The organism is Paenibacillus sp. 32O-W, assembly GCF_007679495.1.
Taxonomy (GTDB): Bacteria; Bacillota; Bacilli; order Paenibacillales; family NBRC-103111; genus Paenibacillus_L; species Paenibacillus_L residui.
In genome coordinates this window covers 1-55412 of sequence record NZ_VEGP01000034.1, presented here as the reverse complement: position 1 = coordinate 55412, position 55412 = coordinate 1, and the positions used below count along the sequence as shown (strand labels likewise).

The window sequence follows — 55412 nt, the reverse complement described above, 5'->3', positions numbered from 1 at the left end:
CCAATCCAAGCAGGAAACGACTGATATTGACGCCGATTCGCTCGCTTCTTAATGCTGTAGAACTTTTGACTGTCCAGTATTAAATAAATTGTGTAAAACTTTAGGGTCCGGTATAATAAAAGCATGCCAAAACTAGTGGATCATGAAGAAAGAAGAAATCATATCGCGGAAGCAACCTGGCGGGTCATCTTAAATCAGGGGATGAAGGGGGCGACGGTAAGAAATATTGCCAGAGAAGCAGGTTTATCCTTGGGCGCGCTGCGCCATTATTTCTCAACCCAGGATGAGCTGCTCGTCTTTGCAATGAAACTCGTCAAGGATCGGGCGACGGAGCGCATTCAACAAATCGCTATGTCCGACCTGCCTCCGAAAGACAAGATTTTGAACATTATGCTGGAGCTTGTGCCCTTGGATGAGAATAAGATGGCGGAAATGGAGGTATGGTTTGCGTTCACCTTCTATACAAGGCACAAGAACGATGTGCTTGATGCACAGCATGATGGAATTTATGCCGGAATGAAGAAGCTGATCGATTACATGGACCACCATCACATGCTGCGGAACAACCTGGACAAAGAAATCGAAACGGAAAAGCTGTACGCCCTGATCGATGGGATAGCCATCCATGCCTTGTTGGAGCCGCATCGGGTGAATAAAGAGCGGATTAAAGCCGTTCTGACTCAACATCTCGATTCTATCTGCGCGGAAGGCTCCATAACGGTACCTGACCAAGCGCGGGATACTTGACGAAATCGAAAGAATACCGTATGATTAACGTAAACTCAATGTGTAAGGGGAAATTTTGATGTCGGTGATCGTTCTTAACTCGTAATTGGATAATTCAGTCATGATGAACAGAGTCGTTTTGCTTGCTGAACGCTATTTCAGCAGGTTTCTTTCGTGATGCTCATCGTGCTGATCTCTTGAGTTAAGAACATGACAATTTCCGCCTGCAGACGGCATAAAATTGCGTGCTCTTCGAAGCACGCTTTTTTTATTCGGCCAACGATGCATGTTTGGGCACAGCCAGGGTCCGGGACATTCGTCCGAGACAAGATCCCGGAAGGTGCCGGACTTGATCCGCATCGTATTTGCCGTACCGCTATGACAGGGATGGGGAGCGTATGCTCTTACCCATCCCTGTTTTTTTGCAAATATATGGAAGTATAAGTTGGTTTCACCGTATACCTGTTCTTGTATTTCATCGGTAAACGCGCCTGTCCAAAGGACGGTGGCAGCCGTTTATCCTTGGTATAGCAGTGGTTTTCACCGTTGAATGCATTCTGCCGACTTAGGCTTATTACTATTATTGGAGGATATGAACCAATGAACGAAATGAATTTGAAGCGACTGGAATATGACAAAATTAAAAATCAACTGATCACTTTCACCATCTCATCTGGAGGCAGAAGCCTGGCCGAGCAGCATCAGCCAAGCCCGGACGAGGCCGTCGTCAGAGAATGGCTGGAGGAGACATCGGAGGCGGCCGCCCTGCTTGCAGCGGGCTCGAGCGTTCCTTTGTCGGCGATGGAAGGGATCGAACCGTTCCTGGCTGCGCTGGGCAGAGGAAGAATCTACAATGAGAAGGAACTCGGCCAATTGACTGGCTGGTTAAGCACGGTAGGACAGATGAAACGTTATATGGACGCTAAGCGGCAGATTGCCCCGACCATCAGCCGCTACTGCGATTCGTTGAATGAATGCCCGGCGCTCCGCGAGCATCTGGAACGCTGCATCCGCAATGGTGCTCTGACCGATCAGGCCAGCGCGGCCCTGGCCGATGCCAGACGCCACATTGTGCTGTTGGAGTCCAAGATCGAACGCAAGGTGAGCCAGACATTGGGCAAATACAAACATGCGCTGCAGGAGCACCTGGTCAGCCAACGCCACGGGCACTATGTGCTTCCGGTAAGGCGGGATTTCCGCAAGCAGGTGCCGGGTACGGTATGGGATGAATCGGCGAGCGGACAGACCTTGTTTATTGAGCCTGCCGATGTAGCCGAGCTGCATACCGAATGGCAGATGTGGAAAGCGGAGGAGGAGCGCGAGCGGATGATGGTGCTCTCCGAGCTGTCGGAAATGGTGGAAAGCCAAGGCAGCAAGCTGAAAGCGAATTTGGAGGTCATGGCCTCCCTAGACTTCATATTCGCACGTGCCAAGCTGTCCCGCAACTGGGACGGCATCCGCGTTCGGCTATCCGCTCATCCGGTCATCAAGCTTGTCGATGCGAAGCATCCGCTGCTCGGCAAGGAATGCAAGCCGTTGAACGTATCGATCGGACGGCAGTGGAGGCAGCTCATCATCACTGGGCCGAATTCAGGAGGGAAGACGGTCACGCTCAAAACGATCGGCCTGCTGACGCTTATGGTGCAATCTGGCCTGCTGATCCCCGCCGGGGAAGGAACGGTCTTCGGGATATTCGAGCATGTGATGGCCGATGTCGGTGACGGACAGAGCATCGAGCACTCGCTCAGCACCTTCTCCGCTCATATGGCCAACCTCAAGGAGATGCTGGAGGTGGCAGGAGGCCGCTCGCTGCTGCTGCTGGATGAGTTGGCGGCCGGGACCGATCCCGGTGAAGGCATCGCGTTATCGATCGCGCTGCTGGAAGAATTTCTGCGGCGCGGTTCTCTCGTAGCGGCGACGACCCACTTCAACGAGATCAAACGCTTTGCCGCACAAACTCCGGGATGCACGAATGCGCGCATGGTATTCGATCCGGAGACGCTGCGCTCCTTGTATCGTCTGGAAATCGGCGAGGCCGGCGACAGCTTCGCCTTCGCGATCGCCCGCCGCTTCGGGCTGCCGGAGCATGTGGTCGTCAGGGCGGAGGAACGCGCGGCTGCAGGCCGTGCAGACGGGAGCGGCGAGAGGCCGGAAGCGGGCAGCGTAGTGGAATTCATTCCGCTGCCGGATGACGATGAAGAGGAGATTGCGAAGGGGAGTATGGACGCTTCTCAAGGCGAAGTACGGCCCCAACAAGCGGCCGGGTCGGGAAGCCTTCGTCAGGAGCCTGGAGCCGATCGGCGGCAGCCGGCGGCTAACCGTCCGCTGCAAGTGGGGGACAGCATATGGATTCTGCCGTTGAAGTGTACGGGAACGATACAGCAGTTGATCGATGCCAAGGAGGAGGCAGTGGTCCAGGTGATGGGCAAAAAGCTGACCATCCACCATCGGTTCCTGTCGCTGGATCTCCCCGTGGAGGAGTCGCATTAAGACTTGAAAGCAGGGAAGGCCTCGAGTACTCGCCAAAGCAGCCGCTGCCGTGCCCATTGCTCTGTCAAGGTGATACAGCGGTCATGGACTCAGATGTAAGGCCACACCGTTTTGCGGTCAGTACCGGGGCATATTGAAAGCTGAAGACTGAACGCATACAAACAATAACAACCACGTCAAATTGGACGTGGTTGTTTGCGTCCGTGCGAAGGCGGCGATAGATATGGTTGCAGAACAGGTTGCCGGGCGATTGGGGAGAAGAAGCAGTAGGGGGTGGGTGATTTAACTGTATTGTATGTAGGTAAATTCAAACGAATAGTAGAAAATGAATTAACTACCTTGAAAATTCGTCTATTTTACCGTCTGCAGGCATCGTTGCAAGCGGAGGAATGGCACGTCTACCTGGAAAATCCGTCTATTTTCACCGTCTGCTGGTGCCATGCAAACGGAATGGCGCGTCTAACTGTATTTTGTACAGGTAGATTCAAGCGAATGGGCGAAAATGATCAAACTAACTGGATAAACTACAGTTAAAATGGGCAACTTTGGGCGAAACGGCTGTTTTGGCACAAACTAGCTGTAGGTTTTCCAGTTAGTTTCCATATTTCTTCCGAATATAGAAATCTAACTGTATGAAATCCAGTTAGTTTTCAAATTTCACACTATTGAAGCAGTTCAACTCTATTCTATCTTGAAAATACATCCATTTTCACCATCTGATGGTGCCGCGGCCAGAGGCATGGGGGTCTAAATGGAAATTCTAGCTGCAGACTGCCTTTTAAAATGGGTGACTTGCAGTGATATAGCTCTTTTCACAGTAAATAACTGGGGGTTTTCCAGTAAGTTTTCTTTCTTAACCTCATAGGAGCAAAATAGCCGGACTATATCCATTTAGACGCCACGCCCATGACGATTGCGTAGTTTCAAGCCATCCGCGTCTCCCTTACCAATGTGCCTCCAGGCAGTTTGGACCTGAGCTGTCCGCATTTTCTATTGTGCTTAAAAAATCAGATAATTTTGTGGATTTCCGGGATAGGAGAGAGGCTTGTAAGCGGTTATAATCAAACCAAGGCAATAATCCAAAAACTGGGAGGTGTCGACGAGGAAAGGCAATGTTGCCCATTTAGCTGCTGCTCGACGGAAAATGATCAACGGGAAAAGGTAGGCCAAGGCTTGTTCAACTTTAATTTACAAGTGCAGGAATGGAAGAAAGAGAGGTGCACTATCATGAAATTGTCAGTTGGAGGCTATTCGTTCTGTAATTCTTTCCGGGCAGGAACGATGGATGTATTCGGCTATCTGGAAACGGTCAAATACCGTTACGGCTTGGATGCCGTCGATTTGTGGAACGGTTTTTTTGCGGATGGTACGGGCGAGCTTTGCAGGGTGCCTGACGAGGATTACATACGGAAAATTCGGCAAGCGCTCGATGAAAGGGAGCTAATCCTAGCTAATTTTGCCATCGATAAAGCGCATATTTGGGACCCCGATCCGGTGGAAAGGGAAGCGCTGCACAAGAACGCGCTGGATCATCTGAAGATGTCGGCCGCGCTAGGGGCACAGACGGTCCGGATAGATACGGGTATCTACGAAACGACGGAGATCACCGAAGAGCAGTTCGAATATATCGTCAACCGGTTCCGCGAGTACTGCGAGTTTGCGAAGGATAACGGATTCCTGATCGGTCCAGAGAACCATATGGGCCCCTCGCTCGTGCCGGGCACGATGGCGAGAATAGCCGAGGCGGTCGATCATCCGAGCTACGGAATTTTGCTGCATATCGGCAGGTGGCGAGAGGATGTGGAGCAGGGGGATGCCATGGTGGCCCGCTGGACGGTTCATACGCATTTCTCCGCCCATACGGTGACGGGCCCGGAAGCGGTGGAGAAGGTCCGGATGCTTAGAGCGGCTGGGTATGACGGATATTGGGCGGTCGAGTACAACGCACCCAACAACCAATATGGGGAAGTCGAGTGGCTGCTGGCTTCGGTCAAGAGGGTATTGGCCGCGAGCGAGGCGGAGTGAAGTTTTAAAAGAAACGGAGGAATAGGGCATGAAGACGATTCGGATAGGGGTTATCGGTGTCGGACTCATCGGCAAGAATCATATGGAAAACTATTCGAAGCTGGCGGGAGCGGAGGTCGTTGCCGTATGCGACATTAACGAAGCCGAAGCGAAATCGGTAGCTGACAAATACGGCGATCCGCACGTATATACCGACTACAGGAAAATGCTGGAGCGGGACGATCTCGATGCGGTGGATGTATGTCTCCATAACAATTACCACGCTCCTGTGTCCATCGCTGCCATGGAGGCAGGCAAGCATGTCTACTGCGAGAAGCCGATTGCGGGCTCCTACTTCGACGGCAAGCGGATGGTGGACCGGGCCCAGGAACTGGGAAAAATGCTGCATATCCAATTGGGTACGCTGTACCGCAAGGAGACTAAAGCGGCGAAGGCGTTAATCGACGGAGGAGAGCTCGGATCGCTGTACCATGCCCGGGCGACCGGATTCCGCCGAAGAAACCGGCCGTTCGTGGACGGCTTCGGAACCGCCTATTTCACCCGCAAGGAAACGGCAGGAGGCGGAGCCATCTTCGATATGGGCGTCTATCATATTGCTCAGATGCTGTATCTGCTGGATCTGCCCAAGGTCGAGCGAATATCCGGCAAGACGTACCAGGAGATGGACATGGACGCTCACAGGAAAGCGGCCAGCGGCTTCGATGTCGAGGAATTGGGACTGGGCTTCGTCCGCTTTGCCGGCGGCGTGACGATGGATATTATCGAAGCGTGGTCGGTTCATCTGGGCGGATTCGAGGGCGGCTCCGTGATCGGCTCGAAGGGAGGAATCCGGCTGCCCGCCTACGGTCCGGGGGACCAGAAGTTCTCGTATTACACAACCCGATGCGACATCGACCTCGACAGCACCGTCGATTTGAACATGATGGATCTCCGCTGGCACCGGCTGAGGGAGAATGAAGACGCTTACGACTCGTCCCAGCACCATTGGATCGCTGCGCTGCAGGGCAGGGTCAAGCTGCTGCCCACCGCAGATATTGCGCTCCAGACGATGCTGATCAGCGAAGGGATTTATTTGTCGGATTCGCTTGGCAGCGAAGTAACGGCTGAGGAGGTAGCCGAGCGTTCCGTTTCCCTGTCCATTCCCGTATAAGGATGGGAACACGGGCGCTTCTCTCCTCGGAAATTCGGCGGGAAAGAGAGGAGTAGCATATGACGGATACGGTCCGGCCGGCAAGCTCTCGCTCGCTGGTTCAGTTGAAAATCTATAACTTTTTCGTATATGGCTCGATTGCGGTGCTATTCGCTTTTTTTCCCTTCTATTTCATGAAGGCGGGATTGAGCCGGATGGAAATCGGCATGCTGATGGCAGGCGGACCGTTCGTGTCGATCATTGCCAACCCGATGTGGGGGTACTTAAGCGACCGCTTCCAAAATCTTCGGCGCGTCATCATTATCCTGCTGCTGGGGAATCTGTTGGCCGTGCAGGCGGTGTTCCATACGACATCGTTTGGAGTCATATATCTGGTCATGATCGTGTTCTTTTTCTTCCAGACGCCGCTGTTCTCACAGAGCAATAGTCTGATCTTGAATACGATTGAAGGGACGCGGTACAAATTCGGCACCTTCCGGTTATGGGGCTCGCTCGGCTGGGCTTTGTTGGCGGTCGCGGTCGGGCCGGTAATCGAGAGGACAGGAATTGACCGGCTGTGGATCATTTACAGTGTGATGCTGCTGATCACACTGGCCTTTACGATCGGACTGCCGCGAGGACAGGTCGCCGAAGTTCCGACCAAATTCGACGGGCGCGGGTACGGGAAAGTGTTTATCAATCCCCACTTTACGATATTCGTTCTGCTGGGAGTGCTCATTTCCGTGCCGAATTCGATGAATTCGACCTTCGTCTCCATCTATATTTCGGATTTGGGCGGCTCCGAAACGCTAATTGGCTGGTCGGCCTTCTTCTCCGCCATTTTCGAAATTCCGGTTTTTCTGTTGTTTGACCGCTTCCTCAAGAAAAAGACGAATACGATGGTCGCCTGTCTGGCAGCGGTCAGCCTGCTGTTCGCTTTACGGTGGCTGCTCATGGCGGTTGCGGCCGGGCCCTGGCAAATTATATGGATCCAGGTGCTTCACTGCATTACGTTCGGCGGCTACTATTACGTCGGAACGAGCCTGACGGCCCATCTTATTCCAAGCGAGTACCGCGCGACCGGGCAGGCGGCATTTGCCCTTACCTGGGGAGGCATTTCGGGCATACTGGCCGGATTTATAGGAGGATGGATGTTTCAGAATCTGGGACCCGCTCCGATGTATACGATCAGTGCGGTCGTTTCCTTGCTCGGAGCAGCCGGTTTTGTCTGGCTGTGGCGCATGATCCGCAAGGCGGAGGCGCGAACGAGCGGTACGCACAGCGCGGCTGTATAGGCAAGCGATTTCGAAGGATCTGCCATATTTAAAGATTGTGATTGTGAAGGAAGGCAAATCCGTCATGGATTTGCCCGGAGTATATGGGACGTAAATAGTCCTTGAAGGACTAAATATGTCCCGAAATTTAAATATTTTCAAGGTTCCGAGCCCGGCCCGATGAAAGAATCCAACCCGATTCAGTAAAGGAGGAAAGCTTATGCGACAAAAATTTGTCCCGGCCTGCCTCGTGCTGTTCCCAAACCGGCCTGACGCCGACCGATTACCGGGAATTGGCTTCCGCCAGATAAGGCTTCGCATCCGACAGCGAAATTGCTCCATCGATCCGGCTAACGGGGACCTCTATGGACAGGCTCCAGGCCAATATCGGCTCCATGTATATTCCGTAATAGAAATATAAATTAATATGACATTAGATGTCATATAAGTCTGTTACTCTTGGATAAGGCAGCGAAAATTGAAAAGTTCGGTGAATCACCGCACTTTGCACTCTTGCCGGAGAAGGAGCGATAATAGAAATGAAGCCATTACAGGGAAAAGTGGCCGTGGTGGCCGGTGCGACCCGCGGGTCGGGACGCGGAATAGCAGTCGCGCTCGGGGAAGCCGGAGCAACGGTGTACTGCACGGGCCGGAGTGCCCGGGGAAGTTTATCCGATATGAATCGGGCGGAGACGATCGAGGAAACAGCCGACAGAGTGACGGCCGGCGGCGGGACAGGAATTCCCGTTCGTGTGGATCATACGGTGGAGGAAGAGGTGAAAGCTTTATTCGAGCGGGTCCGAAGAGAACAATCGGGTCGTCTCGATATTCTGGTCAATGATGTGTGGGGCGGAGACCCGCTATCCGAATGGAACACCTCGTTCTGGGAGCATTCGCTGGATAACGGCCTGCTTATGCAGCGGCGGGCCGTACATTCCCACATGATTACCAGCTACTATGGCGCACCGCTGATGATTGAGAGACGGCAGGGACTGATTATAGAAATAACGGACGGCACGGATTACCGTTATCGGGGGAATCTGTATTACAGCTTGGCCAAAATCTCGGTCATCCATCTTGCCCAAGCGATGGCGGCGGAGCTTAAGCCGTACAACGTTACGGCATTGGCGCTGACTCCGGGCTTCCTGCGTTCGGAGGCCATGCTGGATCATTTTGGCGTGACCGAGGACAACTGGAGGGAAGCCGGTCAGATCGATCCTCATTTTCTCATGTCCGAAACTCCGGCTTACATAGGCCGGGCAGTGGCGGCGCTGGCTTCCGATCCGGAAGTGGCGCTTAAATCCGGACAGGCATTGAGTACCTGGGCGCTCTCGGATGAATACGGATTTACCGACCGGGACGGCAGCCGGCCGCATTGGGGGAATTATGCCGCCGAGCAAGGCTTCTAGGGGCTGCGGAAGAATCATTTTAACGCTTGTCGGTCCACATTTGTCTCGAAGTGTCGCGGTATCGCGGAGTGCCGCAGCATCACCAAGTATCTTGAAGTACCAGCGCTTGAGGTCTGATCTTGGTGCGGTCTTCATTAAGAAACGTTAGTTTGAAAACTCTAAAATTATGTTCCTTCGGCTGACCAGCGGGGGAGAACCGATCGCAGGAGGGGGGCGAAAGCATGAGAGCGGACCGGTTAATATCTATTTTACTTTTGCTCCAGAATTATGGACGGCTGACTACCAAGGAGCTGGCGGACAGATTGGAGGTATCCGAGCGCACCATCCATCGGGATATGGAGGCCTTGAGCACAGCCGGAATTCCGGTGTTTGCCGAGCGGGGGGCCAACGGAGGGTGGGCTTTGTCCGAAGGATACCGGACTCAACTGACCGGGATGAAGACCGAAGAAATGCAGTCGCTGCTCTTGGCCCACTCTTCCTCGCTGCTCCGGGATTTGGGACTCGGCAGCGTGTTTGAGGACGCCTTTCAGAAGCTGTTGGCTTCTTTCCCTGTACGGCTTCGCGAGGATGCGGAGCTCGTTCGCCGGCGCATTCATGTGGATGGCGCCGGTTGGCATCCGTCGGATGAATCCCTGGCGGCATTGCCAACCGTTCAAGAAGCGGTTTGGCAGGAAAAGAAGCTGTACTTCGAATATCAGCGTGAGGAGGATGCGGTGGAGCGGACGGTTGAACCGCTAGGCTTGGTGGCCAAGAGCAGCATATGGTATCTCGTCGCAGCAGTGGAAGGGGAGCTGCGAACCTACCGGGTCTCCCGCATGAAGAGCGCCCGGATGCTGGAAGAGTTCTTCGAACGCCCCGATTCGTTCGACTTGGCCGCCTGGTGGGAGCAATCCACACGACAATTCCGGGAACGGTTGCCTCAATATCCGACTCGGCTAAGGCTCAGCGCCCAGGCGCTGTCACGTGCTTCCCGCCAGCGCTATATGAAGCTGCTGCATACCGGACCCGAGGTTAACGGCTGGATCGAGGCGAAGGTAGAATTCCATACGCTGGATTCTGCTTGCGAAATATTGCTCGCATATGGGCCTCTTGTGAAGGTGTTGGAGCCGGCTGAGCTTCGTGACAGCCTGCTGTCTCAAGCACAGGGCATTGTGTTGTTATATAGTGAGGAGAATACGGAGGAATCGTGATGCTGCCCGGGGCAATCCCTGATTAAAGGTTGGGGTGACCCGAAGCAATGAACGAATAGGGCAGGAATTTGCATCCAAGGAAGGCGTATCCGGCAGGACGACCGTAGTGGTTCCTTTTCAAAGGCTGCGTATGCAGTGAAATGACCGGAGCGGGATAAGCCTTCCCGTTTGCAAATCATTTTATTGTCCCCGAATTCAGGAAAAACAACGATCGCCATACAGCAGGAAATACCGGAAGACGTGGACTAATCGGCGCCCACCTTCCCAAGAAAGAGACGTTTTTAGTAGACGGTTATGAAGACTGGTCGCATGGTGAGAAGTGAGAGAGCCGTGTAGGAAGTGTAGGAATTGCTTGAATGTAGACTGATAACAAATAATATTGGGATTGGAATCAGCCATTGTAGTTATGCAACGGCTCTTCTATAAACGTTCGTTGCCCAGCCAAGGGTAATCGCAAGCAGTGGTATCATAACGGCGAACGCTAGAAATACATTCTTATCCCAAATGGTGCCGCTGGCCAATACGCGAGAAGCTTCCACCACATAATACAGCGGATTTAAGTGCGCGAGAACTTGCAACCATGTCGGCCCAAAAGAAATGGGAAGTAAAACGCCTGCCAGCAACATGATCGGAAGCTGCAATCCGGTGACAACAGCGGCTAATGTACCGATATCTTTGAATAGGAGTCCTAAACTGCTGCTTACGGCAGACACGACAGCCGTCAATAGGCAAAGCAGAACCAACAAGACAGCAAGCCCGCCAATGTGAATTTGAAATCCGGCAAAGCTTGAAATAATGATGACAATAAGTGCAGGCAGCAAAAACATGACAACATCTTTCACCACGTTTCCCATTAGCAGGGAAAAGCGGCTGACCGGCGAAACCCTGAAGCGTTCAATAACCCCTGTTTGCAGCTCGTGGATGATGGTCCAGCCAATACCGGTGCCGCTGCTTAATGCAAATAAAGCCAGCAAGCCGGGAACAAAGACGTTGGCAACACCTGTTTCTCCCACGCTGGGAATCCCGCCTAGAAGAGGCGCGAACAAGGCGAGATACAATAAAGGCGTTGTGAAACCCATAAATAACCATATGGGAGAGCGGATTTGTTCCATCATTCTCCGTTTGAAAAGCAGTCCTGTCTCAGAAGCCACGTTCATGCGATTCCCTCCTTAACATCACGTAGCAGTCTTCCTGTCTGTTTAAGAAATACATCGTCAAGGGACGGCGTGGATATGGTGATCGATTGCGTTCGAATGCCTTCGGTCTCCAAGAATTCGAATACGCGGGGCAGTGTCCGAGCTCCGTCATTGGCATAAAGATAGAGATTATCGCCTTCAAGCCGGGTTTCATGGATAAAACTCAGCTTTTCCAAACGTAATTTTGCTTGTTCTGATTCCTCGTTAGAAAGTCGAATTTGAATGACATCGCCGGAGATTTGATTTTTGAGAGCAAGCGGCGTGCCCTCCGCCACGATCCTCCCGTAATCCATAATGGCAAGCCGGTCGCTTAAGGCATCCGCTTCGTCCAAGTAATGCGTAGTCAAGAAGATGGTTGTGCCGCCTTCCTGCAGCTTTCTGATTTGCTCCCATAGATTGGCGCGGTTTTGCGGATCAAGCCCGGTGGTCGGTTCATCCAGGAACAGGACTTTCGGACGGTTGATCATGCCCAGCGCGATTTCCAGCCGGCGCTTCTGCCCACCGGAATATGTCCTCACGACCCGATCAGCCAGTTCGGTTAGCTCGAAAACATCAAGCAATTCGTTGGTGCGGTTTCTCGCGTCGTGGCGGTTCATCCCGTAAAGCCTTCCGGCAAGGATCAGATTTTCGCGTCCGGTTGCTTCCATGTCCGCTCCGCCAAGCTGACCGACATAGCCGATATGCCGCCGCACCTCTTTCGGCTGGCGGACAAGGTCGTATCCGCAAATGGCCGCATTCCCTCCATCAACCGGCAAAAGTGTCGTAAGCATGCGAAGTGTCGTCGTTTTCCCGGCCCCGTTAGGACCGAGAAAACCGAAGATCTCGCCGCTCTTGACCGATAGCGTGACTCCGCGCACCGCTTCAACCGTGGATGTCCGGCCCTTTAATTTGACCGCAAAGCTCTTTCTTAGCTCGGCGATTTCAATGGCATTTGGCATACAATCAACCCTCACTTTATTTTTTCTTTTTCAATGTAATTATGGCGTTGCTTATAAGCCCCATTCCTATTCCGATGACAGCGCCGACGACAACGCCGGTTAGTGTATCGATCCAACCGCCGGCCAAAAAGTTGCCGCGCCCGCCGCTGCCGAGAAATCCGACAAGCGCCCCGATAGCAGAGCCAAGGAACAAAAAACCTGCATAGAACAGCCCAATCGCTTCGTAATCGGCCGGATCGCGGTTTTCAAAGTACCGCTCAAACCGCTCCTGCAAATCGGAAGACCTCGCGGTTTCACTGCGAAATGCAAGATCCGCCTTCGCACGTTCCAATGCCTCCCGCTCGGATAATCCTCCCGCGATCAAATCGTTCATGTAATCGCTCATGTAGATGATCATATCGTTTTGCGCTTCAAGCGATGTCTCCGAGCGGTTCTTGAACTTGGCAAGCTTTTTCAAGAGCTTGTTTTTGGCCTGGCCGGTTTTCCGCCGCAGCTTCTCCATGTAGGTCATCTCAGCTTCATCCAAATAGTGCTGGGATTGTTCCTGTGCGAATTGGTTCATTTTTTCCTGTACCTCACGACTAAAGCTCATTATTTTTCACCTCCATGTTTTCTTAACATTTGGATGCGCCCATTAAGAAATTCCCATCTCGCCCAAAAGGATGCCAGTTCCTCGAACCCACGCTCGTTGAGCGTGTAAAACTTCCTGGGGGGGCCCATTTCCGAAGGTTTTTTCGTGATGTGAACCAGCTTGTTTTTTTCCAGCCGCAACAGTAGAGCATAGACTGTCGCTTCCGCAAGCCCTTCAAATCCCATGGCGTGCAACTTTTTGGCAATCTCATATCCGTATATTTCGCCCCGGCTTATAATCTCCAGGACGATGCCGTCCAAGACGCCTTTGAGCATTTCGCTTAGATTATCCAGAATACCACCCCCACGGTACTCAACGTCGTAGGTAATCAATGTTATTGAGTACTGCTACACAATAACATAGAGTAGTGAAAATTGTCAATAAGCTTTTCAATTAAGTTGTTATTTTCAATAAGTGCTCCTCAATAATTCAATAACGCCTCTGGTACGAGGCGACCTTGTGCATGGCAAGACAGAAACATCAGAACATCTTCTTGCTTACCGGATGGCGGGTTTTCGGGTTGGGGGGGGTCTGCTGCGGAAGATATCCGAATAATAAGGAGTCCATAACAACGCATTTGATTCAGGCGGTGGTCATTCATTTTTCTGTTGGCAATCATGTGACAAAGCCCGGCCTTACGCCGGGCAATCGATTTAACTATCCATCGGTTTGCTAATCTAACTTTATTTATTAACAGCTTTCGGGGGCTGATTCGTTTAGCGGTTAATTAAATATGCTGTCAGGAACGTAATAAATTTTCTGCGTATCTTTTTTGTTTACCGGGTCTGTTACTATGGTGAAATAAACGTTGCCGTTTTTCGTCTGAACTCCTTCTATCTCTTTGAGCCCCACATTGGTAATCTTTACAAGAGCTCGGTATGCTCCGGTGTTCGACATCATCGCAATTTGCGGAGTATCGCCATGCGCGCCGCCTGATGTAAAGATTCTTGTACTGCCGAGCATGTCTACTCCTTGGAAAGATCCGTTCGGCCTGATGATTCCACTGCCCGACTGCGTGAAGCTGTAAACACAGGCGCTTTTCGCTGCCGCACTGTCCAAACGCACCTGTTTGCTGCTGTCCAGAAGCTTGTTCAGCGCTACCGTATCATAAATGGACCAAGTCACGGTTCCTTCTTTCGTCTGTACGCGGAAAATTGTATGGGTACTGTTGCCTCCGCCATCCACACGGTATGTCGTCCCTAATCTGGTACCGGTCTTATTGGCGTAATTCATATAGGTGAACCGATGAAGGTCTGTATAATCGAGTGTCGTGCCGGCTTTGTACTGCAGCCTTGCTACTTGAAGCGACCAGTTATACGTTGTTGCAGGATCCTGTTTTGAACTGAAATAGAAGTAATTTTGACCATTGTAAGTATACATATCGAGGGTTTGGCCATGACCCGCATTGGTGATGGTCATTTTATCAACGAATGTGGCGTCTTTTCCATTGATGCGCAATCTTGAAAGATAGACCGTACCTCCAGACCGCTGAGTGACATAAATATACGTTGAAGCGATGTAAGCTTTTTGAACAACCAAGTTATGCTGAAGTCCTTTGAGATTGTAGGCGAGTGTCGCTGAAGCGCTTACCGTTTTCTGAGGAGCTGCAGCAAAGGCGGGCAAAACCGTCATTATCTGCATAATTAATGCGGCGGCCACACAAGTAAGTATTCTTAGTTGTCTTTTAGTAAGACGTAACGATTGGATTGGCAGCATCATGATTCCTCCTTAACAATGGATTTTAATATCATTGGATTGCCCCCGAAAACGTACCCAAAAATTAGAACTCTACCGTACTTCTTCAGCACAGAGAGCATGCCGGATATGCGCCATTGTCAATTAATTTTCACCTAGCAAGCCAGGGCCCTATTTTAAATCTCGATTCGAGAAATTATCGTAATAATCGGGGTTTATATAAAATAGAAAAGGGTTAGGGAGATGGCAAAAAAGTAGTAAACAATCTATGCGGTGAGAGGGACAGATTGAATAACATCGTAAAATGAAATCAACGAAAATTATACAAACCATCATTTGGGAGGTGTGGAGTAATAGTTCTGTTATCATTTAATCATGAAATCGGAATGTGGATAACTCAAGACTGTGGATAACTCGTCATTGTCTCTGGAATCCCCGTTTCGATGCAGGTTTTGGGACGGGACTTCGAATCTTCTTGCATTCACACGGGAGTGCAAATCGCTTTTTTGGCAAACCCAAAGAAGCCTGTGATTTTACAGGTTCTCGTTTCGTCGTGTTCAGGAGATGCATCCATCCGTCATGCCATTTGCTGAATGGGCACGAATCGTTCAGCAAACGCGCGAAGCTTGTATTGTATGGTTTCGACGATGCCAGCGAGTGTCGGATTCGGCGCAAGCCGGATATGCTGGTATCGGCCGGAGCCGACCACATTGCCGGGCACCCGGATCACCGACCGGCGAATCGTTTGGACTTCGCACCGCTTGAGCGACTCCGGCATCAGCGTCTGCTTGAACCAGACCATCACGTTGTAGGCGATGGCTTTGATCCAACTGAACAGCAGGTTCCGGAGCAGGGAATGCTGGCTGTTCTGTTCCACCGCATAACCTTCTTTCAATTCATCAATGCGATTCTCGATGTTGGCCCGCTTGTTGTACGAGCGAAGCAGCGGCAAAGGCTTGAGATCGGCATTCGTGACGATGGCTTGGAAGGAATAGGTCGTAAGTGCCATCGTCAATTGGTCATCGGTTGTACGCTCGGTTTCGTGGGCTTCCCGGTAGATGACGCAGCGCCGTGCTTTCTCCCAGTTGGTGAGGAGAATCGGGATGTCGGCAGCAGCCCAACGATCGTCTTCGGTCGCGAACGTGATGTCCTCTTGTTTTTCCGACAGCGTTTCCCAGAATGCCGGATGTTGCTCAAGGTAGGCAATCGCCTTCTTCACAGTGGCCTTCTTCGGCAGTTTGAAGATGTACTGCCACCCCCGTTCTTCAGCGTACGCCATGACAGCGTCATCGGCAAAACCGCAGTCGGCCCGGATGCCTTCGATGATCCATTCCGGCGGCAACATCGCCTCGATTTCTTTAACGAACGAGAGCAGATCCTTCATGCCGTTCGTGTTGCCGGGATTCACTTGCAAGTGGATGAGCTCGCCGCTTCCGGCGATGAAGGCAACCCGGATTTTGTACGAGGGGCGTCCGTGGTAACGCGGATTGTAGCCGTTTGTTGCGCCTTCTTGTTCACCGAACAGCGTGATGACCGTATCGTCGATGTCGATCCAGACCAAGCGCTTTTCGCCCGTCCGCGCCTTGCGTGCCAGCAAATCCCGATTTAAGGCGACAAGCTGAATCAGATGGCTCCAGGAAAGCTTGCCCAAGAAGCCGCGGAAGGTGCTTTCGTCAGGAAAGCGGTCGACACCGGTCACGATCTGGTAACCAGGGTCCGACTGCAGGGCATTCATATGCGAAAAACGCGTGTGGCCGAGCAGCGCACAGTCCAGCAAATGATCGACAAGCTTAGAGGCTGGGTAGACACAGTTGGCTTTTTGCTCCAGATGGAAGTGATCTTCGATCAGGGCATCCAGACCGATGAGTTCCTTGAACCTGGCAAGGAACTGGAAGTTGCCGGCTTCCGTGACGGTGTTGTTGTCGAATGTGACCGGTCTCAACTTCTTCATGATATGCTTGATTCGGCGACGATCCGCAAGAATTTCAATTCGGCGTTCGCGGCGTGTTTTTTGTTCTGGCGCATGGTTGGTTGCTTGTGGTACCATGTTGCTAGGGACACTTCCTCTCGTTGGTTATTCGTGGTGGTTTAACCTTAGACAAGAGGCTTGCAGTGTCCTGTTTATTTTGCAAAAAAATTAGCATCTTTTTATGACGAAGAAACACTATCACGACACGGATCTTTCAACTTTTGATAAGGTTACTTTCCGATTTCATGTTAATACTTCACTGTATATGATGCGCCAATATATTAGAGGTCAAGTCAAAAGCTCCTATCATTATATTTTTAGACTATAAAAGGACGTTTGAATCACCAATGTACATGCCCGGTTGCGGAAATTCTTAATTCGAAGCCCACATATAGAAGAACTTGAGCATTTTAAGGAAGTCATAGACTACTACAGTCAATTAAGAGATAGTAAGGCTTGAAGAAGCCTGAAGAAATGCACAGGGATTATGTTTGGTGTTCCACCTAAAAAATCAGCCTGATAGTGGGAGGTAGGGAAGAAGATGTTAGCCGTCCGGAGACTGATTGCCTATGGAATTGATTTTATTATCCTTGCAATGATTCTTGTTAGCGTGCAATTAATAATTAATGTATTCACAGGGGGAGGGCTGTCCCGCTCGCTGCAAAGCGGCTGGGCCATAGAGCTGTGGGTGCTGTTAACGATGTCCGCACCTGTATGGCTTTACTTTATCTATTGTGAATATCGCACACGGCAAACGATAGGTAAAAAAATGATGAGGCTAATGCTCGAGAGGGTGGATGGACAGCCATTGAAGCTTCGGCAAACGGTGATTCGAACGCTGATCAAGCTGCTGCCGTGGGAGCTAACTCATATATTCATATTGCTGCCTGAACCTTGGTGGTCTGTTCCCGAAGCCCCCCGTATTTCGATATACCTGCCCAATATCCTCATAGTACTCTATGCTGTCTTTCTGTTCTGGACGAGAGGCAAGCGCGCACTTCATGATCTCATTCCGGGGACTCATATAGTTTCAGAATAACACGGAGCCCCAAATTACCATTCCAAGAAAACGGGAAGAGGAAATGGAAATCAACTGGAAATTCATATAGAATTAAGAGAATCATAGAAACTGGAGAGGGTGTCGAAAAGATGGGCAGTAGAAGCAGGCTTATCCGGGAAGAGGAATTGGAGAATCTTCTGCAGTTATACAAGCATCTGCATCCGGCGGACCCGGAATTGACCAGGGACGAGGAGCTGTCCAAGCATTGGCGCGACATGCTGAATGACGGAAACATGAGCATCATTGTGGTAGAGCATGAAGGACAAATCGTGGCTTCCTGCATCCTGGTGCTGGTTCGGAACCTGACTAGAAGCGCAAGACCCTATGGGTGGATAGAGAATGTGGTTACGCACAAGGAGTTTAGAAGAAGAGGGTTCGGAAGGATGGCGCTGGAGAAAGCACAGGAAATCGCGTCGTATATCAGTGGCAAACAATATCTCCCGAATTTCTAATTAAATCCACATCTGGACTTGAATTTACAGTAAAGAAAGATTTAATGGATTGGGCAGAATTTTATTATGAAGGTAAGGAAGTAGCAAGGTGGAAAATGAAAGCAACTGAATTTTTTAAAACTTATTTAGAAATTGAAGAATATTCTCCCATAAAAGAACCCGAATTCTTCATATGTCTTTTTCAATGTATTTTTTATGTTGGGGATTAGGGAAATTAACTATTTATGCATCGAATATATTTAGTTAATAATTCCGCGTTTATTGAAAAAGCCCGGGCATTCTAATGAGGTCATCAACAGCTTCCATGACAAGATAGTTTAAAGAAGCTTGAATAGCCAATGGAAGAGGAGAAAAGAAGAGAGGAAGAAGGGATGTCCTTCCTCTCTCAACGTTTATGGCAGACACGTGCTTTCGGAAACTATGGTGACTCATTGCTTTGCAGTGGAGACGGGTCGACAATTTGGCCTCGGCTGACATTCAAATACTTAAGTTTATCCGCTATTTTTACTTTTAACAAACCGGTGTCGAAGTCGGTATTCAATTCCTTGAAAAAGATCCCCTCTGTTACCGGCTCGCCCTCGACTTCCGAATTGCCGATGTGATACTGGTCCCCATTCCTGCGAACCGTGACACGGACTCCTCTCTCATGAGTGTCTGCCAATTCCTCATCCATTCGCTGAACGGCCACGATATGCAAATCAATTTCGCCTATTCGATTGAGGAGCTCATTAACGAAAGAACCGTGAATAATCTCCTGCCAACGCGTTTGGGCGGGCTGTCCGATGATCAATTGCGTAATATGATGATTCCGGGCCGTTTCGGCTATGATTTCAGAGGCTTTACGATTTTCGCTAGATTTCATAATAAAGGTTGCCCCTAGTTCTTCACATTTCGCTCTCCAGAGCGCCATATAATTCTCTTGCTCCTGATTAAGTTTATCCGGCTGCACAGGAATGACGCTTACTACAAACAGGGGGCATTGGAGATACCTGGCCAATTCACCGCCGCGGCGAATGAGCCGCTCCCCGTTCGGACCGTAATACACACAAACCATTATTTTTTCGTTGTTTTCCATTATTCGGACTCCTTTACTGTTGAAAACACGTGATATTTCTTTACTTTCCCAGGGAAGGTTCTGGGTGTAAGTCTGATCATTTCATTACCAATACCTTGCTGGACATTATAACCCAACTTTAGCAAAGAAAAAAAGGGTTAAGGATGTAATATGCTTGCGAAAATGAAAGTTTAGATTTGGTATAGTTGATCCGTAAATAGAAGCCGACTCCTTATTATCCACATTGCCATTAGGAACATCAGAAACAGGAATGACTATGAGAAATTACCAATGGATTAAGCTATAATATTACGAAAGGAAGCATTATCCATTTCAGTATAGGAAGTGACAGCGTGGTCGTTCGACGGGCGAACATTGCCGAGTGGGTTAATGATAAGGAAATCAAGATTAGTCCTAATCCGTTCGAGGAGAGCTTCCTCGCCTTTATAAAGCAGAAACGGGTATCCAAGAAGCTGATGCAGGAAATGGACATTGCAGAAGCCTTCAGCCAAACAGAATGGGTCGATCAAGAAGTCATTTTTAGGGGACGCCTCTAGGTCAACCCCAGTTAGGAGGTAGCTGTGGAATCGATCCGAGTTGCACAAGTGACAAGCCTTGATCCGGAAAGCTTGTCATCATTAGTAAAATGCAGTCAGGAAGAAGGCTTCCGCCATCTCGTTAGATTGGTCAAGGAATATGAACAAGGGGAGAATACTTTCTCCAGGCAGGGGGAAGCGCTGTTTGCGGCCATCCGGGGAGAGCAGATCGTTGGAGTGTGCGGTTTGAATCAGGACCCTTATTCGCAAGACAAAACCGGAAGAGTCCGGAGACTTTATGTGCTGCCCGAATTCAGGAGATCAGGCATTGGCAGAAAACTGACGGAGGAAGTCATAAAGGAAACAGCCAAGTATTATAAACGGCTGGTTTTAAGAACGGATAATGAAGCAGCCGCAAAATTCTATGAAGCTCTCGGATTTATCCAAACTAATAGAGTAGAGGGGAGTACCCATGTTATGAAGCTGACTCCGAACCATCCCGCGGACAAGCAAGAGACCAATGTCTTATTGGAGAGAGAAGGATGGACCCTCTATGAGGATAAATATGGTAAATTGTATTATACTCAAACGAATAACGAATCTGTAGTTATGCTTGCTAAAGATGAAGATTGCTTCATTCTTATTAAACAATTCAGGAGAGCGGTACAGTCCTCTGTCATCCAGCTTCCGGGCGGGGGTGTTAACGCAGGGGAGAGCCTGGAATCGGCAGCCAAGAGAGAATTTCTAGAGGAGACGGGGTATTCCTGCGGTGACGTTATCTATCTGGGTAAAATGTGGTCCTCTTCTTGGCGAAGCAATGAAATGACCCATGTATTCTATACGGAAGAAGTATCGCCGCCTGACTTGCAGCGGTTGGAGAACCACGAAAGCATTGAGGTTCTACGTGTAGAAGTAAAGGACTGCTTAAACCTAATTAAAGCGAATGAAATTTCAGACCCGGAACTAACCTTCGCTCTATTGCAAGCTCTTTTAAGGGGATTGCTGACTGGACATGGGAGGTAGACCGCATGATTCTGGAAGTTGCCATATTGAATGTCATCCCGGAGTTGGCTGATAAATTTGAACGTAATTTTAAAATAGCTTCCGGCACCATTTCAAAAATGAAAGGCTATATCTCTCATGAGCTGCAGAAGTGTATAGAGGAAGAAAGCAAATATATTTTGCTGGTTAGATGGGAAACGCTCAAGGATCATACCGAAGGGTTTAGAGGGTCGAAGGAATACTTGGAATGGAAAGCTTTATTGCATCATTTCTATAATCCTTTTCCAGTAGTTGAGCATTATAGGGGCATCGATCTGGGATGATTAATGGGAGTGGATCGTTAGTCAGGAGACTGACCGGTCAAAAATAAGCCTGGAGGAGAACCGTCAATCAACCGAGGATATGGCCAGGCAGTTGATGAGAATTATCGAGGATCATTACGAAACGGGTAGACAGGTCCTTTCAATAATGTAAGGAAGTTTTTGTGGCAATATAAAACCATTTCCTAATTAGAACGTATTACAAATTAACAGGCACAGGGGGGATGAACCATGTTTCAAGAGACCATCTTACAGAAACGGGATCAATTTACAAAGATCTTCGATCAATTAACCCATTCAATTAGTTGGAGTGTGGATAAAAGGGTTCGAATGAGCATAACGTCACAGTTTATGTCGACTGAGCGGGATTTTGACCCTAAAGCTTACTTATACGTTATTGATTTTATAAAGAGAGAAGAAGGTTGGTTTTCATCACTTCCATATAATACACGCTACATATTAGCAGCCTTACTCATAACACAATTTGAGGACCCGTATAAAGGATACAGTGAATTAAAAGAATGCTATGAAGTATTAACGAATAATAAATTTCGAAAAGGGCCTTATACTTATTTATCTGCGTTTTCTCTGCTAACTCATAAAAAGGAGAATGGAAATCTGGCGGAGCAGGCCCAGCGTGCAATGGAAATTTACAAAGCTATTAGAAGCAGACATTTCTTTCTAACCTCCTCTGACGATTATCCTCTATCCGTATTATTATCGCAAAGTAATCGTTCCATTGATTCATTAATGGAAGATATTGAATATTTCTATGACTTTCTAAGTAAACATGGATTTAGAAAAGGAAATGACTTACAGTTTTTATCGCATATATTAACTCAAGGGCAGCCGGACAGAAGAGAACAGCTTGCGGAAACGACTGCTCGATACTTAGAGGCATTCCAAAGTGAAAAAGTTAAAATTAAGGGCATGCACTATCCGGCATTGGGAGTTTTAGCGCTTATAGATACACCTGAAAATACGCTCGCAGATGTAATCAAGGCATATGCACATTTTAACGAAAGCAAATTATTCCGTTGGTATAAAGACATGAGTCTGCTGGTAGCTATTCAGTTATATGTACAACAAATCATTGCAGATAATAGTGTATTATCCGTTGGGATTGCCACAAGCATCCAGACTATCCTGCAGGCGCAGCAAGCAGCAATGATAGCCGTTATATCTGCCGGCGCTGTAGCCGCAGCAAGCTCATCAAATGGAGGCGGCAATTAACTTTCCAGGTGTCGGTATAAAAGAGGGATCCAAATGGCGTTCGGATCCCTTTTGAGTTTTTAGTTTTAATATATTGAGGTGAAAAATGGGACGATTCAAGTTTGAAAAATGCATGGACATAGAGGGACTTTATACTATAGAGCCTGAAGTTTTTGACGTGGCGGTTGATATTCGTGAGGGATCTAAAACATATGGTAGATGGTTCGGTGTTGTTTTATCGGCAGAAAAGAAAAATATGTTATATGTTCCTGAAGGGTTTGCACATGGTTTCTTGGTACTTACTGAAACGGCTGAATTTGTCTATAAGTTAACGGATTATTATCATCCCGAGGATGAAAGCGGCATTCTTTGGAATGATCCAACAATAGGAATTGACTGGCCGATTCCCGAAGGGATGAAAATTATAACATCTGAACGAGATCGCAATCATCCCGCTTTTAGTAGAGAAATATCATTAAAACCAAAAAGAAGCCGTTAAATATAAGGAGATGTGTGAAGTATCGCTACCTGAAGCATTGCAAAGGATGTGGATGCAGATGAAGGTTCACCGTCATTTAGGCGTATATGGTATTTGTTTTAATGAAAATCAATTACTGGTCGTTCATAAGATAGGCGGACCCTACAGAAATCGTTATGATTTGCCTGGAGGAACCATTGAACCGGATGAATCCATCATTCAGGCGATTTATCGTGAATTTCGAGAAGAAACAGGATTGGTTATTAATGTAACTCGTAATATCGGGACTTCCGAATTCATTGTAAGGTATGGATTAAGAGATTGCTCTCATATCCAGCACATTGCCATCTTTCTGGAAGTCAGCTTGGAAGGCTCTTATAACAGTGTATTAATATCCGATGATACCGCGGGCAGCAGCTGGATTAGCCTTGATGAAATTACTGAGAAGAATTCCTCTCCCTTAGTTCAAGCGGCCAAAGCCTACCTGGAGACGGGGCTTTTTGAATGGATAAGCGTGATCTATGATAACTGGCAAGTGGTTGAGTAAGAAGTTTGTTTTCTGCTGGTGCTGTGCAAACGGATTGGTTCATCTAACTGTATTTTGTACAGGCAGTTTAAAGGAAATTTCCAATAATGGCTCAACTAGCTGGAAAATCTGCAGTTAGAATAGAGCTTTTAAGGAAAAATCGCCCAATATGCACAAACTAACTGTAGAAAATCCATTAAGATTTCATATTTCGCTGGATCGGATGAAATTAACTGTATGAAATCCATCTAATTATAGATGCCAAATGGTTTAGGCTTGTTTCATAGAAAGTTACGCGAAGTGTCGGTTGAATTTGCTGAAACCAACATTCAGATTATGCCGTCTGTCCCAATCTACATCAGCGAGATGAACACATAGGATCAGGCAAAATAATAAGCTAAAGCGGATTCTTTGCCACATTCGTGGACTTCCTATATTAATTGATTTCTGCCGGCACTATTTGTATACTTAATAGTAGTAAACGATTTCTAAAAATGAGGGAATACGATGAAAAAACCGACAACGATTCACGACATAGCGAGGAAGGCGAATGTTTCTTCCGCGACGGTTTCGCGGGTACTCAGTAACAGCGATTATCCGGTAAGCAAAGCTTTGCAGGAGAAGATTCGCCGCATTGCCGCGGAAATGAACTACATTCCGAATCTGCTGGGCAAACAGTTGAAAAAAAACGTAAGCATGACCATCGGGGTCATTGTTCCGTCGATTATAAATCCTTTCTATTCTTCGGTCGTCTTCGGCATCGAAGAAATAGCAAGGGAGAACCATTATACAGTAGTTACTTGCAATTCGCTGCAGGACCCGACGCTTGAGGATGAATATATCCGCACCATCATGGAGAAGCAGATCAAGGGACTCATTATTTCCTCCATCTCCAAGGACAAATCCCTGCTCAAAAACTCCATACAGATGGGATTGAATGTCATTGCGATAGACCAGACCATCGAGGAAGAGGGCGTTTCGCAAATTAAATTCGATTATCGTAAGGGCGGATATATGGCGACGAAACATTTGCTGTCCAAAGGCCACAGCCGCATTGGCTATGTAACGTCCAGACTGGACAGGCCAAGCCGGCAAAGCATCTGTCAAGGCTATCTGTATGCGATGAAAGAAGCGAAACTCGAGCCGATCGTGGAAGAATCCAAGTCGGAGGAGCTGTATAACGCTGTTTTCGACTTTGACACCGGCAAGAAACTGGCTAACAAGCTGCTCGCGGCGCCAGACCGGCCGACGGCCATATTTGCTTGCAACGACATGATGGCTTTCGGAGTGATCAACGAGCTTTCCCAGCAAGGTGTAAAGGTGCCTGAAGATATTTCTGTGATGGGATTTGACGGGATCGATTTCGGCCTTATGATCCACCCTCCGCTGACGACGATCAAACAACCGGATTACGATATGGGAAAACTTGCTTGCCGGCTGTTGCTGGATAAAATAAACGGCGAAGACAGCCCGACGTTCGACGTGATGCTGCAGCCTAAGCTGCTGGAACGAAATTCGGTTTTACCGATAAGCGAGCGCGTTTAGCGATAATGCGCCGACTATAAGATTCTCTAAGGGGTGAGGTATCGTTGTCAATAAAGAAATCGATTGCCTAGCTGTTATGAAATTACTAATTAGAACCGCCATTCCGTTTGCACGGCACCAGCAGACGGTGAAAATAGACGGATTTTCAAGGTAGATAAGTGTAAATACACGAAAAAAATGTTTTTTGGTGGCGATTTTGGGAAGGAAATTGTTTACATTATTACACGCAAGACAAAGAGGGTCCTATTGGCATAAAAAGCTACCTTTAATACCGGGTTATTCATCTTCGAGAAAGCTCCGTTAGGAGCTTTTTTTACCACATAGGAATCTGTAAGTTCTTTACAGTGTTAATATGATACAGAACGAAGATTCCTATTGGCATAAAAAGCTACCTCAAATACCGGGTTATTCATCTTCGAGAAGGCTCCGTTAGGAGCTTTTTTTACCACATAGGAATCTGTAAGTTCTTTACAGTGTTAATATGATACAGAATGAAGATTCCTATTGGCATAAAAAGCTACCTTTAATACCGGGTTATTCATCTTCGAGAAGACTCCGTTAGGAGCTTTTTTTACTACTAGTCAAAGTAAACCGAAAATGTTATACTCTCTATAGTAATCGATTACTATAAATTAAACATGACGTGGGGGCAGATTGAATTTTATTGATTTGTTTATGCCGGTGTATTTTTAAAAGAAGGAGTGAATTTCATTGAAGAGAAGGCTTAGTTATCTTGCTTTTTTGTTAGCGCTTTTATTGGTTGTTTCAGCTTGTTCCTCATCTGGCGGCGACAGCGGAAACAACAATGCTTCAGAAAATCCCGAAAACGGTTCCGTTTCGGGTGAAGGAAACAAAGAACAGCCGAAAGACAAAGTAAAGCTGAAAATCGGATTACCTGGCAGCTATGAAGTGACGAACAAAGAGATTATCGACAAGTTTATCGAGACGCACCCGCATATTGACGTGCAAATTCAGGAAGCGCCGTGGGGCGACTTCACTTCCAAGATTGCGGCGCAAATTGCCGGAAACACGATGCCTGACGTCTGGTTCCAGGAAAACGCCACGATTCTCGGCTATGGCAAGAGAGGTGTGGCGGAAGATCTGGCACCGTACATTGAACGCGATTTGAATGAGGACGATTACATCGACGGCTTGTTCTCGGCGAAAACGCCTGAAGGCCAAGTGTGGGGAGTACCGCACGGCATTAACCCAATCGCGCTGGCTTACAACAAGGACGCATTTGAAAAAGCGAATGTCGAGCTACCGACGGACGATTGGACATACGAAGATTTGATCGAGGCCGCCAAGAAGTTGACGGTTAAAGACGGAAACGATACGAGCCAATACGGATTCATCGGTTCTTTCTCGATTACGAACGGCTGGTTCCCGTGGATCAAGCAAGCCGGAGGATCGGCGTTGGACAGTACGATGACGAAGTCGATGTTCGACGATCCGAAGACTATCCAGGGCTTGGGGCAATTGAAGGATGGCATTGATCAAGGATACTTTACTCATATCGATTATGTCAGCGCTAACGGCGGGGAGCTTGAAGTATTCGCCGGTGGCAAGGCGGCGATGTATTTCATGCAGTACAGCTTACAGGTGAACATGAACGATAGCTTCCCGGATGCGAACTGGGACGTCGTCAAAATTCCGAAGGCGGTGGACGGTAAGCGTTATGTGCCGATGGTCGCCAACTCGTGGCTCATTTCCTCCAGAGCTTCGCAGGAAGCGAAGGACGCGGCGTGGGAATTTCTGGAGTTTTATCTTGGAGACGAATCGCAGAAGATCGTAGCGGAGAGCGGTTCTGCCCTACCGGTAAAAAAATCGGCATACGATGTTCTGGAACAGAGTACGATGAAGCCGTCGAATAAGAAAGCGTTCACAGAAGGGATTGCCGAAGGCGGAGTGACGCTGGACGAGAACGCGTCCTGGAGTGAATGGCGTATAGTTGTGCAGCAAGTCGTGAACGAAATCGTCAAAGGGAACGTGGATGTGGAAGAAGGAGCCAAGGAAATTCACCAGAAAGTGCAGGAAGTGTTGGACGCCAATTCGTAGGCCCGGTTCATTGCAACCTGAGAGGTGTGGCCTTGCTGCCGCACCTCTCGGCCATAGAAAGGTAGGTAACCGTATGCACAAACAAGGATACTGGGGATATATATTCACATTACCATTCGTGTTGAACGTACTCGTATTCCTTTTGTTTCCGATCGTCTTTTCAAGCTACATATCGTTTACGCAATGGGATTTGTTCAACCCGCCGAAGTGGATCGGGCTGGACAACTGGATAAATACGTTGAATAAACGGGAATTTTGGGTAGCGATTCGCAATGTCTTTGTTTTTGCGCTCATCTTTGTTCCGCTTCAAACCTTGATGGCCTTTGTTATCGCTTTTTTATTAAATCAAGCGATCCGCGCCAAAGCCTTGTTCCGTCTCATGTATTTCTTGCCGGTCGTAACCCCGTGGATTGCCGGCGGCGTAGTATGGGTGTGGATGTTCAACTATCAGTATGGCGTCATTAATTGGTTCCTTGGTCTGTTCCATATCGATCCGATCCGCTGGATTGACAATAAGTCCTGGCTCGTCGTGATGGCCAGCATTGCTATAGTGAACGTTTGGAAAGGGGTCGGGCAATCAATGATCATTTTACTTGCGGGCATGCAGAACGTGCCCAAAGAAGTGCTCGAATCGGCGCAAATCGACGGAGCTTCCGGCTGGAAGCAGCTTACGCATATCGTGTTTCCCATCGTGACGCCGATGGTCTATTTGGTCATGATTTTATCTACGATATCGGCTTTTCAGGCGTTCGACGTGTTCCTGGGCTTGTTTGGCAGCATTACGACAGGCATCCCTGAACGGAACATGGTTCCGAACCTGCTCATATACCGCGACGCCTTCCTTCTGTTCAAGATGGGGCCGGCTTCGTCTATGGCATGGCTGCTGTTTATAATCATTCTGGCGTTCACGCTGTTCCAAAAGTATTTTGAGAAAAAGTGGGTGCATTATGACTAAAACTACACCTCGTCCACTTAAGATAGCGGTTTATTTGCTGCTGATTGCAGGTTCTGTTTTCATGGTGTTTCCCTTTATATGGATGATTTCGACTTCGCTTAAAACCGTCGGCGCTATCGCACAGATGCCACCGCAGCTCATTCCGAATCCAATTAACTTCGACAATTATGTAACGATATGGAATAAAGTCAATTTCGGACGATACACGCTGAACAGCTTTTTCATCGTTGTGCTGGACATGATAGGCTCCTTGCTGTCATGCTCTCTCGTTGCTTTCGGACTCGCTATGTACAAATTTAAACTAAAAGGTCCGATCTATATCGTCATGCTGGCGACCTTGATGGTTCCGGGCCAGGTTACGATGATTCCGACCTATTTCATATGGAAGGAATTCAATGCGCTCAATTCGTACTATCCGTTAATCGTGCCAAGCTTTCTTGCGGGGGCATTCGGCATTTTCCTGATGCATCAATACATCAAGTCGCTGCCTAAAGAGCTGTACGAATCTGCGGTGATCGACGGCTGCAGTCCGCCAGGCATCTTTTTCAAAATCTACCTACCGTTGTGCAAACCGGCACTGGCAGCGCTGGGAGTGTTTACGTTCATGGGCGCTTGGAACAATACGCTCGGTCCGTTAATTTATTTGCAGGATAAGTCTTTGTACACTTTGCCGCTCGGATTGCTCTATTTGAAATCGGAAAACGTGAACCAGGCTTTGATGATGGCGGGGGCCGTCATTACTACGCTGCCGGTCGTCCTCGTCTATTTGTTCGCGCAGAAGCAGTTCGTGCAAGGTATCGCCTCATCAGGGCTAAAAGGTTAAAGTCAGGAGATGTTATTGGATGAAAAAATATGTGCTTGTCGGCGCCGGTTCCCGGGCTCTATATATGTTCGCCAAACCGATGTCATTGCAGTGGAGGCATCATGTCGAGTTTAAAGGCGTATATGATATCAATAAAATACGCGCGAAACTGCTGAGCAAGGAATGCGGCGGAGTGCCGGTTTATGGCGATTTTCACGAGATGCTGGAGGAAGCCAGGCCCGACGTCGTTATCGTCGCTAGCTCGGACAACACTCATCACATTTATATTGTTGAGGCGCTTCGGGCCGGCTGCGACGTCATTTCAGAGAAGCCGATGACGATTGACGAGGACAAATGCAGAGAAATCTTGAAAGCGGAACGGGAAAGCGGAAGAAAGGTTACCGTCACGTTCAATTTACGGTTTGCTCCTTATTTTGCCAAAGTGAAGCAGCTGCTGCATGAAGGCGCGATTGGCGACGTCCATCACGTTCATCTCGAATGGTTTCTGGACCGAACTCATGGTGCGGACTACTTCCGCAGATGGCATGCCGAGATGAAAAATAGCGGCGGCCTGCTGGTGCACAAGTCGACGCATCATTTCGATATCGTCAATTGGTGGGTGAACGGCCGTCCTGTTCAATTGCAGGCGTTCGGGGCGCGAAGGGTGTACGGCGATCAGGGCCGCAAGAAGGGCGAAAGGTGCCTGACTTGTGAATATAAATCATCGTGCGAATATTACAAAGACATTACCGCCGACCCGTTCATGGAGCAATATTACCGCCAGGCCGAACAGGAAGACGGGTATTGGCGCGACCGCTGCCTGTTTGACGACTGCATCGACATCTACGATACGATGGCGGTCAATGTGCAGTACGATAACAGTGCGCTGCTGAACTATTCGCTCGTGGCCTACAGCCCGTATGAAGGTTGGCGCGCAACCGTGAACGGCAGCGAGGGCCGGCTTGAGCTGGGAGAAATTTATACCAGCGCCGATATGCAGCAAACGGACAGCAACCTAATCAAGTTATATAAGCCGGGTGGCCGTGCGGAACATATCGAAGTAGCCGCGGCCTCGGGCGGCCATGGCGGCGGGGATGCCAGACTGCTGCAAGCGCTGTTCGAGGGCGGAATCGACGATCCGCTCGGGCAGCAGGCGGACAGTCTTGCGGGAGCAGCTTCGCTGCTCATCGGTGCTACGGCGAACAGGTCGATCGCCGAAGGCCGGGCACTGCAAATTCCCGATGGTTCCCTCATGCGGTGAATCGTCGGAGGCGGGAGAGAGGAAGCGGCATGAACAGAATACAAGAGCTGGAGCAATATAAATGTACGTTATATGACACGCGTGATCAATTGAAGCTCCATATTTTCGATCGCGCGGACCGGGCGTTCGCCACCGGCGACCACGATCGCGACAGTATCGTAGACATCGCCGGGCTTCAAGCGCGCCAGGCGGCGATAAGGGAAGCGTTCCTGACAGTGATCGGCGGGCTGCCGCCAAGCGATGCTCCGCTGAATGCGCGAACGACGGGAAAGACGCAGGCCGTAAGATACAGCGTCGAGAACGTCATCTTCGAGCCGCGCCCCGGCCATTACGTTACCGCGAACTTTTATTTGCCGGATGAGCGCGAAGAGAGATGTGCCGCAGTGTTGTTTCTATGCGGGCATGAATATGAAGCGAAGCACAGCCCGTATTATCATCAAGTCTGCTTGCGGTTCGTACAGGCGGGATTCGCAGTGCTCGCCATCGACCCGATCGGACAGGGCGAGCGGCTAGCTTTTGTGGACTTCCCGGCAGGGGAACCCATATGGGGAACGCAGGAGCACCAGCTGTTCGGTGCGCAATGTTACCCACTCGGGGACAGTATCGCCCGCTACTTCGTTCATGACGCAATGCGCGCGGTTGATTATCTGCAGCAACGCCCGGAAATCGACGCCACCCGTATCGGCGTGACCGGCAATTCGGGCGGAGGCACCCAGACGGCGATGTTGATGGTATGCGACGAGCGGCTCGCCGTGGCGGCGCCGGCCACTTTCATCATGAACCGCCGGCAATATATGCATGCGGGCGGCGTTCAGGATGCGGAGCAGGTGTGGCCCGGCTTGTCGGCGCAGGGGTTCGACCACGAAGATTTGCTGCTGGCGTTCGCGCCCAAGCCGCTCCTCGTGCTGGCCGTGCAGTACGACTTTTTCCCGATCGAGGCGACGCGGCGTACGGTCGACCGCTGCCGCCGATTCTGGGAAATGTCCGGCAAGGCCGGGGAACTGCTCCTCATAGAAGACCAATCGACCCATCGTTATACGGATCGATTGGCCGTTGCCGCCGCCCGTTTCTTCAGCTGGCATCTAGCGGGGCGGGGGGCCAAGCCATTCCCCGACACGTTGGCTGCGCCGGAACCGGAGCCACTGTCACCCGTCCCTGCCGAGCGGCTGCTGTGCACTGCCAGCGGGCAAGTGCGTCGCGACTGGCCCGCCGCCCGAACCGTTCGCGACGAGAACGCTGCTCGGTGTGAACGGCTGCGCCGCATGCGTGCCGGGCTTGCGCCGGAGTCAAGGCGGGTACGCGCGCTCGGATGGCTTCGCGAGAGGGTCTGTGGCCCCCGGACGTGCTGCGAGCTGAATCCCCGCCGCATAGGGGTCGGCGAAGCGGACGGTTTGCGCGTGGAGTATTTGCTGTGGTGGTCACAGCGCGACTTGATGAACAGCGGTTATTTATTTCACGCAGACGGCACAGACGGCGCGGACTGCAGGGTGGCCGAACGGTACAGACCGGTCACGGTGGCGTTATGGCCCGGAGGAACAAGCCGCCTGTCGCGGCACTGGCCCTGGATTCGCCAGACTTGCGCGCAAGGGCGCGACGTCCTTGTGCTGAACGTCTCCGGTGTCGGTCCGCACGAGCCGCATGCGATTTACGGCAAGCCTGCCCACCGTTTTTTCGGAGTGATGCACAAGCTGACGGATGACCTGTTATGGCTTGGCGACAGCCTGGCCGCTCTGCGCACGTACGACACGATTCGTTGTCTCGATGTGCTCGCACATTTGGGCGAATGGCCCGATGAGCCGGCCGACTTCTACACAGACGGGCGGTACGGAATGTATGTCCAGCTTGCCGCCATGCTGGACAAAAGAATCGGGCGCATAACGGGGCGCGATCTCTTAGGTAGCATTTCCGATTGGGTCGAGATGCTTCATTATGAGGAAGAAGATGTCATGAGCCTTGTGTTTCCGGGAATTTTACAATATCTCGATCTTGGCGAACTGGCGAGAAAGGAAGGATACAGATGACGAAACCAATCACGGTCACTCTTGTCGGAGCGGGCCTGCGCGGGATGATTTACAGCAGTTATGCTCATCAACGGCCGGAGGAAATGCGCATTGTCGCCGTAGCCGAACCAGATGTAGCAAAGCGGGACCGGGCACGTGAACGCTTTGGCATAGCCGGGCAGCGCTGCTATACAAGCTGGGATGATTTGTTCGCGCAGCCGCAACAGTCTGATGCCGTCTTCATATGTACGCGCGACCGGGATCATTACGAACCGGCGATGAAGGCGCTGGAGGTGGGCTATCACGTACTGCTGGAGAAGCCGATGTCCCCGGACTGGCGGGAATGTATCGAGCTGGGCAAGCAAGCCGAAGCCAAGGGCCGTATTCTGACCATATGCCATGTGCTGCGGTATTCTCCTTTTTTTCAGACGATCAAGCAATTGCTGGATGAAGGCCGCATCGGTCGGCTTATGTCGATTCAGCACAACGAGAATGTAGGATATTGGCATCAGGCACACAGCTATGTTCGGGGCTATTTCAATAACGCCGAAAGATCGAGTCCCATGATTTTGGCGAAATCCTGTCATGATCTGGACATTATTCAGTGGCTGGCGGGTGGGGTATGCACAAGTGTATCATCTTACGGCCATCTGTCTTATTTCCGGCCGGAGAATGCTCCGCCGGGCGCTCCGAAATATTGTATCGACGGATGTCCGGTCGCGGACGAATGCGTGTATTATGCGCCCGATACTTATCTGGTGGAGAACGGCGGCTGGAAAGCAGAAGCGGCAAGCAGCGACCCGAGCTACGAAGCGCGGTATAAAGCGATGAAGGAAGGTCCGTTCGGCCGTTGCGTATTTCAGTGCGACAACGATGTGGTCGACCACCAGGTCGTCAGCATGGAATTCGATAATGAAGTGACGGCGGTTTTCACGATGAGCGCCTTTACGGAAAAATGCAATCGGACGCTCAAATTGATGGGAACCGAAGGTGAAATTCGCGCGACGATGGAATCGAACGAGATTGAGATCCGTCGGTTCGGAAGCGGTCGGCAGGAAGTGATCAAGCTAGTCGACCCAGAAGGCCATATCGGTCACGGGGGCGGTGATCGGAGGCTAGTCTACGATTTTGCGAAGGCGGTTCGTCGGCAAGGGACTCATCGCAGTGTTACGTCCGCGCAAGCTTCTATACAGAGTCATCTGATGGCGTTCGCGGCGGAACGTTCGCGTATAGAGAAAAGAATGGTTCGTCTGGATGAATTTCGATAGGGAGGAAACCGACAAAATGCAAATCAACATATTCGAGACAGCAGATCAGAGCGGCTTGGAAGCGGCGCTTGCCTGCAAGGAACTAATTGGGGATGCTATCCATACGAACGGCAGCGCTCGCATTGTGCTTTCAACGGGCGCTTCGCAATTTGAGTTTTTGCAGCATTTTATTACGATGAATATTGAGTGGGACAAGGTGGAGATGTTCCATTTGGACGAATATATCGCTCTGCCGGAATCTCATCCGGCAAGCTTTCGCAAATATTTGAAGGAACGGTTTTTGCAATATGTTAACGTGAAACAGGTTTGTCTTGTCAACGGTGAGGCGGAACCGCAGGCGGAACTGCGCCGTCTGAATGAAGAGATCGCCAAAGCTCCGGTCGATGTAGCCTTGATCGGCATCGGGGAAAACGCCCACATCGCCTTTAATGATCCGCCAGCCGATTTTGTAACGGAAGAGCCGTACAAAGTTGTCGATCTGGATGACACCTGCAAACAGCAGCAAGTGCGTGAAGGGTGGTTTGCTACAGTTGACGATGTCCCTAAGCAAGCGATCACAATGACGGTGAAGCAAATATTGAAGAGCCGCCACATCGTATCGGTCGTGCCGCATGAAGCAAAAGCCGCGGCAATCGCGAATACGTTCAAGCGGGAAGTGGATCCCAACTATCCGGCTACAATTTTGAAGTCGCACTCGAACTGGCGATTGTATCTGGACAAAGATTCCGCTTCGAAAATTTATGCCTGGAGCTGACGCGGTCCGAACTTGTGTCGGAAAATACACCTTCGGCAGAGCGGTGGCGAATGCAGACCGGTACAGATAAGCACGAAGACATATAATTTTTCCAGGCAAAAAAAGGGGGGGAGAGGGCTTGTCAGTTTTGCAAGGCAAGCTTGCCCGGACGGGCAAGGAGGGGAATGGGGGAGCTCCGGAGGCTCATCTGCTTCCATGCTTGTCGAATTCAGAGCAGCGGCTTCAACAGACGATGGATGATCCGGTGACGGTGGTTCAAATCGGCGAAGGCAATTTCCTCCGAGGCTTTTTCGACTGGATGATTCATGAAGCGCGCTGCCAGGGAATTTATCAAGGCAGCATTGCGGTCAGCCAGCCGCGCCCTTCCGGTAAAGCGAAGCTGGATGCACTGAAACGCCAGAACGGGCAGTACACGCTCGTCATGCGCGGTTTGAGCGATGGAGTCCCCGTAGAGCGCACCGAAATCATTTCTGTTTTTTCCCAGATGATCGATCCGTATTCGGAATGGGATCGGTTCCTCCGTCTGGCGGAGCAGCCTCATCTGCAGTTCGTCATTTCCAATACAACGGAAGCGGGGCTCGTTTTTTGCCCCGAATCGATGACCGAAGGCGAACCGGTAGAATCGTTTCCCGGGAAAATGACGTTGTTTCTGTACCGCCGATACTTGACTTTCCGCGGCGAACCGGACAAAGGCCTTATTTTTTTGCCGTGTGAGCTGCTGGAACGCAACGGGGATGAGCTTCGAGACTGCATACTGCGTTATTGCGAAGATTGGGGGCTGCCGGCTCCGTTTATCCGGTGGGTAAATGAGCATAACCGTTTTTTGAATTCGCTCGTGGACCGCATCGTAACCGGCTATCCGGATACGGAGGCGGATGCATGGTTTGCCGAATGGGGGTACCGAGATGACCTGCTCTGCACGGCCGAGCTCTATCATCTGTGGGCGATAGAAGCGGAGCCCGAACTGGAGGAGAAGCTTCCTTTGCGGCGGGCGGGTCTGAATGTTCATTGGGTGGACGACCTGACGGAATACCGTCTGCTGAAGGTGCGGCTGTTGAACGGCGCCCATACATTAATGACCCCGCTCGCACTGCTCTATGGGCTTGAACATGTGCGCGAAGTGATGGGGCATCGGGAACTCGGGGCATTCGTACGCCGGACGATCGAGGACGAGATCATTCCTTCCTTACCGGTACCTGAAGCAGAAAGCAGACGGTATGCGGAAAGTGTATACGAACGTTTTCTCAATCCGTTTATCCGTCACCGGCTATCGGATATCGCAATGAACAGCGTTAGCAAGTTCAAGGTGAGGCTCTTGCCGTCTCTGCTCTATTATCGCGATCGAGGAGAAACGCTGCCGCAAGGGCTCGTCCGGGCGTTCGCCGGATTGCTGAGGTATTACAGGGTGAGTCGAACGGAAAAAGGCTATGAAGGAATTTCCTTGAACGGAGATAAATATAGGGTAAACGACGACAGAAACGTGATGGAAACATTCGCATATGTCTGGGGGCAGGAACAAACGATGTCTTGGGTTGAACTGGCCCGCCGTTTGCTCGGACTCGAGAACCTATGGGGGACGGATCTGGCCGCAATAGCCGATCTATCGGAAGCGGTCGCCGGACATTGGGAACGAATGGAGATGAGAGGATGAAAGACTGGGTTCGCTTGCATGGAGAGGATCATGTCATCGTCGCTTTGCGGAGTTTCGCCAAGGGAGAAATATTGGAGCTGGACATGGGCGCGGTGGCGGCGAGGGGGACAGTTCGGATCGAACTTCGGGAAGACATTCCGAAAGGGCACAAGGTTCTCGTTCAGCCGGTCAGGAAGGGAGAACCCATCCGGAAATTCGGTTATTCCATTGGGAAAGCGAGAGAGGATCTGGTCCCCGGCTGCTGGGTTCATACTCATAATATGGAGACGGGGTTAAAAGGTTTCATAGATTATACATACGAGCCTACTGAGCCGGTTCAGGAAACCGAAGCGGCAGCGCCTCTTACATTCCCAGGGTATGTTAGAGAAGGCGGGGACGTCGGCGTTCGTAACGAAATCTGGATTATTAACACAGTCGGCTGCATTAATAAAACGTGCGAAACGCTCGCCAGAAGAGCCGATGCGCTCTATCGCGGCCGAATCGACGGCGTTTATCACTTTGCACATCCTTTCGGTTGTTCGCAGCTTGGTGACGATTTGAAGTATACACAAGCTCTGCTCGCATCCCTTGTCCGTCATCCGAATGCCGGCGGCGTACTCGTTGTCGGGCTGGGCTGTGAAAATAACCAAATCGATTCGTTCAAACAAGCCATCGGGGAATTCGATCCGTTGCGCATACGTTTTATGAAGGCACAGGAGGAAGAAGACGAGCTTGAGATGGGCTTGGAATTGATCGAACAACTGGTAGAGCACGCGGAACGGTTTCTGCGCGAGCCGGTTTCCATCTCGAAGCTTAGGATCGGTCTGAAATGCGGAGGGTCGGACGGGTTGTCCGGAATAACGGCCAATCCTCTGGTCGGGGCCGTCTCCGATCGGTTGACCGGCATGGGTGGAACGACGATTTTGACCGAAGTGCCGGAAATGTTCGGGGCGGAAACGATATTGATGAATCGGGCCGCAGACGAGAAGGTGTTCGATCAAATCGTACGTCTGATCAACGATTTTAAGCAATATTTTATACGGTACGATCAGGAAATTTATGAGAACCCTTCGCCGGGCAATATAGAGGGAGGCATTTCCACTTTGGAAGAAAAGTCGCTCGGCTGTACCCAAAAAGGGGGGCATGCGGTGGTCGTCGATGTCGTCGGCTACGGAGGCAGAGTAAGCAAGCCGGGGCTGAATCTGCTTGAGGCGCCTGGGAACGATCTTGTCTCCGTTACGGCGCTTGCCGCGGCGGGGGCCCATATCGTCCTGTTCACGACGGGAAGAGGGACTCCTTTCGGCGGACCCGTACCTACGGTAAAAATATCGACCAACAGCGAGCTGGCCGTTCGTAAAAAGAACTGGATCGACTTCAATGCAGGGCAGCTCCTTGAAGGAAAGCCTATGGACCGTCTGACGGACGAATTGTGGGCACTCATCGTCAGCATAGCTTCCGGAGAATCGGAAGCCCGCAATGAACAAAACGGATTTCGCGAAATCGCCATTTTTAAAGACGGCGTGATTTTGTAAAACGTAAGTCGTTGCTTGGCCGCAAAAGTGCTTTAGTTGAAGCTAGCGGACAGTAAGGCTTTATTCGATATCGGGGTTATTGTTATTGTTAATAGCTAAACCCATACCAACTAAAGACCCGCAATTATGGCGGGTTCTTGTTGGTTTTTGACATCCTTCTAAAATGTGGCGGCAAGATACTGGAGAGAAGGTACCGGGTTATGGAGTTCCAAAAGAATAAGATGAAAATCTTTTATGCAGTTACCTGGAAAATTAAGGAGGATGAATTTGACTGTTTCCATAAAATCAAACAATTAACGAAGTTAGCGGTAATATGTCTTTGGAAGGGAATCGCGAGAACGATTAATCCGAGCAAGATTCTGTCAGCACTGCGCAACTGCGTTGAAGACCCAACGTCTAATAAGGAAAAAGCGATTTTCAGTTACTTGATCCGGAAGGGGAAATGGCTATGGCCCGCTATAAGGTATTCATCAGACGTACGGCCGCTTTTCTGTTGGGCGCCTTGCTGACAAGCTCTCTTATCAATGATGACGGAGTCCAAGCAGCGGGAACGGGACTTGTCAACGAGCAGGGGGAAGAGATTAGGCTGGAAAGCCGGGTAAATGACAGCATTCTATGGCATGTTCCGCTGGAGAACATCGAGGATGTTTATTACCATGGAACGATGCTGCATGATGAGCAGGGGAATTCATATATTCTCGCGAACGGAAGCCTGGTTTCCATCGATCTCGAGGGCCGCCGGCGTTGGTCGGTCGATGTTCCAAGGCACGGAATCGCTCCGCGCGGTCTGGTCCGGGGCGAAGATGGAACGATCTATGTGCTGGAGGTTGAAGAATTTAAGGATGACCGCTATACCGACCGAACAGGCTGGATCACGGCCGTTGACCCTCTTGACGGAAAGATCAGGTGGCAAAGGGGTATGCCGGAGGGCCACAGGCTTAGTTCAAATTTCGTGACTGCGGCCAATTCCAGCGGGATCATCGTGGTTGCGGCCTCAACCGGCTCTCTACTGGCTTTTGACCGGCAGGGAAATTGGATTTGGTCCCAACCGGCCAACGAGGCTCGTTCGCTGGCCGTAGACCCAACGGGAGGGTTCGTCGCCGTCGGGTACGCTGAATCCTTCGGGAGAAGCCCCTATGTTGTTCATTGGTCGGAAGATGGTAAAGAGGATTGGAGCAGCGACGCCCTTGATATCCCGGTTAATTCCAACTCGGTAAGAGTGGCGAAAGATGGCGGAATCTATGGAATGGGATTCTGTGTCATCATTAAGTGGAACCAGGAGAAGAGAAGCTTCGATGTTGTCCAATCGGCGGATAACGAATTGCTTCGCCAGCTGGGGGTGCCTTATGATCCCGACGGAGGCCAATACTGCTTCAACGGCGGCGGGTTGTTCAAAACGCTTGGCCCCGGCCAAAATCTGTGGCAGTATCAGCCGGATCCTTCTTACACTTATGCAGCTTACGTACAAGCGGATGCGTCCGGTAATTTGTCATTCACGGATAATGGAGGAAGCTGGCATCGGGCCGATTCTGATGGAAACCCGATCAGCGAGCTAAGCGTAAGAAACCATTCGTTAACCCATTCTGCACATTGGAGTTTGGCTAACGGTACTTCGATTGTTGCGTCCAATACATTCGGCATTCTGGCCATCGGTGATGAGAACCGTCCGATTACAGTCTTTGTCCGCGGGACACGTCTTAACTCGGAGGCAGAGGCTTCGCTGGTTAACAGCCAGACCTTCGTGCCTCTTCGCGCGACGGCAACCGCTCTGGGAGCAAACGTGCAATGGAACGGGGAGGACCGGAGCGTGAAGGTGACTCTGGCCGAGCAGGTGATCACTTTATGGATCGACCGGCAGCAGGTCAAAGTAGGCGAAGAGCATTTTCTACTGGAAACCGCCCCCTTCCTCCGGGATGAGCATACGATGGTGCCTCTAAGATTCCTGTCTCAAGCTCTCGGTTACGAGGTCGATTGGGAGCCGGTCAACCGTTTCGTCCATGTTCGTTAATGTCTCTGTATTCCCCATAACTCAACTTTCGCAGCTTAATTTCGGTAGATAAGCCTTGAGGTAACTGGGCAAACCTTCAATCCATTGTTGAAGTTGTTTTGGATGAGTGTTGTGATTTTCTTGCTCGCTTTCTTTGCCATTTGGCGGATACCTCTTCTTTCAATCAAGGGGCTGCCCAAAATCCAGTTCGCGATTTTTCAGCACCGCTAGCACCGGAATTTTTCGTTTTATAGTGAATTTTTTTGGACAACCCCGGATCGTTCACCGGATGGTGTAAAAGACAAGCAAAACTGCACGTCTTTTTGGAGAAAAGTCGCCACATACCTGATTCTAGAGCAATAATGCACGTCTTTGGAGCGATTTTTTGTGAAATGGCCTCATTTTGTGAAAAAGACCTGCACATTTGAGCGTCTTTCGCCTTCTTTTTGGAAACAGGCGCGATTTTAATGTATTTTTGCTCGTCTTTGCGATGTCTTCACCGCCCCCGGATGAACGATGGCGTACAAAGACGATGCTGACGGGTATCCCCTTGCTATTTTCAAGTGTTGCAGCACTTTCAGTTCTTTGAAAGCCGGTTTAATTTCATTTGGAAGTTGATTCGGCTGTACGATTTACTCTATCATATAGAGGACACCTCTTCTTTATGGTAGTGATTGCTTGACACTCTTTACCAAACGAAGCGGTGTTTTTCTATTTTTCAACTTTTGTATTTAATCCGCTGCTTTTTCAAAATATAGAAAGTATAAGTTTTCACCTTATACCTGTTCTTACCACATTAGAAAGTTTAAGTTCATTAAATCATAAAATGGAACAAACTTTCTAATTGGCATAAAAAGCCACCTCTAATACCGGGTTATTCATCTTCGAAGAGGCTCCGTTAGGAGCTTTTTTTTTATTTCATAGGTAAACGCGCCTGTCCAAAGGACGGCGATAGCCGTTTATCCTTGGTTGTATCAAGCATTTAAACCGGTTTTCGCTCTGCGAAAGTTGAGCCCATAACAAATAAGGAAGTGTTCCTATTGAATCTTGAAAAAATCCATGAGATCGCTTTTAGAACGATGGGAAAGAGGAAATCACATTTGAACAGGGAAAGAGGGTTCATCTATTACCATTGTGAAAGAGTTGCGAAAATTTCTATTCATTTAAGAAAGGAGCTGTTTCCGGACGAATCCTCCCTGGATGACCGGATTTATGTCGGGGCTCTCTTTCACGATGTAGCCAAAGGGATCGAACCCCATCATCAAACCGGATCCTCTTTAATCCGAACATTGCTGCAGGAAGAATGCACGGGGGAAGAGCTGAACGATATAGCGGATATTATTCGGTATCATAATACCCGTCATCAGGAGGATTTGCCCTTTCATATTAGAATTGTTCAGGATGCCGACGTGCTGGACCATTTCGGTTCCCTGGAAATCTGGCTCAAATTTGTGTACTGCGGCCATACGAACGAGAGCGTATTCGATGCGATTAGGTTATGGGAAAGCGATGAATACAAGAAATATCTGGAGAGCTCAAGGCAATCTTTATATTATGAGAGGTCCAGGGAGATCTTCGACCGGAAAATCGAATTTGCAGCCCAGTTTGAAAACCGGTTTCGTTTAGAATGTGAAGGCCGGATCGAGTTTTAGAATGCATTTTCATGAAAAGCAAGGGAGAAGCGCACATGAAGCGAATTGACGTCGTTTATTCATTAATCACCAATGCGGAACGGGATCGGATTTTAATGGTTAAGAACAGGGACAACGGGCGCTGGACTCTTCCCGGCGGTAAGGTAGAAGCGGATGAAACGCTGGAAATAGCGGCTGCGAGGGAAGCGTGGGAGGAAACTGGGCTGAAAGTAGATGTGCACGGCATAGTGGCCGTTAATGAATACATAACGGAGAAGGATCAGGAGCATATTATTTTCTTTACCTTCGCGGCGGAGATCTGCGAGGGACGAGAAAAAATCGTCATGCCGGATGAAATTATGGAAATCGCGTGGATCGGTATAGAAGAGGCGGATCGTCTGATGCCCTATTACAAAGAAGGGCTTAGCGCGATCGTACGGAGAAATCAATCCGTCACTTATTTTAATGAAGGCAGGTTCTGAGGCAGGGATCTTCCCTATCGCTTGATCATTACTCCTATCAGGTATAGAGAATGCGGAATTTGGTCAATCTGAGTAAGTGAATGATTAAATCAATATAAGCCGGATTTGGTTAACAAGAATCCTGGTTACTCACAAGCACAAAGGTAAATTCGGGCAGAGTTATAGGAGGGATTTCGCTTGTCGGATACCTATGAAAAGATCCAAATGAATATTTATCAGAGTGGAGATGAGGGAGCCAGGCGATTGCCTATTTCCTATGGCGAATGGGAAGAAAGGGCAAGGCAGGTTCTGGCTGCCGGGCCGTTCGATTATGTCTATGGAGCGGCCGGTGCCGGGGATACGATGCGTGCCAATATAGATGCTTTCCAGAAATACAGGATTCGCCCGAGAATTTGCTGCGATATTTCCAATCGGGATATTTCGGTGGAGCTTTTTGGCGCCCGTTCGACCGCGCCTTTTCTCCTTGCTCCGATCGGGGTGAATTCCATACTTCATCCGGAAGCCGAGGCCGCTCCCGCCAAGGCTGCGGCGAAGCTCGGGATTCCGTACATTTTAAGCAATGTGTCCACACTCCCAATGGAAAAGGTCGCGGAAGCGATGGAAGGAGCCGTGAGGTGGTTTCAACTCTATCCTCCTAAAGACCGCAAACTGACGGACAGCTTCTTACAGCGTGCCGAAGCCGCGGGTTATTCGGCCATAGTAGTGACTATAGATTCCACTTTGCTTGGTTGGCGGGAGAGGGATTTGCGCAATACCTACCTTCCGTTCCTGTCCGGACATGGGATGGGGAATTATTTCTCGGACCCTGTATTTCTCGCCTCATTAGACAAGCCGCCGGAGGAAGACCTGCGAACCGCGGTCGAGAAGGCGCTGGATGAAGGGAATCATATTTGTTTCACTTGGAAAGAGCTGGATTATATTCGTGAGCAAACGAAGCTCCCTTTATTAATCAAAGGAATTACTCATCCCGATGACGCGGTTCTGGCGCTGGAGCATGGGGTGGACGGGATCATTGTGTCCAATCATGGAGGGCGTCAACTGGACGGAGCCGTGGCCACACTGGACGTATTGCCATCGATTAACGAAGCGGTAAACGGGAAGGTTCCTATCCTGCTTGATGGCGGGGTACGGCGGGGGGCGGATGTCCTTAAGGCTATTGCTCTCGGGGCGGCAGCCGTTCTGGTTGGCCGGCCGTATGCCTATGCATTGGCAGTGGCCGGCGAAATGGGCGTGCGGGAAATGCTTCAGAATCTGATGGCCGAAACCGATTTGCAGCTGGCGATATCCGGACGCTGTTCGATGAAGGAAGTGGACCCGAGCTTTGTTGTCAAGGTTTTCTAACGGACGGCGATAGCCGTTCATCCTTGAGCTGCCATTAATGGCCGGGTTATCAAGCCTCCGTTTCCGGGGCTCCCGGGCCAAGTACCCGGAATAAGCTTCGAAGGTCAACGTCACTTTGTAGGTATGGATAGGGCTTCGTTAAGAGCTTTTTTTGTATGCCTGCATAATAAACAGGCTGAACAATCCAAACAGCATTGCAATGCTTAGGATTGCGCGCAAGGGCTGAGGGAGCGGAAGCAGGTTAGCCAGCCATTCGGCCCCCAGAGTACCCGCCACACATAGAAGAAGGAGCAGCAATGCCCGCCGGATTGGAAAAGAGCCGGACAGAATTGTCCGCTTCTGTCTCGATATGGCTATCAGGTTCCACAGCATGGAAACTAAATCAAGGGAAAGCAGGCCGATTGCCGCTCCGGCATAAGCAAATCCGGGGATGCCAAGCAGCCCGAAGTTCAGACCGGCTGAGCATAAAATTCCTGCGGCCAGGCCGAATAGGGGCGCTTTTTGATTCCCCGAAGCCCACAGTATCACCATCGTCAATTCTTGAAGACCGGATAATAAAGGAGCGAGGAACATATAGCGGACGGGAACGGCTGCTGCTTCCTCCGAGAAAACTAACAGAGTAAGGTCGGTGGAATAATGCCAGAGAACCCAGGAAGAGCCTATTCCCCACAGGATACCAATTTGGATAGCAGAGCGGGCTCTTCTTGAGAAACGGAGAATATCCTTGTTTTTCCAATCGGCCGTAACTTTGGCCGCCAATGTAAAGGCCAGGGCGGAAGTAACCAAGGTGGGCATATATACGATCGTTGCGGCCACCCCGGCAATTTGGCCGAATACGGATGCGGCTTCCGATGCCGTCATTCCGGCATGCTGTAACCGGCTGGGGATAATGATGGCATCCATGAAATCGGAAATGGGTACAATGAGTCGGGCCGCAGAAATCGATAGGGCGCTGTAGAGGAACAATCGGAGCCCGCTGTCGGACCATGCGGATATGGAAGCCCGGGTTTCCGCGGATCTGAAGGATTGCCGGCGAAAGAATAGGAAGGCCAGTAAAAAAAGATAGGCGATTAGAGCCCCTGCAGCTGCCCCGAATACGGCTCCGCCTACGGCCTGTCCCAGGTCAGTGCGAATCCATAGAGTCACTAGCAGAAGCATGACACTGAGCCGGACAATCTGTTCCATGATTTCGGACCAGGCAATCGCTCCATAGAATTCAAGCCCTTGAAGAAAGCTGCGTAGAAGAAAAAGCAGAGGAACGAGAAAAAGAGCCGGTGCCAGGCAGCGAATAGCTGCTTCCAGTGAGGAATGGCCTAACCAGCGGGCTATGCTTGGAGCCAAATGATAGCATAACCATGCCAGCATTCCCCCAACGGAGGCCAGCAGCAGGGTAGCCGATTTATAAAGCTGCCAGCCCTTACGGTGATCCTGGGCCGTTGCCAGGGCCAGAGCGGTTGGAAAGCCTCCGGAGATAACGGTCAGGGCAAGACCGTAGAAGGAATAGGCCATCTGATATAGTCCGATCCCTTCCGCCCCAAGTAATCGGAAGAGCGGAATTCGGGCGGCAAAGCCGAGGATTTTGACAATAAAAATGGCACCCGCACGCAGTGCCATTTGCTTAGCGAATATAGGCAATCCCAAAGGGTCTCCCCTCCAAATAGATAACGGGTTATGTGCTCTACATTATATGAGCCTGTCCCGCCAAATATGAGGGGAGTTAATGTTAATCCTTGATATGGATAAGCCAATATTTCGTATATTTGTCCCAGCCCAGGTCGAAGGGAACTTGGTATCGGTCGGCCGTATGAGAATTAACCAAAGGGTAGCCGTAAACGTCGAAGCCGACAACGACCGAAAAGTGATCCACATCCCCGTCCATCTCATAGGCAATAAGATCGCCGGGCTGGATTTTGGAGAAAGCTCCATTCGGATGTTTATCGGTTTTCTTGACTACTGCATCGAACGTTCCTCGGGCTACCACGGTCCCATACCCGCTGTACAGCAGAAAATGCTTGAACGAATCGGTCCTCACCCAGCTTTCGCTTCCTCCGGCTTTAAATCGGTACCGCCAGCCGTGAGTCATTTTCAATCCGCCGCCTTCTTCCGGATCTCCAAGGACCTGGGATGCGAAATTCGTACAGTCGCCGCCCAAATCGGTATAGTCTCTATATTTTTGATTGTAGCGGTTATTATTGCCGGCACCCCATGCGAGTCCCGCATATTTATTGGCATAGCTGACTGCCCGTTCGCGTTGATAACGCCTTGCTCCGGATTTGGGCACGGACAGGCTGACCCCATCCGAACGGATAAATGGTATTCCTTCCTCAGCCGGGGCAAGCTCCGGGATCAATTTCGGATTTTCGGTCAGCGGATCTAGATAATATTCGCGGGCAACCTTCCAAACCCCATCGTTTCGTTGGAGGTTCAGCACATGGCGGGTGCCGATGCCGAAATGCTGGGGCTGCTCCGGCTTACCGTTATAAGCGTACGAAAGCTTCAGGGACTGAACCAACGACACTCGGGCATGATTTCCCGAAATCTTCACCCGGACCAAGCGTATACGGCTCTCGGCATCGGTTAATGACAGAAACCGCTTGTTGGCCCATGTCTGAATATATACCTTCCTGAGCTTCTCTTGCCGGAACGCGCCACGTGCTGCAGCCTCTGAAGTGAGATAATACTCTTCCAGGTTGTCATCAGTTGAATGCACAAGCATATGAGCCCGCTCGTCAAATAATTTGGTTATCCATTGTTCTAGCTGTTGACGTTCTATACTTTGTTCCTCGGCCAATACGGTCAGAGGGAGGAAAATAACGATAACAACTATAATGATTAATGGACCTAGCCGTTTCGGATTCAAGGTAACTCTCCTTAGATGTAATGGTTATTTTTGAATTACCCATAGAATATCCTTAAACCTCAGAGAATATCCGGCAGAGAAACTCATTAACAGCTTCTTTAGGGTGAAATATGACCGGCATGCAAGGAAATTACTGTCGGAATAGTAAACTGCCGATTGGTAATAATGACAAAGAATGAATAAACATCAGGAGGATAAACAATCATGCCATTAATTCCATACGAGCCGTTTAAACATCTGGACAATATGCGGCGGGAGCTGGATCGCTTCTTTACCCATGATTTGGGATTCAAAGGATTTGGCCATCTTAATATAGACGTCTATGAAACGGAGAATGAAGTCGTGGCCACATGCGATATCCCGGGCTTGGAGAAGAAAGAAGATGTTCAAATCGATATCGATTCTAATGTTCTGACGATAAGCGGAACCATAAATCGCTCCAACGAAATTAAGGAGGAGCATCTGCACAGACAGGAGCGGTACGTCGGAAAATTCCATCGTTCAATCAGCTTGCCGCACAACGTGGCTTCCGAAGGAATTACCGCGAGCTATAAGAACGGGGTTCTGGAAATACGAATGCCAAAGCAGCAGGCAGACAGCAAAAAAAGAATCGATGTTCAATTCCATTAGATGAAAAGGAAAAAGAGGGAGGATTCCCTCTTTTTTTAATATTTATTGCCGCTTCTTCATTTTCCTGTACTCCGTCGGAATGATTCCTTTCTTCTCGCGAAACATCCGGTAGAAAGTTTTGTAGGAACCGTAGCCAACCTCGTGAGCAATTTCCATTACGCTTAGATCCGTTGAGACAAGCAGCCCGCTGGCATGTCTGATTCGCAGGTCATGCAGAAAATGGACGAAGGTTTGGCCGGTAGCTTGCTTAATCACTTCGCTGATGCGAGACAGACTCATGGAGAACATCTGGGCAAGATCGGACAGCTGCAGCTCTTCTTGATAGTGATTATGGATAAAATGAATGATCGGCCAAACGGAGCTTTTGGTCCCTGCACTTGCTGCGGGCAGCGGAGTAGGAGCGTCCCTGTCCTGCCGGTAGCGGTCGAATCGAATGAGAATTTCCCAGAGCTTCGCCTTTAGCATCGTTGCACGCCAACGCTTCTCCTGCTCATATTCCTGATACATCTCTCGGACGAGATTATGCACCAAATTCATATCGTCATCCCGAAACTGCGCGAACGAAGGCATTTGATCCAGATCGTTGACCAATCCGCCCAGGCTGCTGCTGTTACCCGTATCCATCAATAAATCCAGGCTGAATGCGCAGTTATACAGCTTTAACACAGATCCCGGTTCGGTGAAGATTTCGTGTACCTGATAGGGAAGAATGAAGGTGAATGTCCCCGGGATCATCGGATGGGTGACGCCGTTAATCTTCTCTTCACCGCAGCCTTCCACAACATAGGAGAATTCAAGGTAATCGTGGCGATGGGCAGGGTACCCGTTCACGAGCCGGTTCAGGCTTAAGTGGAGCGGGAAGGCCGTATGCATATTAGGGTAGTTTTTTAAATATTTTGGAAAATGAGTCAAACAGGCTCCCTCCGAAAAAATGAGACATCTCCCGAAACCTTAGGTATGCAAACTATTCTTTCTTATTTTATCATATCTGTGGATATAAGAAATGAGGATGGTTTGGAGGAATGAGGATGTCTGCATCGGACAAAATCAAGCTGGGCATCATTGGTGCCGGAAATATCGGGAATGTCCATTTGAAGGAATTTTCCGACTTGAAGGATTGGTGTGAAATTACGACCGTTACGGATGTTTACGCGCCGCTGGCGGTATCCCGGGCCAAGGAGTACGGGATTGCCAATGTGACCGGCACAGCGCAGGAGCTTATCCACAGCCCCGAGGTCGATGCGGTGGTCGTCGCCGTGCCGAATCAGTTCCATGAGTCGTTAGCGGTGGAAGCATTGTCGGCCGGAAAGCATGTTCTGCTGGAGAAGCCGATGGGCATGAACGCCGAAGCGGCGAAGAACATCTATAAGGCAAGCCGGCAGACGGACCGCCGGTTAATGGTTGCGCATCAGATGCGATGGGAATCGATTCCGATGCAAATCAAGGAACAGGTGAATCGCGGGGAATTGGGCCGCATCTATACTGCGAAGACCGGTTTGTACCGGCGCAAGGGCATTCCCGGCTGGGGAACCTGGTTTACCCGTATGGATCAATCCGGCGGCGGACCGTTAATCGATATCGGCGTCCACATGCTGGATCTGGCCTTGCATTTGATGGGCAATCCCAAGCCGGTCTCGGTGTATGGTTCAACCTATGCGGAATTCGGCCCAAGGAAGAAGGGAATCGGGACCTGGGGCAAGCCCGATTGGGAAGGAATATACGATGTTGAAGATTTCGCGACGGCGCTCATCAAGATGGAGGACGGCAGCTCGTTGACGCTTGAGGTAAGCTGGGCGGTGCATATGGATACGGACAGCTCGCCGTTCCTTCATCTTATGGGAACCGACGGCGGTGCAAGCTATCGGGGAGGCTCCGGCAAGCTGTTGACGGAGAAATTCGACCGCACGTCAGAAGTGGAGCTGAAGAAGCCGGAAGAAGACGAGGGCCCCCGCAGAAGGCTCAGCCGACACTTCCTGGAGTGCATCCGGGAAGGGAAGGAGCCGCTCACTTCCGCTCTTAGCGGCTATACGAACAACCTGGTGCTGGACGCCATTTACGAATCTTCCCGCACCGGCTGCGAAGTTAAGTTAAACTGGGATCTGTAGAGAAGAGGAGGTCATCGTTCGATGAAATTTGGACTGACTCGGGCAGGGATTGGCAGCATTGGAAGCGATGAACAATGGTTGCAGGCAGCCGCTGAATTCGGTTTTCAAGTCATTGACGGTGATCCTGTTGGGCTGGTTCAGCGGCATGGCGTACAAGGTGCGGCCGAGCTATTGGCCAGGCATCAGGTGACTTTGGGCTCCTTCGGCCTGCCGGTAGACTGGAGAACGACCGATCAGGCGTTCCGTGAAGGCCTGCCCAAGCTGCTTGAAGCCGCCGAGGCGGCTGCGGCACTCGGGTGCAAGAGCTGCTGCACTTATATTCTGCCCTCGACCGATGATGCACCGGCTCCTTTCATGGCGCGGGCGGTCAAACGGCTTCGCCTGTGTGCCCAATGGCTTGGGGCATACGGCATCAAGCTTGGGCTCGAATATGTCGGTCCGCATCACTTAAGAACGCAGTGGAAGCACCCGTTCATATGGACTCAGGCGGATACGCTGGCCTTGATTGAGGCCATTGGAGAACCGAACGTCGGCTTGCTGGTGGATTCGTTCCACTGGTATACCACGGAACTTACTTATGACGATATAGCGAAGCTTCCGGCGCACCTGATTGTTCATGTGCATATCAATGACGCCCCGCCTGTCCCGGTGGAGCAAGTGCGGGATAATGAACGCTTGTACCCCGGCGAAGGCGTTATTGATTTGGCGGCATTTTTGCAGGCACTGCATAAGTCAGGATATCAAGGTGCGGTTACGCAAGAAGTGCTGACCAAGGAGCCTCCGCAGGAGGATGCCCGGGCGCTGATGGAACGGTCGAGAAAAGCGCTGGATCGGGTGCTGGCCGCAGCCGGGTTGGATCTGCTGAAGAACCGGTTATAGATCGAATACGTATTTAGCGTTAATGCGAGGCGGCTGACTGACTTTATTAAAGATTACCTAATAGTGCAGTTTAATTGAGATTTACAGGACCGGTTTTTCTACCAGAAAGCCGGTCTTTTTTTGTCGAATCCGCTAGTTGGCAGCAGGTTCCCGGAGTAAACAGCAGACATGGGAGCATGGCGGAACACGAACGCTCCCGGGCTCCCGGAAATGGTGTCGGACGTTTGTTATTCGATGAAAGAGGCAGAGAGATACCCCTTATGGAAGGAGAGAGCAAGAGCGAGGAATGACTAATAATTTTTGCCAACAAACCCGATAAATGGCTTAAGATCGGCTTCATTATGTTATAAGGAAGAGGTCTAGGCAATGGTTTTACTATAATAATGTAGAGAAAGGGGTTGTTATTAATGAACAAAGTAACGGAGCAATTTGCAGTGATTGGCTGCCAGCATGCGCATATTGAAATCTTTATTCGGGAAATGCTGGAGCTGGGGTACACCTGTGCGGGGATCTTCGATGAAGACGAAGAGGGGTTGGCCTGCACCCTGTCCGACAAATTCGGGATTCCGCTGGCGGAAGACATGGAGAGCTTATTAGGGGATTCCGTTAAAATCGTAGGCTGCGCTGCGGTCAACGAGGACAAGATCCGCATTATAGAAATATGCGAAAATCTCGGCAAGCATGTTATGGTGGATAAGCCGGCAGTGACCGGCGAGGATGGCTTGCTCCGGCTGAAAGCCGTTCTGGAACGGGGGAGGATTCAGGTCGGCATGCTGCTCACCGAACGGTTTCATCCAGCTATTTATACTTTGAAGAAACATATTGACGATGGTATTCTGGGAGAAATCGTCACCATAGGGATGCGGAAGCCCCATCGTCTTAATGCGGACAAAAGACCGGCCTGGTTTTTTTCTAAAGAACAGTCGGGAGGAATCCTGATTGACCTTCTGGTTCATGATTTTGATCTGCTTCGCTGGTTTACTGGCAAGGAGATCAACCGGATTGACGGGTATGTCAGCAAAACCATTTTATCCGAGTATCCTACGTTCTATAATGCCGTAAATGTGCATGTAGTTATGGATGATGGTATTGTAGCTCAGTTGTATGCGGATTGGCATACGCCGAACCAGAGCTGGACGTGGGGGGATGGGCGGATTTTCGTGACGGGAACGGAAGGAATGGTGGAGCTCCGGCTGCAAGGGGATCCCTTCGTTCACGAGGATGCCGTCATGATTCAACTTACCAATCAAGAGTCAGCGGTAATGGTTCCGCTCCTGTCCCCTCCGTATACGATTACGGAGGATTTTGTCCGCAGAATTCAAGGTCATGAGGCAATCTTGACTCACGAGGATATCTTGAAAACGACGGAGGCCACCATCAAGGGAGACGGTCTGGTCGTTATGCTTAACACACAGAACAGGAAAGTATAGAAAACATAGAACGGGTTCCTGTTATAACAAAACCTCTGCAAACCCCCTCCCAGGATAGGGCAGGGGATTTATACATGTATAAAGTCGGTTCCGAAAAAAGCGCCCTGCAGCCGCTCGGAATTTTCGATCGGTTACAATTAAAACCGGGTTATTCGTCTTCGAGATGGCTCCGTTAGGAGCTTTTTTTACCACAATCAGAATTTATAAGTTATTGCGTCCTGAATAACTTCAAATTCTATTTGGCGATAAAAACATCCTTTAAACGCGGTAGCTCATCCATGAAATACTCCGATAGGAGTTTTTCTTATATTTCATCGGTAAACGCGCTGTCCAAAGGACGGCGATAGCCGTTTATCCTTGTTTCACCGGGATTACTTACTTTCCTGCCGACAAGAATAAAAAAAGTTTCCTGAGGACACTCTATTTTCCAAAGGGGGGGTTATATCAGGTGCCTGACAACCGGCAAGCCGAACGAATGCAGGATGAACGACAGAGCGATTCCGGCAAGAAGCAACCGGGGAAATCTCCCGAGGGAAAGCGGCGCATCCATTCGGAGAAAGTCCGCTATGCGAACGCAGACCGTATCTATGATTGATAGTAGAGATGACAGGAGGTAATTTACTTATGCAATTGGCCGCACACGAGGCGCAGGATTTGCATGAATTGACGATGAGCTGCGTTAATTCGATCACGAACATGGCTTGCTTCCTGAACCAGGTTCAAGATGCGGAGCTTAAAGGTATCCTACAGCAGCATTTTCCGGTACACATTCAGGACTATAATATGAAGGTGGAATACCTGAGCAATGCGGAAGGAGCCAAATCCAAGCTCCAGCTTCCCGATTTGCGCCCTGTCCTGCAGTCCTTTACCCAATCACCCGCAGCACCTGTGCCGGTGACTCCGAGAACCTCGGTGCAGCAATTCAATGACCGGGAAATAGCAACCGCCTATTTGCTCACTTTGAAGCGCGCAGGAAGAGAATATGCCTGGGCCGCCATGGAAATGAGCAACCCGCAGATTCGCAGCTTTCTGGAGGATGCTTTCCGTATGTGTTCCCGTCATGCGTATGATGTCTGGCAGTGGATGGTTAAGAAGGGCTTTTATCCACTGGAGCCCGCTGCGCCGACTACTCAGACCACTTTAGGCGGCTTGTACAAGCCGGTCCAGGAACCGGTCGCTGTCCCATAAACGGCCGAGCCCTCTTAAATTGCTAAGAGGGCTTTGCACACTGAACATTACGAAGGAGGATTTCCATGGCGAGTCTTATTATGAAGATCATTGCTTGCCCCATAGGCGTCCTGATTGCCGCATGGCTGTTTCCCAACGTGGATTACGGCGCTTACTATCAAGCGATCATTGTCGGATTGATCCTGGCTGTAGTCGGAGTGCTGATGGAGTATTTGCTTTTAAAAAGAGGAACGTTATGGACCAGCACCTTGATGGATTTTATCGCATCCGTGATTATTGTGTATTTCGTATCCAACATGTTCGCGGGGGCGTCGGTTACGTTCTGGGGAGCCGTGCTAACCGGATTGCTGCTGGCCGTCATCGAATACTTCACGCATCTATGGCTGATTCGAAGCGGGAGAACCCAGAAGTCTCCTGCTTGATGTAGCGGCACCGGTATTGTCGCTGTTTGTTAGACGCCCGGGCTACTCAGGAATAAGAAGAGCTCATTCCAAGCAGGTAAGGTCTTAGAGACCTTGCCTGCTTTTTTTCTGTTTCGGGATCGGTCGGGCCGCTCAAGACGTCGGGGTCAGGCATCTGCATCGTTGAAATTGCTAAACACAAAATATTGACAGTAAAATGAGGCTTTTAATGCCATGGAGCGAGGCTTGTTGATCTGATAGCGTGATACGATTCTCCGCACTATAAAAGGCGAAAGGTAAGGCCATCCTTTATGAGGCGGCCTTACTTTTTTGGTGGTAGAGCTATTCTCAAGCCGGCGGCAGGAAGTGGGGAGCCTTAATGAATCAGTTTCATAATTAGTATGCTAGCGCTTCATTCATCTGTTCAAGCAGTGAAACGGCCTGCTTCTCCAGCCCCTTTACAGATTCCAATACCGTAACGGCACGTTCACGGTTCTCTACCGAGTTTGGATCGCCCCCTGAAGGAAAGGGGAATAGCAGAGAAAGTTCTCGCAGTTGTTCCGCCGCTTGTCGGTACAGACGCGCAGCCTCGGCATTGAGAGCACGGATGCGTTCGTCCGCTTCGTCGCCTCCCTGCCACTCTGCGTTAATTTCACTCAGGAATTCAGCAGCAAGTCGGCGGGCATCCTGAACAACTGCTATATTGTAGGCATTTCCGTTCGGCTCAATCTGGCCGCCGTGGAAAGCATTAATCCATACATCATAGGCGCGCAACCCCCGTTCTCCACGATCGGTCGGAGCCTCTTTCCCATGGTAATGATCGAGAATCATCGATAACGCATCCCGAAGCATGGAACGTAGGTCTTTCTCCGTCCGTTCCTCCAGAGACAGTATGAACAAATCCTCCAGCGTCCCCCGTCCGAGATGATCGTACGGAAGCTTGTCATCCTGCATGCATTCCATTGCCGTCAGTATCCGCTGTTCATCATCATAGCCATAGATGACTCCGAATTCCGGAATGAACAGATCCCAGGACAGAACCGGAATGCCTCTGTCGATGGAACGGTGAATCAGGTCCAGGGCGGCCGGGAGTTCTTCTTGAAGGGGCCTTTTCTCTTTGGCGGCTGCCGTAAGCAATGCAGAATCCATCAAGTTGGTATTATCTCCGGGTGCATCGCGCTTGTCTTGAGTTTCCACGATACGGCAGCTCCATCCAATGTTTTGCAAGCCCCGAGACAAAATATCCCGGAACGGGTACATCGTCGGTCCAGCAATATGGACATCGTCATGACAAATGGTAATACGAAAAGCTTGCCCGGTAAGGCCCATCACCATCGGCAAAGACAGCTTCTGATCGGTATAGCTCAACATGCGGTGGAAGGCCCAGCCTACCGTCGTCCATGTACCAGGTGCATGAAATGTCGATGTTTTCGATAATATTTTAGTTTTCAAAGCGCCCAAATCCTTTCGTTCTATCATATATTGGTCGACTTCTATACGGATTCGTTCTCGGGCCACTTTCTTCCGCGAACGGGACAGAATTTGATAGACGTTGGTGGATGATAAGCTGAACAACTTTGCGATTTCCTGCGGCGATAAATGATCGAAAAAATGAGACTCAAAAATTTGCCTCTCCCGCTTGGTTAAACAACTGAGCAGGCCAGTGATCATTTCATGCAGTTGTCGGCGCATTAAGTGTTCTTCTGGATTATCGTTAATGCATGCATTATCAGCCAGCGAACGCGAAACGCGAAGAAGAATATCATCCAAATTCGACCAAACTACGCTCGTAGAGTCCTCATTTCCCCCATTACGTTGCAGCGCCGTGAAAGACCTCTCCCGTACCACCGGGTTGCTTCTCAATCGGGAATACGCTTGATTGCGGACGATCCTGTGAAGCCATGGCAGAAACCGCGCAACATCGTCCAGCGTCCCCAAATGCAAAAAGGCACGAATCAGAGCATCCTGTACGATATCTTCTGCCAGGAAAGGCTCTCGGGTTAATGTTTGCGCGTACCCGAACATTTGCCGCCGATGTCGCCGGATCAACTCTCCGAACGCCTCTCGGTCGCCAGTCTGCGCTCGCTGCACCAGAACGCTATCTTCAAGCTTATCCAGATCATGCTCCGTCTCTTCATTTGCTGACTCTGCGCTTTTAGTCCAAATCACGTTGTTCCCGATAAATAACACCCCGCTATATCGACCTAATATAATGACTCGAAAGAAAAGAGATTTCTGACAAAATGAATAATTAATTTCCGATATCTTTCGCGACCTAGCACTCGTACCCTTTTTTGATGGAAGTGTGATTCGACCTTTTTTCATTGAAAGAGTTCTCATATCTGGTTCTTTTGGATAATTGAGGTAATTTCCTTGACAAAAAACTCGATCACAAGTAAGTTGGATGTAGCTATAACATTTGGGTGTAGCAAACTTTTGTACTGAAGAGCACCGGGAGGACCGGACTAGAAGAGTGCTATCCGGCATTTGAGAAGGATGGAACGCGGTGTGATTTTCGTTCATGATCGAGGATGGTTTTCAAGAAGGAGGTGCTTCCTTGAAATGAATACCGCAGATAGCATTGGCAAAATCAAACGGCTGCTGGCCGAGCAGGGTTACAAGCTGACGCCGCAGCGTGAGGTGACGCTGCAGGTGCTGATGGACCATAAGGAAGATCATCTGAGTGCGGAAGAAGTATACATGCTTGTGAAGAACCGCTTTCCCGACATCGGATTGGCCACCGTTTATCGTACGTTAGAGCTGTTAGTGGAATTGAAGGTGATTGTCAAGGTGATCTTCAAGGACGGCGTCGCCCATTACGATTGGCGCAGCGAAGATAACAACCATCTGAGCCATCGGTTGGTTTGCAGCAGATGCGGACATTTGCATAAAATATCCGAAGACTGGCTCTTGGAGATGGAGGAGAAATTATATCAGGAATACGGGTTTCGCGTGCTGGATCATCGTCTTGATTTTATTGGGCAGTATCTCGTCTGCCAACGGGGCGGCCATTGCCAAAGAGAGTGCAAAGAGGTGTCGTGACCCGCTGCCGACTACCCCGCAGACAAAGCTTAACTCTCCACACTTTCGCAGCTTGAAAATGCTAAACAACCTTGACGTCATCAGTCCATTTCCCTATTTATTCCCGACTTAACGTAGAGCCAAATCCGTTTTATGACGGCTTCGTTGATTCAATCGAGCAGTCGCTGCAAGACAACAGCACGGTTGATTCTGCCTAACTGGATTTCATGCAGCTAGTTTGCTCCTCTGGAGTGAAAGTCGGTAACTACCTTGAAAATCCGTCTATTTTACCGTCTGCAGGCATCGTTGCAAGCGGAGCGGCACGTCTAACTGTATTTTG

The 55412-nt window shown here is 50.0% G+C and carries 49 protein-coding genes; 38 read left to right on the top strand and 11 right to left on the bottom strand.

All coding sequences use genetic code 11. The annotated features are described in order from the left end of the window. Window positions 1-123 precede the first annotated feature (123 nt). The 7 genes from FS806_RS14685 to FS806_RS14650 all read left to right on the top strand — a co-directional run bounded on the left by FS806_RS14685 (window position 124) and on the right by FS806_RS14650 (window position 10243). Window positions 124-747 (top strand): TetR/AcrR family transcriptional regulator, encoded by a 624-nt coding sequence (locus FS806_RS14685; RefSeq protein WP_144937913.1) that lies wholly within the window; start codon window positions 124-126, stop codon window positions 745-747. Between the two features lie 579 nt (window positions 748-1326). After that, window positions 1327-3216 (top strand): endonuclease MutS2, encoded by a 1890-nt coding sequence (locus FS806_RS14680; protein WP_144937910.1) that lies wholly within the window; start codon window positions 1327-1329, stop codon window positions 3214-3216. Window positions 3217-4443: 1227 nt separating this feature from the next. Then, window positions 4444-5241 carry a sugar phosphate isomerase/epimerase family protein gene (locus FS806_RS14675; RefSeq protein ID WP_144937907.1) on the top strand — a complete coding sequence of 266 codons (798 nt, stop codon included), beginning with the start codon at window positions 4444-4446 and terminating at the stop codon, window positions 5239-5241. A gap of 28 nt (window positions 5242-5269) precedes the next feature. Beyond that, entirely contained in the window at window positions 5270-6391 is a 1122-nt protein-coding gene (locus FS806_RS14670; protein ID WP_144937904.1) for a Gfo/Idh/MocA family protein, read from the top strand. Window positions 6392-6450: 59 nt separating this feature from the next. Continuing rightward, window positions 6451-7665 (top strand): MFS transporter, encoded by a 1215-nt coding sequence (locus FS806_RS14665; RefSeq protein ID WP_144937901.1) that lies wholly within the window; start codon window positions 6451-6453, stop codon window positions 7663-7665. Between the two features lie 518 nt (window positions 7666-8183). Then, complete coding sequence (locus FS806_RS14655) at window positions 8184-9053, top strand: SDR family oxidoreductase (protein WP_144937895.1); 870 nt, start codon at window positions 8184-8186, stop codon at window positions 9051-9053. Between the two features lie 221 nt (window positions 9054-9274). Continuing rightward, window positions 9275-10243, top strand: a complete 969-nt coding sequence (locus FS806_RS14650; protein ID WP_144937892.1) for a helix-turn-helix transcriptional regulator — start codon at window positions 9275-9277, stop codon at window positions 10241-10243. 404 nt (window positions 10244-10647) lie between these two features. Here FS806_RS14650 and FS806_RS14645 read toward each other — a convergent pair whose 3' ends face one another. From FS806_RS14645 to FS806_RS14620, 6 genes are all read right to left on the bottom strand, one after another. Further along, window positions 10648-11400, bottom strand: coding sequence for an ABC transporter permease (locus FS806_RS14645; RefSeq protein WP_144937889.1), 753 nt, complete (start codon window positions 11398-11400; stop codon window positions 10648-10650). Beyond that, a complete protein-coding gene (locus tag FS806_RS14640) occupies window positions 11397-12377 on the bottom strand; it encodes an ATP-binding cassette domain-containing protein (RefSeq protein ID WP_144937886.1) in 981 nt (326 codons plus the stop codon). The genes FS806_RS14645 and FS806_RS14640 overlap by 4 nt, the downstream gene beginning before the upstream one ends. Window positions 12378-12393: 16 nt before the next feature. Continuing rightward, window positions 12394-12969, bottom strand: coding sequence for a hypothetical protein (locus FS806_RS14635; RefSeq protein ID WP_144937883.1), 576 nt, complete (start codon window positions 12967-12969; stop codon window positions 12394-12396). Next, window positions 12969-13283, bottom strand: coding sequence for a PadR family transcriptional regulator (locus tag FS806_RS14630; protein WP_144937925.1), 315 nt, complete (start codon window positions 13281-13283; stop codon window positions 12969-12971). The genes FS806_RS14635 and FS806_RS14630 overlap by 1 nt, the downstream gene beginning before the upstream one ends. 448 nt (window positions 13284-13731) lie before the next feature. Further along, window positions 13732-14724: a phage baseplate protein gene (locus FS806_RS14625; RefSeq protein WP_144937880.1), complete on the bottom strand. Its 993-nt coding sequence runs from the start codon at window positions 14722-14724 to the stop codon at window positions 13732-13734. Window positions 14725-15280: 556 nt separating this feature from the next. After that, window positions 15281-16750 carry an IS1380 family transposase gene (locus FS806_RS14620; protein ID WP_144937877.1) on the bottom strand — a complete coding sequence of 490 codons (1470 nt, stop codon included), beginning with the start codon at window positions 16748-16750 and terminating at the stop codon, window positions 15281-15283. 463 nt (window positions 16751-17213) lie between these two features. Between FS806_RS14620 and FS806_RS14615 the strand changes: the two genes are divergently transcribed. The 3 genes from FS806_RS14615 to FS806_RS27210 all read left to right on the top strand — a co-directional run bounded on the left by FS806_RS14615 (window position 17214) and on the right by FS806_RS27210 (window position 18393). After that, entirely contained in the window at window positions 17214-17711 is a 498-nt protein-coding gene (locus FS806_RS14615; protein WP_144937874.1) for an RDD family protein, read from the top strand. 110 nt (window positions 17712-17821) lie between these two features. Beyond that, window positions 17822-18184 carry a GNAT family N-acetyltransferase gene (locus FS806_RS14610; protein ID WP_144937871.1) on the top strand — a complete coding sequence of 121 codons (363 nt, stop codon included), beginning with the start codon at window positions 17822-17824 and terminating at the stop codon, window positions 18182-18184. Further along, complete coding sequence (locus FS806_RS27210; RefSeq protein ID WP_449290182.1) at window positions 18166-18393, top strand: tubby C-terminal domain-like protein; 228 nt, start codon at window positions 18166-18168, stop codon at window positions 18391-18393. Before FS806_RS14610 ends, FS806_RS27210 begins: the two co-directional genes overlap by 19 nt. A gap of 209 nt (window positions 18394-18602) precedes the next feature. Here FS806_RS27210 and FS806_RS14600 read toward each other — a convergent pair whose 3' ends face one another. Continuing rightward, window positions 18603-19259 (bottom strand): universal stress protein, encoded by a 657-nt coding sequence (locus tag FS806_RS14600; RefSeq protein ID WP_144937868.1) that lies wholly within the window; start codon window positions 19257-19259, stop codon window positions 18603-18605. A 332-nt stretch (window positions 19260-19591) separates the two neighbouring features. Here FS806_RS14600 and FS806_RS14595 point away from each other — a divergent pair, with 332 nt between their 5' ends. From FS806_RS14595 to FS806_RS14495, 20 genes are all read left to right on the top strand, one after another. Further along, window positions 19592-19795: a hypothetical protein gene (locus tag FS806_RS14595; protein ID WP_144937865.1), complete on the top strand. Its 204-nt coding sequence runs from the start codon at window positions 19592-19594 to the stop codon at window positions 19793-19795. Between the two features lie 24 nt (window positions 19796-19819). Next, entirely contained in the window at window positions 19820-20797 is a 978-nt protein-coding gene (locus FS806_RS26740) for a GNAT family N-acetyltransferase (protein ID WP_260982099.1), read from the top strand. 5 nt (window positions 20798-20802) lie between these two features. Next, complete coding sequence (locus tag FS806_RS14580) at window positions 20803-21099, top strand: antibiotic biosynthesis monooxygenase family protein (RefSeq protein WP_144937862.1); 297 nt, start codon at window positions 20803-20805, stop codon at window positions 21097-21099. Between the two features lie 228 nt (window positions 21100-21327). Beyond that, window positions 21328-22329, top strand: a complete 1002-nt coding sequence (locus tag FS806_RS14575; protein WP_144937859.1) for a DUF4003 family protein — start codon at window positions 21328-21330, stop codon at window positions 22327-22329. A gap of 85 nt (window positions 22330-22414) precedes the next feature. After that, on the top strand, window positions 22415-22807 hold the full coding sequence (gene rfbC, locus FS806_RS14570) for a dTDP-4-dehydrorhamnose 3,5-epimerase (RefSeq protein WP_144937856.1): 393 nt from the start codon (window positions 22415-22417) through the stop codon (window positions 22805-22807). 58 nt (window positions 22808-22865) lie between these two features. Next, a complete protein-coding gene (locus tag FS806_RS14565) occupies window positions 22866-23333 on the top strand; it encodes an NUDIX hydrolase (RefSeq protein WP_186328371.1) in 468 nt (155 codons plus the stop codon). 486 nt (window positions 23334-23819) lie between these two features. Next, window positions 23820-24857 (top strand): LacI family DNA-binding transcriptional regulator, encoded by a 1038-nt coding sequence (locus FS806_RS14560; protein WP_144937849.1) that lies wholly within the window; start codon window positions 23820-23822, stop codon window positions 24855-24857. A gap of 711 nt (window positions 24858-25568) precedes the next feature. Further along, window positions 25569-26915: an ABC transporter substrate-binding protein gene (locus FS806_RS14555; RefSeq protein WP_144937846.1), complete on the top strand. Its 1347-nt coding sequence runs from the start codon at window positions 25569-25571 to the stop codon at window positions 26913-26915. 73 nt (window positions 26916-26988) lie between these two features. Continuing rightward, on the top strand, window positions 26989-27870 hold the full coding sequence (locus tag FS806_RS14550; RefSeq protein ID WP_144937843.1) for a carbohydrate ABC transporter permease: 882 nt from the start codon (window positions 26989-26991) through the stop codon (window positions 27868-27870). Next, window positions 27863-28693, top strand: coding sequence for a carbohydrate ABC transporter permease (locus FS806_RS14545; RefSeq protein WP_144937840.1), 831 nt, complete (start codon window positions 27863-27865; stop codon window positions 28691-28693). The genes FS806_RS14550 and FS806_RS14545 overlap by 8 nt, the downstream gene beginning before the upstream one ends. A 19-nt stretch (window positions 28694-28712) precedes the next feature. Beyond that, entirely contained in the window at window positions 28713-29933 is a 1221-nt protein-coding gene (locus tag FS806_RS14540) for a Gfo/Idh/MocA family protein (RefSeq protein ID WP_144937837.1), read from the top strand. Window positions 29934-29962: 29 nt separating this feature from the next. Continuing rightward, window positions 29963-31954: an alpha/beta hydrolase family protein gene (locus FS806_RS14535; protein WP_144937834.1), complete on the top strand. Its 1992-nt coding sequence runs from the start codon at window positions 29963-29965 to the stop codon at window positions 31952-31954. Further along, the gene (locus FS806_RS14530; RefSeq protein WP_144937831.1) at window positions 31951-33201 is read left to right on the top strand and encodes a Gfo/Idh/MocA family protein; all 1251 of its coding nucleotides are present in this window, start codon (window positions 31951-31953) and stop codon (window positions 33199-33201) included. The genes FS806_RS14535 and FS806_RS14530 overlap by 4 nt, the downstream gene beginning before the upstream one ends. Next, window positions 33188-33955, top strand: a complete 768-nt coding sequence (locus tag FS806_RS14525; RefSeq protein ID WP_260982098.1) for a glucosamine-6-phosphate deaminase — start codon at window positions 33188-33190, stop codon at window positions 33953-33955. The genes FS806_RS14530 and FS806_RS14525 overlap by 14 nt, the downstream gene beginning before the upstream one ends. Before the next feature lie 118 nt (window positions 33956-34073). Beyond that, window positions 34074-35606: a tagaturonate reductase gene (locus FS806_RS14520; protein ID WP_260982097.1), complete on the top strand. Its 1533-nt coding sequence runs from the start codon at window positions 34074-34076 to the stop codon at window positions 35604-35606. Then, complete coding sequence (locus FS806_RS14515; protein ID WP_144937825.1) at window positions 35603-37117, top strand: UxaA family hydrolase; 1515 nt, start codon at window positions 35603-35605, stop codon at window positions 37115-37117. The genes FS806_RS14520 and FS806_RS14515 overlap by 4 nt, the downstream gene beginning before the upstream one ends. 448 nt (window positions 37118-37565) lie before the next feature. Next, window positions 37566-39125: a stalk domain-containing protein gene (locus FS806_RS14510; RefSeq protein WP_186328370.1), complete on the top strand. Its 1560-nt coding sequence runs from the start codon at window positions 37566-37568 to the stop codon at window positions 39123-39125. Between the two features lie 1079 nt (window positions 39126-40204). Beyond that, a complete protein-coding gene (locus FS806_RS14505; protein WP_186328369.1) occupies window positions 40205-40756 on the top strand; it encodes an HD domain-containing protein in 552 nt (183 codons plus the stop codon). 35 nt (window positions 40757-40791) lie between these two features. Then, window positions 40792-41217, top strand: coding sequence for an NUDIX hydrolase (locus FS806_RS14500; RefSeq protein ID WP_144937814.1), 426 nt, complete (start codon window positions 40792-40794; stop codon window positions 41215-41217). A 204-nt stretch (window positions 41218-41421) separates the two neighbouring features. Next, on the top strand, window positions 41422-42558 hold the full coding sequence (locus FS806_RS14495) for an alpha-hydroxy-acid oxidizing protein (RefSeq protein ID WP_144937915.1): 1137 nt from the start codon (window positions 41422-41424) through the stop codon (window positions 42556-42558). 138 nt (window positions 42559-42696) lie between these two features. Here FS806_RS14495 and FS806_RS14490 read toward each other — a convergent pair whose 3' ends face one another. After that, window positions 42697-44172 carry an oligosaccharide flippase family protein gene (locus tag FS806_RS14490; protein ID WP_222126670.1) on the bottom strand — a complete coding sequence of 492 codons (1476 nt, stop codon included), beginning with the start codon at window positions 44170-44172 and terminating at the stop codon, window positions 42697-42699. Between the two features lie 109 nt (window positions 44173-44281). Beyond that, window positions 44282-45418, bottom strand: a complete 1137-nt coding sequence (locus FS806_RS14485; RefSeq protein ID WP_144937808.1) for an amidase domain-containing protein — start codon at window positions 45416-45418, stop codon at window positions 44282-44284. Window positions 45419-45622: 204 nt separating this feature from the next. Between FS806_RS14485 and FS806_RS14480 the strand changes: the two genes are divergently transcribed. Continuing rightward, window positions 45623-46048, top strand: a complete 426-nt coding sequence (locus FS806_RS14480) for an Hsp20/alpha crystallin family protein (RefSeq protein WP_144937806.1) — start codon at window positions 45623-45625, stop codon at window positions 46046-46048. A 42-nt stretch (window positions 46049-46090) separates the two neighbouring features. Here FS806_RS14480 and FS806_RS14475 read toward each other — a convergent pair whose 3' ends face one another. Next, the gene (locus FS806_RS14475; RefSeq protein ID WP_144937803.1) at window positions 46091-46960 is read right to left on the bottom strand and encodes an AraC family transcriptional regulator; all 870 of its coding nucleotides are present in this window, start codon (window positions 46958-46960) and stop codon (window positions 46091-46093) included. 116 nt (window positions 46961-47076) lie between these two features. Here FS806_RS14475 and FS806_RS14470 point away from each other — a divergent pair, with 116 nt between their 5' ends. From FS806_RS14470 to FS806_RS14450, 6 genes are all read left to right on the top strand, one after another. Next, complete coding sequence (locus FS806_RS14470) at window positions 47077-48153, top strand: Gfo/Idh/MocA family protein (RefSeq protein ID WP_144937800.1); 1077 nt, start codon at window positions 47077-47079, stop codon at window positions 48151-48153. Between the two features lie 21 nt (window positions 48154-48174). Then, window positions 48175-49032 carry a sugar phosphate isomerase/epimerase family protein gene (locus FS806_RS14465; RefSeq protein WP_144937797.1) on the top strand — a complete coding sequence of 286 codons (858 nt, stop codon included), beginning with the start codon at window positions 48175-48177 and terminating at the stop codon, window positions 49030-49032. A 407-nt stretch (window positions 49033-49439) separates the two neighbouring features. After that, window positions 49440-50462, top strand: a complete 1023-nt coding sequence (locus FS806_RS14460; RefSeq protein WP_144937794.1) for a Gfo/Idh/MocA family protein — start codon at window positions 49440-49442, stop codon at window positions 50460-50462. Between the two features lie 448 nt (window positions 50463-50910). Continuing rightward, window positions 50911-51057 (top strand): hypothetical protein, encoded by a 147-nt coding sequence (locus tag FS806_RS25770; protein WP_186328367.1) that lies wholly within the window; start codon window positions 50911-50913, stop codon window positions 51055-51057. A gap of 29 nt (window positions 51058-51086) precedes the next feature. After that, entirely contained in the window at window positions 51087-51650 is a 564-nt protein-coding gene (locus FS806_RS14455; RefSeq protein WP_144937792.1) for a spore coat protein, read from the top strand. Between the two features lie 65 nt (window positions 51651-51715). Then, complete coding sequence (locus FS806_RS14450; protein WP_144937789.1) at window positions 51716-52072, top strand: phage holin family protein; 357 nt, start codon at window positions 51716-51718, stop codon at window positions 52070-52072. A gap of 375 nt (window positions 52073-52447) precedes the next feature. Here FS806_RS14450 and FS806_RS14445 read toward each other — a convergent pair whose 3' ends face one another. Continuing rightward, window positions 52448-54220 carry an RNA polymerase sigma factor gene (locus FS806_RS14445; protein WP_260982096.1) on the bottom strand — a complete coding sequence of 591 codons (1773 nt, stop codon included), beginning with the start codon at window positions 54218-54220 and terminating at the stop codon, window positions 52448-52450. 393 nt (window positions 54221-54613) lie between these two features. On the opposite strand from FS806_RS14445, the gene FS806_RS14440 reads away from it, so the two are divergent. Next, entirely contained in the window at window positions 54614-55093 is a 480-nt protein-coding gene (locus tag FS806_RS14440) for a Fur family transcriptional regulator (protein ID WP_144937783.1), read from the top strand. Window positions 55094-55412: the final 319 nt, after the last annotated feature.

Excerpts from the sequence above, each read along its gene's own strand:
- FS806_RS14685 (WP_144937913.1), top strand. The coding sequence starts at position 124 with ATGCCAAAACTAGTGGATCATGAAGAAAGAAGAAATCATATCGCGGAA.
- FS806_RS14680 (WP_144937910.1), top strand. The coding sequence starts at position 1,327 with ATGAACGAAATGAATTTGAAGCGACTGGAATATGACAAAATTAAAAAT.
- FS806_RS14675 (WP_144937907.1), top strand. The coding sequence starts at position 4,444 with ATGAAATTGTCAGTTGGAGGCTATTCGTTCTGTAATTCTTTCCGGGCA.
- FS806_RS14670 (WP_144937904.1), top strand. The coding sequence starts at position 5,270 with ATGAAGACGATTCGGATAGGGGTTATCGGTGTCGGACTCATCGGCAAG.
- FS806_RS14665 (WP_144937901.1), top strand. The coding sequence starts at position 6,451 with ATGACGGATACGGTCCGGCCGGCAAGCTCTCGCTCGCTGGTTCAGTTG.
- FS806_RS14655 (WP_144937895.1), top strand. The coding sequence starts at position 8,184 with ATGAAGCCATTACAGGGAAAAGTGGCCGTGGTGGCCGGTGCGACCCGC.
- FS806_RS14650 (WP_144937892.1), top strand. The coding sequence starts at position 9,275 with ATGAGAGCGGACCGGTTAATATCTATTTTACTTTTGCTCCAGAATTAT.
- FS806_RS14645 (WP_144937889.1), bottom strand. The coding sequence starts at position 11,400 with ATGAACGTGGCTTCTGAGACAGGACTGCTTTTCAAACGGAGAATGATG.
- FS806_RS14640 (WP_144937886.1), bottom strand. The coding sequence starts at position 12,377 with ATGCCAAATGCCATTGAAATCGCCGAGCTAAGAAAGAGCTTTGCGGTC.
- FS806_RS14635 (WP_144937883.1), bottom strand. The coding sequence starts at position 12,969 with ATGAGCTTTAGTCGTGAGGTACAGGAAAAAATGAACCAATTCGCACAG.
- FS806_RS14630 (WP_144937925.1), bottom strand. The coding sequence starts at position 13,283 with ATGCTCAAAGGCGTCTTGGACGGCATCGTCCTGGAGATTATAAGCCGG.
- FS806_RS14625 (WP_144937880.1), bottom strand. The coding sequence starts at position 14,724 with ATGCTGCCAATCCAATCGTTACGTCTTACTAAAAGACAACTAAGAATA.
- FS806_RS14620 (WP_144937877.1), bottom strand. The coding sequence starts at position 16,750 with ATGGTACCACAAGCAACCAACCATGCGCCAGAACAAAAAACACGCCGC.
- FS806_RS14615 (WP_144937874.1), top strand. The coding sequence starts at position 17,214 with ATGTTAGCCGTCCGGAGACTGATTGCCTATGGAATTGATTTTATTATC.
- FS806_RS14610 (WP_144937871.1), top strand. The coding sequence starts at position 17,822 with ATGGGCAGTAGAAGCAGGCTTATCCGGGAAGAGGAATTGGAGAATCTT.
- FS806_RS14600 (WP_144937868.1), bottom strand. The coding sequence starts at position 19,259 with ATGGAAAACAACGAAAAAATAATGGTTTGTGTGTATTACGGTCCGAAC.
- FS806_RS14580 (WP_144937862.1), top strand. The coding sequence starts at position 20,803 with ATGATTCTGGAAGTTGCCATATTGAATGTCATCCCGGAGTTGGCTGAT.
- FS806_RS14575 (WP_144937859.1), top strand. The coding sequence starts at position 21,328 with ATGTTTCAAGAGACCATCTTACAGAAACGGGATCAATTTACAAAGATC.
- rfbC (WP_144937856.1), top strand. The coding sequence starts at position 22,415 with ATGGGACGATTCAAGTTTGAAAAATGCATGGACATAGAGGGACTTTAT.
- FS806_RS14565 (WP_186328371.1), top strand. The coding sequence starts at position 22,866 with ATGAAGGTTCACCGTCATTTAGGCGTATATGGTATTTGTTTTAATGAA.
- FS806_RS14560 (WP_144937849.1), top strand. The coding sequence starts at position 23,820 with ATGAAAAAACCGACAACGATTCACGACATAGCGAGGAAGGCGAATGTT.
- FS806_RS14550 (WP_144937843.1), top strand. The coding sequence starts at position 26,989 with ATGCACAAACAAGGATACTGGGGATATATATTCACATTACCATTCGTG.
- FS806_RS14545 (WP_144937840.1), top strand. The coding sequence starts at position 27,863 with ATGACTAAAACTACACCTCGTCCACTTAAGATAGCGGTTTATTTGCTG.
- FS806_RS14540 (WP_144937837.1), top strand. The coding sequence starts at position 28,713 with ATGAAAAAATATGTGCTTGTCGGCGCCGGTTCCCGGGCTCTATATATG.
- FS806_RS14535 (WP_144937834.1), top strand. The coding sequence starts at position 29,963 with ATGAACAGAATACAAGAGCTGGAGCAATATAAATGTACGTTATATGAC.
- FS806_RS14530 (WP_144937831.1), top strand. The coding sequence starts at position 31,951 with ATGACGAAACCAATCACGGTCACTCTTGTCGGAGCGGGCCTGCGCGGG.
- FS806_RS14525 (WP_260982098.1), top strand. The coding sequence starts at position 33,188 with ATGAATTTCGATAGGGAGGAAACCGACAAAATGCAAATCAACATATTC.
- FS806_RS14515 (WP_144937825.1), top strand. The coding sequence starts at position 35,603 with ATGAAAGACTGGGTTCGCTTGCATGGAGAGGATCATGTCATCGTCGCT.
- FS806_RS14510 (WP_186328370.1), top strand. The coding sequence starts at position 37,566 with ATGGCCCGCTATAAGGTATTCATCAGACGTACGGCCGCTTTTCTGTTG.
- FS806_RS14500 (WP_144937814.1), top strand. The coding sequence starts at position 40,792 with ATGAAGCGAATTGACGTCGTTTATTCATTAATCACCAATGCGGAACGG.
- FS806_RS14495 (WP_144937915.1), top strand. The coding sequence starts at position 41,422 with ATGAATATTTATCAGAGTGGAGATGAGGGAGCCAGGCGATTGCCTATT.
- FS806_RS14490 (WP_222126670.1), bottom strand. The coding sequence starts at position 44,172 with ATGGCACTGCGTGCGGGTGCCATTTTTATTGTCAAAATCCTCGGCTTT.
- FS806_RS14480 (WP_144937806.1), top strand. The coding sequence starts at position 45,623 with ATGCCATTAATTCCATACGAGCCGTTTAAACATCTGGACAATATGCGG.
- FS806_RS14470 (WP_144937800.1), top strand. The coding sequence starts at position 47,077 with ATGTCTGCATCGGACAAAATCAAGCTGGGCATCATTGGTGCCGGAAAT.
- FS806_RS14465 (WP_144937797.1), top strand. The coding sequence starts at position 48,175 with ATGAAATTTGGACTGACTCGGGCAGGGATTGGCAGCATTGGAAGCGAT.
- FS806_RS14460 (WP_144937794.1), top strand. The coding sequence starts at position 49,440 with ATGAACAAAGTAACGGAGCAATTTGCAGTGATTGGCTGCCAGCATGCG.
- FS806_RS14455 (WP_144937792.1), top strand. The coding sequence starts at position 51,087 with ATGCAATTGGCCGCACACGAGGCGCAGGATTTGCATGAATTGACGATG.
- FS806_RS14450 (WP_144937789.1), top strand. The coding sequence starts at position 51,716 with ATGGCGAGTCTTATTATGAAGATCATTGCTTGCCCCATAGGCGTCCTG.
- FS806_RS14440 (WP_144937783.1), top strand. The coding sequence starts at position 54,614 with ATGAATACCGCAGATAGCATTGGCAAAATCAAACGGCTGCTGGCCGAG.